This window comes from Dactylosporangium sp. NPDC050588, from assembly GCF_040654975.1.
Lineage (GTDB): Bacteria > Actinomycetota > Actinomycetes > Mycobacteriales > Micromonosporaceae > Dactylosporangium > Dactylosporangium maewongense.
The window spans coordinates 55,849-111,091 of the sequence record NZ_JBFAJA010000015.1 but is presented as its reverse complement, the minus strand read 5'-3'; the positions used below and the strand labels follow the sequence as shown (position 1 = coordinate 111,091).

Sequence of the window (55,243 nt, the reverse complement as noted above, 5' to 3'; positions counted from 1 at the left end):
CCTGCGGGTGAGCCTGACGTTCTCCAGCTGCGAGGCACTGGACCGCATCGACGTCGCCGAGGACTCCCGGCAGGTCCGGCTGACCGCGTACCTGCGCGGCCGGGGCAGCTGCGGGCAGGACCCGTTGACCACGCAGACGGTGCCGGTGCCGCTGAAGACGCCGCTGCGGGACCGCGAGGTCGTGGACGGCGCGACCGGCCGGCGCCTAACCCTGTAGCCGGGGATCGCCCCGCCGATGGGGATGTGAGGTCAGGCACAAAACTGGCCGATCGGTCAGGTTCTGACCGATCGGTCAGTCATGCTGACCGTCGGAGGTGACCCCATGGCCCGCAGCAAGACCCGCGACGAGATCCTGGCAGCTGCCACGCGCCAGTTCGCCGAGTCCGGCTACAAGGGCACGTCACTGCAGGACATCGCGGCCGAGGTCGGCTGCTCCAAGGCCACGCTGCTGTACCACTTCGACGGCAAGGACGCGATCCTCACCGAGCTGTGCGCGCCCGCCATCGCCGAGCTCGGCGACCTGGACGCTCGGGTCGCCGCCGCGACCACGCCCGCCCTGGCCCGCGAGATCGCGATCGAGGGCTTCGTCGACCTCGCGATGCGCTACCGCAAGGAGATCCAGGTCATCTACGGCGACCTGCCGGCCCTGCTGCAACAGCCCGCGCTGCGACCCGTACACGAGCTGACGGAACAGCTCGTCGCCACCCTCGCCGGCGGGTCCGCCGCGCCCACCGCCCTGCTCGCCGCGAAGTTCGTGCTCGCCGGGCTGCCGGCGGTGGTCTTCGCGTGCACCGAGTACGACGACGCGACCCTGCGGGCGGCGCTCATCGCCACCGCCGCGCGGGTGCTGGAACCCCTCACCTAACCGACAGGAAGACGACCGACATGGCAACCGTGCTCTACCGGCTGGGGCGGGCATCGTTCCGGCACCGCTGGCTCGTGCTGATCATCTGGGTGGTGATCCTCGGCGGGCTCGGTGGTGCGGCGGCCGCGTTCCGCGGCGCCACCTCGAGCGACTTCACCATGCCGGGCACCGAGTCGCAGCGGGCGATCGACGCGCTGAAGTCGCAGTTCCCGGAGGCCAGCGGCGCGACCGGCACGATCGTGATCGCCGCGCCGAAGGGGCAGAACCTGCAGGCGTCCAAGGACGCGGTGCAGGGGCTCGTCGCCGAGGCGTCGAAGCTGCCCGGCGTCATCGGCGCGCTCGACCCGTTCCAGACCGGCGCCGTGTCGCCGCAGGGCGACTACGCGCTCGTCACCGTCCAGTTCGCCGAGCGGGCCGACAAGGTCACCGACGAGCAGCGCACCGCGTACGAGGCGAGCGGCGCCGCGGCGCAGCAGGCCGGGCTGCGGGTCGAGCACGGCGGCGAGGTCATGAACAGCGAGCCGGAGGTCGGCGGCACCGAGGGCATCGGCGTCGTCATCGCCCTCGTCGTGCTCGTCGTGACGTTCGGCGCGCTGGTCGCCGCCGGCATGACGATGCTCAACGCGCTCATCGGCGTCGGCGCCGGCATGGCCGGACTGTACGCGCTCAGCGGCGCCATCCAGCTCACCAGCACCGCGCCGGTCCTCGCCCTGATGCTGGGCCTGGCGGTCGGCATCGACTACTCACTGTTCATCACCTCCCGGCACCGGCAGCACCTCGTCGAGGGCATCGCGCCCGAGGAGGCAGCCGGGCGCGCCGTCGGCACCGCCGGCTCCGCGGTCGTGTTCGCCGGCGCCACCGTCGTCATCGCCCTCGCGGGCCTCGCCGTGGTCAACATCCCGTTCCTGACCGTCATGGGCCTGGCCGCGGCCGGTACCGTCGCCGTCGCGGTGCTCGTCGCCATCACCCTGCAGCCGGCGCTGCTCGGCTTCGCCGGCAACCGCATCCTGCCGCGGCGGCTGCGCAAGGCCGGACCGGACCTCGCCGACCACACCGACGCCCTCGGGTTCCGGTGGGCGCGGACGATCACCCGCTTCCGCATCCCCGTGCTCATCATCGGCGTCCTCGGGCTCGGCGCCCTGGCGATCCCGTCGGCGGACATGCGCATCGCGCTGCCCGGCGCCAGCGCCGGCCCCACCGACTCCCCCGCCCGCAAGGCCGCCGACCTCATCGAGGAGGGCTTCGGCCCCGGGTTCAACGGCCGCCTCGCGCTGGTCGTGTCGACCGGCTCCGCCGACACCACGAAGGCGAAGGCGCAGGAGGCGCTCGGCGTCCTGCAGGGCACCCCGAACCTCCTCGCCGCGACCCCGCCCAACTTCAGCCGCGACGGCAAGACCGCGCTCCTCGCCGTCATCCCGAAGACCGGCCCCACCGACGAGGCGACCGAGACCCTCGTCCACGACGTCCGGGCCCGCGTCAAGCAGGTCCAGGGCGCCGACATCGCCCTGACCGGCCAGACCGCCGTCGGCATCGACGTGTCGGAGAAGCTGTCCGACGCGATGCCGCGCTACCTGTCGCTGGTCGTCGGTCTGTCCGTGCTGCTGCTGATGCTCGTGTTCCGGTCGATCCTCGTGCCGCTGAAGGCCGCCGCCGGGTTCCTGCTCACCGTCGGCGCCACGTTCGGCGTCACCGTCCTGGTCTTCCAGAAGGGGCACCTGGCCTCGCTCGTCGGCCTCGACACGCCCGGCCCGCTGGTCAGCTTCCTGCCGATCCTGCTCATCGGCATCCTGTTCGGCCTCGCCATGGACTACGAGGTGTTCCTCGTGTCCCGGATGCGGGAGGACTACGTGCACGGCGCCGGCCCGCAGGAGGCGACGATCAGCGGCATGGGCCACGGCGCCCGGGTCGTCACCGCGGCGGCGCTCATCATGACGTCGGTCTTCGCCGGCTTCATCCTGCTCGACGACCCCGTCATCAAGTCGATGGGCTTCGCCCTCGCGATCGGCGTCGCCATCGACGCGTTCGTGGTGCGCATGACCATCGTCCCGGCGGTCGTGTCGCTGCTCGGCCGGGCCGCGTGGTGGCTGCCGGGCTGGCTGTCGAAGATCCTGCCGAACGTCGACATCGAGGGCGAGAAGCTCCGCGAGCACCTCGCCGCCACCCCGGACCCGGAGCCCGTCCGCGTCTGAACCCTTAACCGGTCGCGGTGGCACGGCGGCCTCGGCAGACTGGCCCGATGCGCGTAAGCATCGAGCTCGACGACCGGGGCCGCTACCTCGACGACGCGGCGCGGGTGTGGGCCGAAGGCACCGCCGCCCGCGACGGCACCGAGGTCGCGCCGCTGGAGGTGGCCAGGGTGCCGTTGCGGACGGTGCTGTCGAGCTCGCCCAGGACGATGCTGGTCGTCGCCCTGGGCGAGCGCGTCGTCGGCTTCTCCCTCATCGCGCCGCACACCGAGCGAACCGCCGCCGTCCGCTACCTCGGCGTGCGCCCCGACGGCTGGGGCGCGGGCGTCGGCCGGCAGCTCATGACGGCGCTGCCACCCCTGCTCGCCGCAGCCGGGTTCGCCGATGCCGAGCTTGACGTCTACGTCGACAACCCGCGGGCGGTCCGGCTGTACGAGAACCTCGGCTGGCAACCCCTCGGCGACCCCGCCCCGCATCCGCGCAACGGGCGCGTCGAGCAGCGGTACCGCCTCGACCTGCCCTCGTGACCCACGGCCCCGCACGGCTGCGCGCCGTCGTCCACCACGCTCCTTCCTGCCGGGTGCTGCGGCCCCGCCCGCCCGTGCCGCTCACGGTCCGCTCCCCGCTCGCCCGGCACGGCGAAGGGCTGCTCGCCGGGTCGCGGGCCGCGCTCGTCCTGTTCGGCGCGTGGTGCCGGGTCGCCGCGGTCAGCCCGCACAGCGTCGTGCACCTGCCGCTTGAAGGGCTCGACCTGGTCCTCGCCCGCGCGGACACCGGCCTGCGCCCGTCAGCGTGGAAGGGGATGCGGATGGCGCTCTCCCCCGGCCGGCCCGCAACCCTCCGCTCCCCGGCGCCGCGCCCCTCGCCCGGCGACGACGCCGCCCTCTCTGTGACCGAGAGCGCGGCGACGCTGTTCCTGCTCAGCCCGCCGCGCGCCCTGTTCCAGCTCGGCGACGCCATCACCGACGCCACCGCCGAGGTGCCCCTCCTCCGCGACGTCCGGCGGCACGGCGAGGCCCTCCTGCTCGGCCTCGCCGACCTCGACATGGACGTGCTGGTCAGGGACGAGCGGTACCGCCGCCGCCTCCGCTGAACGCCTCGGTGTGCTCCTCCAGCCAGTCCCGCAGGGTCAACGCCGGCCGCCCGACCACCCGCGGCACCGTGTCGGTCACCGTGTGGTCCCACGCCCCCGACTGCCGTTTGAGCTCCAGCAGCGCCTCCAGCCGGGGCCCACCCCAGCCGCGGCGCTCGAACATGTTCCGGGTCTCCGCCACGGTACGCACGGCGAGCCGCACCGGTTCGCCGATCACCTCGCCGACGATCGCCGCCTGCGTTTCGGGTGACAGCGCCTCGGGTCCGGTGATCGTGTACTCCCGCCCGGCGTGCCCGGGCCGGGTCAGGACGGTCGCGGCGACGGCGGCCACGTCGAGCGGGTGCACCATCGCCGACACCGGGTCGGTCTCGGTCACCGTCATGGTGCGCTCACGGGCGATCCCGTCCGCGTACTGCTCCAGGTACGTCATGAACGTCCCCGGCCGCAGCACCGTCCACGGGATGCCCGACCCGCGGATGACGTCCTCCCCGGCGCGGTGCCCCGCTGAGATCGCGTCGGTGGCCCCGAACACGACGGCGCTGGTGGACAGCTTGACGAGGTGCCGCACCCCGGCGTCCCGCGCGGCGGCCACGAGCGCCAGCTCCTGCGCGGGCCCCCGATCGTCGTAGCCGGGGACGAGCACGAACACCGCGCCCACCCCGTCGAGCACCGCGGGCAGCGTCTCGGGCCGGTCGAGGTCGCCGTAGACCTCCCCGGGCCGCGCCGGCCGCCGGGTCATGGCCCGCACGGCATGCCGCCGCCCGAGCAGGGGAACAAGCTCAGAACCGATGGTGCCCGTGGCACCGGTGACGAGAATCATGATTGTTTCCAAGGGTGATCGCGGCGCACTCCGGCGCCGGGCACGAACGAACAAGGGAGCGGCCGCCGCCACCCGCGCAGGGTGCGGCGAGGTACAGACCCCGACCCTCGGTCAGCTCCCCGACCAGGGCCCCGTCTCCGTCGTGTCGTGCTCCCGCGACCACGTCCTCTCCGATCAGCGCCCCACCGTACCGGCGCCCCACCCTTCACTCGAACCGAATTTCCGGCCCGCCCTGCTCGGCAGCGCGTTCATGCCTCCGGCTGTGCCTGCGGCGTCGGGACCGGCTCCGCTCGCGGTGCGCGGGGACGTGGGACGAACCTCCCGGTCATCGAGGTCCCCGCCAGGTAGGTGCTGTAGCACGCGAGCAGCACCCCGACGACCCACGCCACGACGTAACCGGGTGCCGCCCCCGGGCCCTCGTCGATAAGCGACTTCAGGCCCAGGACCAACGCCAGGATGGGCACCCCGCCGAACAGCAGCAGGTTGGGGTGCAGCGCCCGGGGAAACGGGAACGGGTACGGAACCTGCTGCCGGTGCCTCTCCCAACCGAGCCCCTCGATCGCGGGCTCCAGCGCGTCACGGACGTACTCGACGATCGTGGCGATCGCCGTGGCCTGCGCGACGGACGCGATGCACAGCAAGCAACTGCTGAACGGAACGATCAGCAGCCACGGCGCCCACGACACGTGCCAGAACGCGATGGCGAACAAGGCGCCGGCGGTCAGCACCTGCACGACGAAGATCTGCTGCTGAGCGACCGCTCGACGGTCGATCTCCCGTCGCAGCGCAGCGAACTCGGCCAATGGGCCGTCAATGCGGTCCGGCATGGCCAAAGAGTAGGTCAGCTGTCAATGTTCCGCGGCCCTCGGCCGGCTCCCACGCGGACCCTGTCGATCATCAACCGCCCGGACCGGTACGGTGCACCGGTGGGAAGCTGCGTCAACTACGTCCTGGTCCGCGACGGTGAGTACACCGTGTATTCGCAGGGCGGCGGTGCGGGCCATGGGATCGACTACATCTTCGCGGCCGGTCCGGACGTGGTCCTGCGCTTCCTGGACAACCTGGGTGACTCCGCGGGCCGGAAATGGTTCGACGACCTCTTTTGCGAGGGCGGTGTTCTGGTCGATGTCGACCGCCGGGTCCTGCTGCTGTTCAACACCGTGTACAACCCGGTGGTGTACCGGGCGGCGATGCTGGAGGCGTACGCGGCGACGTGGCCGGGCTGGGAGATCCGGTGGGCCTACGACGGCATCGCGGACCTGATGGTCTACGTCGGGGCCGACCCGGCGAGCGCGCGCTACGACCGACAGCCGAAGCGGACCGAGCGCAACGAGTTCGGACCGGATGACCGGGTGGCGGCCGTCGTCACCGTCCGGGGCGCCGACGGCCGGGTGCGCCTGTACGGACTGAACCCTGACATGGCGTGGCGGCGTTGGTTCATGGGGCCTGACCTGGTCGAGTGGGTCTGCGCCGGGCCGGAGCTGCCCGAGTCCGCCGAGGACATGCCGACCGCCGGCCTCGATCTCGATCCGGCCGCGCGGTGGGCCGGGCTGTGGACCGTGGAGCCGCTGCATGGGTTGCGCCAGCGGTGGGCGGAGCTGTGGCCGGGGTGGACGCTCGAGTTCTGGGGCGATGACATGGCCCGTCAGGCGGTCCATGACCCGGACCGGCTCTACGACTCGATCAGGCCGAGCTCCATTGTCCGGCACCGCGCAGAGCTCGCCAAACGGCTGCGGACCCACTGGTCCGTCCGCTCGACGATCCTGGCGAGGGGGACGAGCGAGGAGGAGCTGCAGAGCTGGTACGACTCGAACTTCGGATTGATCCGCAACTACCTGGACGCCGACGTCAGCGCGCAGGAGCTCGAGGATCTCGCGGCGCTGCTGCGGGGCACGTGAAACTGAGCCGCACGGACGGGGTCGCCTCCGCGAGGCGGCCCCGTCCGGGTGCGCGGCGGGACTACGGGGCCAGGGTCCGCCAGAGGAACTCGAAGGCGAGGGCCCACTTGAAGGCCATCTGCGCGTTGTCGGCGGCGCCGCCGTGGCCGCCCTCGATGTTCTCGTAGTAGTGGACGTCGTGGGCGTGGTCGGTGAGGCGGGCGACCATCTTCCGGGCGTGGCCGGGGTGGACGCGGTCGTCGCGGGTGGAGGTGGTGATCAGGGTCGGCGGATAGGGGACGCCCTGGCGGACGTTCTGGTAGGGCGAGAACAGCCGCAGGTACTCCCAGTCCGACGCGTCGTCGGGGTCGCCGTACTCGGCCATCCATGAGGCGCCCGCCAGCAGCAGATGGTAGCGGCGCATGTCCAGCAGCGGGACCGCGCACACGATCGCGCCGAACAGGTCGGGGTAGCGGGTCAGCATGACGCCCATGAGGAGGCCGCCGTTGGAGCCACCCTCGATGCCGAGCTGGGCGCGGGTCGTGATGCCGCGCTCGACGAGGTCGGCGGCGACGGCGGAGAAGTCCTCGTAGGCGCGCGGGCGCTTCTCGCGCAGGGCGGAGCGGTGCCACTGGGGGCCGTACTCGCCGCCGCCGCGGATGTTGGCCACCACGTACGTGCCACCGCGGGCGAGCCAGCCGCGGCCGATGATCGCGCTGTACGAGGGGACCCGGGACACCTCGAAGCCGCCGTAGCCGCTCATCAGCGTCGGGCCGGGGCCGCCTGTGCCGCCGCGAGCCGGGTCGCCGACGACGAAGTACGGGATCTGGGTGCCGTCGGCGGACGTGGCGAAGAACTGCCGCGTGGTGATCCGGTCGGCGGGGAAGTACGACGGGCCCTGCTTGAGGACGGTCGGCGGGTCGCCGCCGAGGACGCCGTGGCGCAGGGTCGGCGGCAGCGCGAAGCCGCTGGACAGCAGCAGGTACTGCTCGTCGGCGTCGGCGTTGGTGTCCCACACGTCGGTCTGGCCGAGCTCGGCGCCGCCGAGGACGGTGCGCTGCCACGCGCCGTCGACATACCGGACGGCCTCGAGGCGGCTCTGCACGTCGGAGAGCAGCACCAGGATGAGCCCGTCGCGGGTCCAGTCGCTGTACGACAGCGAGGTGTGCGGGTCGGGCGTGAAGAGGGTCGTGAGGTCCCGGTCGCCGGCGAGGAACGCGGCGAGGTCGACGATGAGCAGCGACCCGGCCGGGTGGGTGACGCCGCCGACCTCCCAGTCGGTGCGGACCCGGATGAGCAGCCAGTCGCGGTGCAGGTCGACGCCCGCGTCGTCGGGCACGTCGAGCTTGGTGAGGGTGCCGTCGACGAGCAGGTGCCGCTCGGCGTGGAAGAAGTCCAGGGAGCGGCGGATCACGGCGCGTTCGGTGGCGGCGGTCGGGTCGCTGGACGCGCGGACCGACACGTCCTCGGCGGCGCCCTCGAACACGATGGGCGCCTCCGCGACGGGCGTGCCGCGGCGCCACCGCCGCACCTGCCGCGGGTAGCCGGAGGCCGTCATCGAGTCCGGGCCGGTGTCGGTGCCGACGAAGATCTCGTCGATCGTGATCCAGCTGACGTCGCTCTTCGCCTCCGGAAGGAAGTAGCCGTCGGGCACGAACCGCAGCTGGTCCAGGTCGAACTCGCGCACGACCGCCGCGTCGGCGCCGCCGCGGGACAGGGACACCAGCGCGCGGTGGTCACCGGCGAGGGGGCCGCGGCGCAGGTACGTGACGCCCTGCCACACCCAGTTCTCGTCCTCGGCGGTGGCGAGGGCGTCGAGGTCCAGGACGGTCTCCCAGGCGGGTTCGCCGGCCCGGTAGTCCTCGAGGGTGGTGCGCCGCCACAGGCCGCGCGGGTGGTCGGCGTCCTTCCAGAGGTTGTAGACCCGTTCGCCGTGCCAGGCGATCATCGGGATCCGGTCGTCGGCGTCCAGGACGGTGCGGATCTCGTCGCGCAGCTCCGCGAAGCGCGCCCCGCCGGTCAGGGCGGCGACGGTCTCGGCGTTGCGGTCCCGGACCCAGGCCATCGCCTCGGCCCCGTCGACCTCCTCCAGCCAGAGGTGGGCGTCCTCAGCGGTGATCGTCTCGGTCATCGGTTCAGTTTGAACGAACCGCACCGGTCGTCGCCACGCGGACCGCCCACGTGGCGGCGAACGTGGCGGGGTCGACCGCCTTGCCCCACAGCCAGCCCTGCGCCAGCCGCACCCCCAGCGCGACGAGGACCTCACGCTGGGCCCGGGTCTCGACGCCCTCGGCGACGACGGCGAGGTGCAGGGCGCTGCTCATCGCCACGACCGCCCGCACGATCTCCTCGTCCTCGGCGCTGGTGCCGAGCCCGTTGACGAACGACCGGTCGATCTTCACCCCGGTGACGGGGTGGCGGCGCAGGTAGCCGAGCGCGGAGAACCCGGTGCCGAAGTCGTCGACGGAGATCCGTACACCCAGGGCCCGCAGCTCGACGAGGACCCGTTCGGTGAGGTCGCTGCCCTCGACCATCACCGACTCGGTGATCTCCAGGACCAGGTTGGCGGCGGGCACCCTCGCCTGGCGCAGGGTGGCGCCGAGCCGCTCCGCGAACGCCGGGTCGCCGAGCTGCCGCGGCGACACGTTCACCGACATCCAGAAGTCGTCGTCGACGACGCCGTCGGCGCGCCAGGCGGCGAGCTGCCGGACGGACTCGCGCAGCACCCACGCGCCGAGCGCGGAGATCAGGTTGGAGTCCTCGGCGACGGCGATGAACATGTTCGGCCCGATCCAGCCGCGGACGGGGTGCTGCCAGCGGCACAGCGCCTCGGCGCCGGCGGGCCGGTCGGTGTCCATCGCGATGATCGGCTGGTAGGCGATGCTGAGCTGCTCCTGGGCGACGGCGGCGCGCAGCGCGACCTCGATCTCGACCCGCTCGCGGACCGCGTCGCGCATCGAGGCGTCGAACACGGTCCACCGGTTTCGGCCGGCCGCCTTCGCCCGGTACATGGCGGTGTCGGCGTCCCGCATGAGCGTGTCGGCCTGGTCCGAGCCCCTGGTGGACTGCACGATCCCCATCGACGCGCCGATGACGACGTCCGCGGTGCCGCCGTCGGCGGTCACCACGACGAGCGGCCGCTCCACGCACTCCATGATCCGCCGGGCGTTGGCCATCGCCTCCGGCTCGCTGCAGCGCTGCACGACGACGAACTCGTCGCCGCCGACCCGCGCGACCGTCGCGGCCGCCGGCAGCGCCAGCCGCAGCCGGGTGCCGACGTCGACGATGAGCTGGTCCCCGGCCGGGTGCCCCCACGAGTCGTTGACCAGCTTGAACCCGTCGAGGTCGAGGTAGAACATCCACACGCCGGCGCCGCGCTCCGGCCGCTCCTCGCTCAGCAGCCGCTCGACCATGAGGGTGAGCATCCGCCGGTTGGGCAGGCCGGTGAGCGGGTCGTGGGTCGCCTGGTGCTCGAAGCTGCGCTGCGCGGCGGCGTGGCTGTGCACCGCGTCGGCCGCCCGCACCAGCAGCAGCGCGACGATCGCGGCGCCGCCGAGGCCGAGCGCCCAGCGCAGCGCCGTGGTGTCGGCGCCGAGGGTGACGGTGAGGATGAACGGCGACGCCACCGCCGGCCCGATGACCAGCATCCTCGGCAGCGACCACGCCTGGATCGGCAGCGGCGTCGCCCGGGCGAGGGCCCGCGCGGTCGGATGCAGCGCGGCGGCGCCACCGATCGTGAACGCGAGCAGGAACGGCAGATCCATCAGCGGCGGCCCGGTGACCTCGCCGTGCCGGCCGATGATCGCGAAGCCGAGGTCGCCGCAGAACATCAGCACCATCATGCCGCCGAGCAGGACGAACGCCGGCTGGCGCACGGCCGTGGTGAACGCCAGGTTGGTGACGAGCAGCACCGTGACGGTGTCCAGCAGCGGGTACAGCCCGGCGATCAGGGACACGACGAGCGGCCGGCCCGGGATCGTCGCGGCCGGCACGACGAACAGCAGCGTCGAGGTGAGCGCCGCGCCGATGCACACGATGAGCCCGTCGAGCAGCGCCCGCCGGTCCATGCCCCACCGGTTGAGGAACGTGACGAGGGCCGCGATGAAGAACCCGAACCCGCAGACGGTGAACGCGTCGCCGATCTGCGCGACCGGCGGCGGCTGCTCGACCAGCATCGACCGCAGGAGGATCCCGCTGATGAAGAACACCGCGGCGGCCGTCATCATCCGCCACGGCCGCCGGGGGCGCACGTCGTGCAGCCGGGGCCCGAGCCCCCACGCCAGGACGCACGCCACGCCGATGACCGCGGAGGCGAGGTCGGGCGCGACCCCGGCGGCGAACAGGGTGGTGCACAGCAGGCCGAGGCCGAGGAACACCAGCCAGAGCCGGTCGCGGCGAAGGCTCACCCTTGCCCCCTCCAGCCAGGTCGTGGTGCGCGTCCTATCGGCCGCCGCGACTGCCGGTTGAGGAGATCCGCGCAGGCCGCGCGGGCAGGGCTGCCGGTCGAGGAGGTCAGCGCAGGTCGCGCAGGGCGTCCTCGATGCCGCGGTGGAAGGTCGGGTAGGCGTAGATCATGTGGCGGAGGGTGTCGACCGGGACCTGGGCATGGACGGCGACCGCGAGGGCGGACAGGACCTCGCCGCCGACCGGGCCGGCGGAGGTGGCACCGACGAGGACCCCGCGGTCGGCGTCCTCGACGAGCTTGATGAAGCCCTCGTTGCCGAGCTTGTGGATCCAGCCGCGCGACGACGACGGGACCTGGCCGGTGCCGACCCTGACGCGCAGCCCGGACTCGCGGGCCTGGGCCGCGGTGAGGCCGACGGCGCCGATCTCCGGGTCGGTGAACGTGACCCGCGGCGTCGCGCGGTAGTCGGCGGGCGGGCCGTCCTGGCCGAGGATGTCGCGCACGGCGATGCCCGCCTGGTACATCGCCATGTGGGTGAACGCGCCGTGGCCGGTCACGTCGCCGACGGCCCAGACCCGGTCGGCGGCGCGCATCCGGTCGTCGACGGTGACGGCGCGGGCGGTCGGGTCGAGGCCGAGCTTGTCGACGCCCAGCCTGGACAGGTCGACCTTCCGGCCGGTCGCGACGAGGAGCTTCGCCGCGGTGACCGCGGAGCCGTCGCCGAGGGTCACCGTGAATCCGGTGTCGTCGTGGCGTACCGACGACGCCTTCGCGCCGACGTGGACGGTGACGCCGTCGCGGGTGAGCGCATCGCGGGCGAGGTCGGAGGACTCCGGCTCCTCGAGGGCGAGGAGGCGGTCGGCGGCCTCGACGACGGTGACCGTCACGCCGAAGCGCGCGAAGACCTGGGCGAGCTCGACGCCGATCGCGCCGCCGCCCAGCACGATCAGCGACTCGGGCAGCGTGGCGGCCTCGATCGCCTCGCGGTTGGTCCACAGCGGGGTGCCGGCGAGGCCGTCGATCGGCGGGATCGCCGGCTCGGTCCCGGTGCCGATCACGATGCCGCGGGTCGCGCGGAACACCCGGTCGCCGACCGTGACCTCGTCCGGACCCGTCACGGACGCCCAGCCGCGGACGAAGGTGACGCCCTTGCCGACCAGACGGTCGACGGCGACCTTGTCGTCCCACGAGTCGGTGGCCTCCTCGCGGATCCGGCGGGCGACCGGCGCCCAGTCCGCACGCACCTCTGCCGTGCCGGCGAGGCCCGGCACGCGGCGGGCCTCGGCGAGCGCGTTGCCGGCCCGGATCATCATCTTGCTCGGCACGCAGCCCCAGTACGGGCACTCGCCGCCGACGAGCCGCCCCTCGATCCCCACCACGGTCAGTCCCGCCTCGGCGAGCCGGCCGGCGACCTCCTCGCCGCCGACTCCGAGCCCGACCACGATCACGTCCACGGTTTCCGCCATGGTCCTCACCCTAGGGCGCATCACCCGCCGGAACCCTTACAAAGCCGTGTCGGGTGACCGGAGCGTGCCGTGCCGAGAGGTATGACAGCAGGTCAGAAACCCTGTCGGGCGATCGGGGCATTCTGGTGATGGGCCAGTGACTTTCGGTGTATGGCACCTCATCGTGGTGACTCGAACGCATGGAGTGAGTGCGTTCGTGCTCCATGGATGGGGAGATGCAGATGAGGAAGCCGATGACGGGCCGCCGTCGACTGCGCGCTGGCGCGTCGGGGCTGGTGGCCGTCGCGACGTCGTTGGGGCTGCTCGGGGTCGGCGGTCCCGCCGCCGCCGTGACCAGCCCGGAGCCGACCGGCGGGAGCCGGTTGGGCGGTGGCTGGTCGGCCGACGAGTGGCCGGCCGGCGCGGGCACCACGGTCAAGAGCGTGCGGTCGATCATCAAGGCCGACAGCGGCGCCGCGGCGTCGCTGACCGGTCAGGGGGTCGGCATCGCGCTGATCGACACGGGGGTCGCCCCGGTCGCCGGGCTGCCGGCGGCGCAGGTCGTCAACGGCCCGGACCTGTCGTTCGAGTCGCAGTCGGGCCAGCTGCGCTACCTGGACACGTTCGGCCACGGCACGCACATGGCCGGCATCATGGTCGGCAACGACGCGGCGTCCGGCACGATCGGCCTGGCCCCGAAGGCGAAGGTGACCTCCGTCAAGGTCGGCACCGCGACCGGCGCCAACGACGTGTCGCAGATGATCGCCGCGATCGACTGGGTCGTGCAGAACCGCAACCACGACCCGGCGAGCCCGATCCGGGTGCTCAACCTCAGCTACGGCACCAGCGGCATGTCGGCCTCGACCGTGGACCCGCTGATGTACGCCGTCGAGCAGGCCTGGCAGGCCGGCATCGTGGTCGTCGTCGCCGCCGGCAACGACGGCAACACCACCACCGCGCTCACGAACCCGGCGATGGACCCGTTCGTGCTCGCCGTCGGCGCGTCGACCACCAACAACACCATCGCGACGACCGACGACGACCTCGCCACGTACACCAACAACTCCAATGCGGCCCGCAAGCTCGACATCCTGGCGCCGGGCACGTCGATCGTCTCCCTGCGCGACCCGGGCTCCAACATCGACCAGCAGTACACGTCGGCGCGGGTCGGCGACACGGGCTTCAAGGGCAGCGGCACGTCGCAGGCCGCGGCCGTCACCGCCTCCGCCGTGGCGCTGCTGCTGCAGCAGCGGCCGTCGCTGACCCCCGACCAGGTGAAGAAGCTGCTGACGTCCACCGCGACGACGCTGACGACCGGCACCGCCGGGGCCAAGGGCCTGAAGGAGCTCAACGTCTCCGCCGCCGTCGCCGCGGCCACCCCGTCGGCCACGCAGAGCCTCGCCAAGGGCACCGGCACCGGTTCGCTGGAGACCACCCGGGGCGGCAACCACCTGTCGTTCAACAACATCGAGCTCAAGGGCGAGCAGTCGATCTTCGGCCCGTTCAACGGCACCGCGTGGGCGAACCTCTCCGCACAGAAGACGTCCTGGAACGGCGGCATGTGGATGGGGTACCGCATGGCCGGCGACACCTGGACGGGTGCGGGCGGCACGGGCGGCACCGGCCAGGTCACCGGCTACGCGGGCAAGTGCATCGACGTGCAGAACCGGCAGAGCATCAACGGCACGCCGGTCCAGCTGTACGACTGCAACAACACGCCGGCGCAGTACTGGGTCCTGGCCGCGGACGGCAGCGCGCAGGCGCTCGGCAAGTGCCTGGACGTCACGGGCGCCGGCACCGCCAACGGCACGAAGGTCCAGCTCTACGACTGCAACGGCACCCCGGCCCAGCAGTGGCGGGTCAACACCGCCCGCCAGCTGGTCAACGTCAACGCGAGCAAGTGCCTCGACGTGACCGAGTGGAACTCCGCCAACGGCACCCAGCTGCAGATCTGGGACTGCGGTGACAAGGACAACCAGCGCTGGGTCCCGCCGTCGACGTCGCGCACCTGGGCCGCGGCCTCGTGGCAGGGCTCGCCGTGGACCGGCACCGGCTCCTGGAGCGACCCGGAGTGGTCCGAGCAGTACTGGACCGGTCACTACTGGTCCGGGCACTACTGGAGCGGCCACTACTGGTCCGCCGACGACTGGGCGACGTCCAGCTGGTCGTAGCCTCCCGAAACACGAAGGGCGCCCTCACCCACGGGGGCGCCCTTCGTGCTGTCTATCCAAGTGCCACTACCCGAGTGCCACTACCCGAGTGCCACTACCCGAGGACGGCGTCCGACAGCACGGGCCACACCTCGGCGGACCACTCGCCGAAGTCGCGGTCGGTCAGGCAGGCGCAGGCGAGGCCGGCGACCGGGTCGACCCACAGGAACGTGCCGGAGCGGCCGAAGTGACCGTATGTGGCGGGCGAGTTGCGCGACCCCGTCCAGTGCGGCGACTTGCCGTCGCGGATCTCGAAGCCCAGCCCCCAGTCGTTCGGGTCCTGACGGCCGAAGCCAGGCAGTACACCGGAGACTCCCGGGAACTGGACGGTGACGGCCTCCGGCATCAGGTCCGGGACCAGCGACGGGTCCAGGAGCTCCTGGCCGAGCAGGGCCAGGTCGGACAGCGGCCCCCGCGCCCCGGCGGCGGGCGAGCCTTCGAGGGTGGTGCCGCCCATGCCGAGCGGCCGCAGCACGGACTCGGTGAGCAGTTCCGCGAACGTGCCGCCGGTGCGGGTCAGCACGAAGTCGGCGAGCCGCTCGAACCCGCGGTTGGAGTAGATACGCTTCCGGCCGGGCGCGGCGACCTGCGTGTCGTCGTCGAACGCGACCCCGGAGGTGTGGGCCAGCAGGTGCCGGACCGTGACACCCTCCGGGCCGGCGGGCTCGTCGAGCAGGACGTCGCCCTTGTCGACCGCGACGAGCACCGTGAGCGCCGTCAGCAGTTTCGTGACGGACGCCCACGGCAGGGGGTCGTCCGGACCGGTGCGGTCGCGGATCCCTTCGGGACCCACGACCGCGACCGATGCGGTGGTGACTGGCCAGGTGCTGACGAGATCAAGTGCGCTCACGCTCTCGAACCTACGGCAGCGCGGCCGGGTCGTTACGGCAGGGCGTTCAGGAACGGTTCCTGGGTGTTCATGAACTCCCAGGAGTAGTACCGGTCCCAGTTGATCGACCAGGTCATCAGGCCGCGGAAGTTGGGCGAGGTGCCGCCGCGCAGGGTGTACCCGCCGCAGCCGGTGCCCTTGACGAGGCAGTTCACGGCGGCCTGGACGACCGCGGGGGCGACGTAGCCGTTGCCCGCGCTGACCGCCGCCGGCACGCCGAACGCGATCTGGTCCTCGCGCAGCCCCGGGAACGTCTGGCCGGTGTTCGCGACCGGGAAGCCGGCCTTCATCATGTCGGTCATCGCGATGTGGAAGTCGGCGCCGCCCATCTGGTGGTACTGGTTGTCCAGGCCGGTGATCGGGCCGGAGTTGTAGTCCTGGACGTGCAGCACGGTGAGGAAGTCCCGCACCGCGTGGATGACCGGCAGGTAGGACCCGGCCCGGTTGTCGCCCTGGGTCGTGCCGCCGTAGAACTGGTAGCCGAGCTGCACGAAGAACGTCTCCGGCGCCATCGTCAGCACGAACTTCGTGCCGTACTTCGCCTTCAGCGACTTGAGCGCGGAGATCAGGTTCACCACGACCGGGGTCGTCGGGTTGCGGAAGTCGGCGTCACCGGCGTTCAGGTAGAGCGAGTGGCCCTCGAAGTCGATGTCGAGGCCGTCCAGGCCCCACCGGTCGATGATCGCGCTGACCGAGTTGACGAACGCGTCGCGGGCGGCGGTCGAGGTGAGCTGCACCTGGCCGTTCTGGCCGCCGATGGAGATCAGGACCTTCTTGCCCTGGGCCTGCTTCGCCTTGATCGCGGCGAGGAACTCGGCGTCGGACTCGACGTTCGGGCACTCGGCGACCGGGCAGCGGTTGAACCGGATGTCGCCGGACGTCACCGAGGTCGGCTCGCCGAACGACAGATTGATGATGTCCCAGGCGGCCGGGATGTCGGCCATCCGCACGTAGCCGGAGCCGTTGGCGAAGCTGGCGTGCAGGTAGCCGATGAGCGCGTGCTTCGGCAGCCCGGTGACCGGCGGCTGGGACGTGGACGGCGACGGCGACGTGGACGGCGACTTCGACGGCGACGGGCTGGCGCTCGGGCTCTTGCTCGCCGTGGGCGACGCGGTCGTCGGGCTCGGCTGCCCGCCGGGGCCGTCGAGGGAGATGTCGTCGGCCTGGTACGCGCCGGTGCCGTACCAGCCGTGCAGGAACACCTGCACCGACGTCTGACCGGCGGCGGTGGTGAACGGCACGGTGAGCTTGCTGTAGGCGGTGCCGCTGGTCCAGGTGGACGCGCCGCCGGTGATGCCGAGGTACACGTAGGAGCCGCGGACCCAGCCGGTGAGTGTGTAGGCGGTGCTCGGCTGGACGGCGACGGTCTGCGTGCACTGGGCGGTGTCGGACGCGGTGGCGTTGCCGTTGAGCGCGTAGGACCCGGAGTGGACCGGGCTGGTCACGGCCCCGGACCCGGTGCCGGTGCAGGACCACCCGGACAGGTTTCCGCTCTCGAACCCGGGGTTGGTCAGCAGATTGGCGGCGTAGGCGTTGGTCGTGACGAGCAAACCGGTCACCAGCAGGGTCGCGGCGCCGAGGATGAGCGCTATGCGCTTGCGCTTCATGGGGGTGTCCTCCATCGACGGTGCTCGCCATTATTAGGTTTCTTTACTGTTCCTGTCCAGTGGTGAGATGACCGGCATGGACAACGTGTTCCACGACAACATGCTCTGGCCGACGGTCGTGGTGCTGCCGAAACGCACCGGATGGTCGCTGTGGAGCGGCAACGGCGCACTACGCCAGCTCTACGACAACCTGTGGGGCGCGTTGTGGGGCGACGCACCGAAGCTGCACCCCGAGCGGGCCGCGAAGCAGGCGGTCGCCCGGGTCGCCACCCTCGCCACCTGGAACCCGGCCGCCTGACCACCGAGTCCCGCTCGGTCAAGCGCAGTTCATCCGCCGTTTACCTCCAACCCGCGCGGGTAGCTGCCTGCTCAGAACCTCGGCCTAAGGAGGTCGCCATGACCACGCAGACCAAGGCCGCTCCCCGCACCCGGCGGACCCGCAAGGACGACGCGACGGCCCGGCCGAAGGGCGCTGAAGCCGCCACGGCGGAGCCCACGCAGACCAAGGCCGCTCCCCGCGCCCGGCGGACGCGTCACACCGAAGTGACGGAACGGCCGCACGGCACCGACGGCGCGGCCGCCCACCCCATGCGGACGGCCGCACATCAGGTCACCGACCACAACAGCACCCACCTGAGCGTGCCGAAACTGGGCACCGTCCAGCTGCCCCCGGCCGACGAGCTCGCCTTCCTGGGCGGCATCGGCGTCCTGGCCGTGCTGGGCGCCATCGAATGGCCGGTGGCCGTCGTCGTAGCGGCCGGCCACACGCTGGCGACGAACCGGCGCAACAAGGTCGTGCACGAATTCGGCGAGGCGCTGGAAAAGGTCTAGCCAGGTGGCGCTGCTCGACCTGGTGCGGACCCCGTCCCGGCTGGTGGCCGGGGCGGCCCGTGCCGTCGCCGGCCGGCCCCCGGACGAGCCGGTGACCACCGACCGCGTCGCCGTCGACGCCCCGGGCGTCGCCCGCCCGGAGGCGGCCGAATACCGGACGGCACTGGGCACCGCGCTGGGGCAGGTGCCCGGCGTCTCGTGGGCGGTGGTCAACGCCCCGCTGCAGCGGGTCGTGCTGGGCGTCACCCGGCCCGCGCCCACCCGCGCGCAGCTCACCGCGGCGGTGCGGGAGGTGCGGGAGCGGTACCCCGGCATCCACGACGGGCAGGCCGACCGCGCGCCGGCACCCGATCACCCCGCGGCCCTGGACCGGGCCGCCACGGCCCTGGTCGCCGACGCCGCCGGCCTGGTGGTCGCCACCTTCGGCCGCATCGCCCGGCACGTGCCCGGCGCCGTCGAGGCCGCCTCCCTCGTCCCCTTCGTCGACACCCAGCCGAAGCTGCGGGCCCTCCTCGAACGGGCGCTCGGCCGCGACCGGGCCGACTCCGTGCTCGCGCTCAGCAACGCCGCGGCGCAGGGCCTGGTCGGCGGCGTCTCCGGGCTGGGCGTGGACGCGGCCGTGCGCGTCGGCCAGCTGGCCGAGGCCCGGGCCCGGCGCGACGCCTGGCGCGCCGAGCCGGCGCTGCTGCGCACGCCCCAGCGGGCCGCCGCCGACCCGGTCGTCACCGAACGGCCCAGCCCCCTACCCGACGGGATCGTCGAGCACTACGCCCCGCGCAGCGTCGCCGTCGGCGCCGGCGCGGCCGGCGTCGCGCTGGCCGCGGGCGGCGCCAGGCGGGCGGCCGCGATCGCGGTGGCCGGCCTGCCCAAGGCCCCCGGGGCCGGGCGGGAGTCCTTCGCCGCGCAGCTGGGCCGCACGCTCGCCGGCCGCCGCGCGCAGGTGATGGACCCGCGCGTCCTGCGCCTGCTCGACCGCGTCGACACGGTGATCCTCGACCCGGCCGTCCTGACCACCGGCCGGCTCATGGTCCAGGAGGTACATCCGCTGCCCGGCGCCGACCCGGAGGAGGTCCGCCTCCAGGCCCAACGGCTGTTCAGCGCCGAGGCGGCCGACCAGCCGGTGGAGCAGGACGGCTGGCTGCTCGGACCGGTCGACCAGTTGCGGCTGCGCGGCCGGACCGGCGTCCGGACGCGGCAGCGCCTGCACCGTGACGGCGCTGTGCACGTGCTCGGGCTCGCGCACGGCACCCGGCTCGAGGCGCTGGTGAGCCTCGTGCCCCAACCGGCCGCCAGCGCCGACGCGCTCATCGCGGCGGCCCGGCGCAGCGGCACCAGGCTGATCTTCGCCGGCGGCCGCCCCCGCGGGGCCGAGCGGATCGACGCCGGCGACATTCCCGGCCGCGGGCACCTGCTCGGCAACGTCCGCGAGCTTCAGGCCGACGGTCACGTGGTGCTGCTGGTCTCCGATCAGGCCGCCGCGCTGGCCGGCGCCGACGTCGGCATCGGGGTGCACGGGCCGGACGCCCGGCCACCCTGGGGCGCGCACGTGCTGGCCGGCGATGTCCTGGAGACCGCCGCCCTGCTCATCGACGCGATCGACGTCGCCCGGCGGGTCGGCCGGCACGGCGTCCGCCTGGCCGAGTCCGGCTCCGCGATCGGCGCGATCACCACGATCACCGGCGCGCCCCGGGGCGCGGCCCGCCGGGCCCTGCTCGCCGTCAACGGCGCCGCCGCCCTGTCCGTGGTGCAGGGCGTGTGGGCCGCCACCGAGCTCGCCCGCCGGCCCATCTCGCCGCCCGTGTCCAGCACCGCGTGGCATGCGCTGCCCGCCGGCAAGGTCCTGCACCTGCTCGAATCCACCGGCGGCGGGCTGGCCACCCGGACGGCGCTGCGCCGGCACCGTCCCGACGCGCAGATCAGCCAGCCCAGGCCCAGCCTCATGCGCTCCTTCGCCGAGGAGCTGGCCAACCCGCTGACCCCGATCCTCGCCGGCGGCGCGGCCCTGTCGGCCGCGATCGGCTCCCTGGTCGACGCCGGCATCGTGCTGGGCGCCAGCGCCGTAGGCGCGGTGGTCGGCGCGGTCCAGAAGACGGTGACCGACCGTGCCGTCGCGGAGCTGCTGGCCCGCTCGGCGGTGATGGCCACGGTCCGCCGCGACGGCCGGCCGGTGCGCCTGCCCGCCGACCAGCTGGTGCCCGGCGACATCGTCCAGCTGGCACCCGGCGACGTCATGCCCGCCGACTGCCGGCTCATCGAGGCGCAGGCCCTGGAGATGGACGAGTCCTCGCTGACGGGCGAGTCGATGCCGGTGGCCAAGCGCACCGAACCGGTCCTCGCCGCCGACGTCGCCGACCGGATCTGCATGGTGTACGAGGGCTCGACAGTGACGGCCGGCCGGGCGGTCGGCGTCGTGGTCGCCACCGGGGCGGCGACCGAGGCGGGTCGCAGCATGGCCACCGCCGCCCAGGCGGCACCGGCCACCGGGGTGGAGGCGCGGCTCGGGCAGATCACCCACACCACGCTGCCGATCGCGCTGGGCTCGGGCGCCGCCGTCATGGCCGCCGGGCTGCTGCGCGGCCGTCCGGTGCGCGACACCATCGGCGCCGGTGTGGGACTGGCCGTGGCCAGCGTCCCGGAGGGGCTGCCGTTCCTGGTCAGCGCCGCGCAGCTGGCCGCGGCCCGCCGGCTGTCCCGCCAGGGCGCGCTGGTCCGCAACGCCCGGACGATCGAGGCGCTGGGCCGGGTGGACGTGCTGTGCTTCGACAAGACCGGCACCCTGACCCAGGGCCACATCCGGCTGGCGGCCGTCGCCGACGCCGCCACCATCCGGCCGGTGGACGGCCTGGACCCGGCGCACCGGGCGGTGCTCGCCGCCGGCCTGCGCGCCACCCCCGCCCCCACCGGCGGCCAGCCGCTGCCCCACATCACCGACCGCGCCGTGCGCGGCGGCGCGGAGGACGCGGCCGTCGACGAGTCCGCCGGCGCGCCGGGCTGGCAGGCGCACACGACGCTGCCGTTCGAGCCCAGCCGCGCGTACCACGCCACGGCCGCGACGACGACCGCCGGCCGCCTGCTGTCCGTCAAGGGCGCGCCCGAGCTCGTGCTGGCCCGCTGCACCACCTGGCGCGCCGCCCCCGGCGACGAGCGGCCGCTCACCGGCGCCGGCCGCCGCCGCGTCCGTCAGCAGCTCGAACGGCTCACCCGGCAGGGCTTCCGCGTCCTCGCCGTGGCCGAGACCCACAGCCCTGCGGAGGGTGACCTGACCGACGACACCGTGGCCCGTCTGTGCTTCCTCGGCTTCCTCGCACTCGCCGACCCGGTGCGCTCGACCGCCGGCGCCTCGCTGGACGAGCTGCGCACGGCCGGCGCGCAGATCGTCATGATCACCGGGGACCACCCCGCCACCGCCGAGACCATCGCCGGCGAGCTCGGCCTGCTCAACGGGCACCGGGTCGTCACCGGCGCCGACATCGACGCCCTGGACGACCGCGCGCTGCGCGACCTCGTGCCCAAGATCGCGGTGGTCGCCCGCGGCACGCCGGCCCACAAGGTCCGTGTGGTGCAGGCCTTCCAGGCCAACCAGCGGGTCGTGGCGATGACGGGCGACGGCGCCAACGACGCCCCCGCCATCCGCCTCGCCGACGTCGGCATCGCGCTCGGCCAGCGCGGCACCCCCGCCGCCCGGGCCGCCGCCGACCTCGTCGTCACCGACGACCGCCTGGAGACCATCATCGCCGCGCTGGTCGAGGGCCGCGCCATGTGGCGGGCCGTGCGGGAGGCGCTCGGCATCCTCGTCGGCGGCAACCTCGGGGAGATCGGCTTCACCGTCCTCGGCGCCGCCCTCACCGGCGCCTCGCCGCTCAACGCCCGGCAGCTGCTGCTGGTCAACCTCCTCACCGACCTCGCGCCGGCCCTGGCGGTCGCGCTGCGCCGGCCGGACTCCGGCGCCAACGGCGTGCTGCTGCGCGAGGGCCCGGAGGCCTCGCTCGGCGCCGCGCTGACCCACGACATCGCGCTGCGCGCGGCGGCCACCGTCACCGGCGCGACCGGCGCATGGGTCGCCGCCGCCACCCTCAGCGGCCGCGGCGTGCGGGCCCGCACCGTCGCGCTGGCCGCGCTGGTCGGCACGCAGCTCGGCCAGACCCTGCTCGTCGGGTACAACAGCCCCGGTGTCCTCGTCGCGAGCCTGGGCTCCGCCGCCGTGCTGGCCGGCGTCGTCCAGACCCCCGGCCTGAGCCAGTTCTTCGGCTGCACCCCGCTGGGCCCGGTCGGCTGGGGCATCGCCACCACCTCCGCGACCACCACCATGCTCGCCTCCGCGGCGGCCCCAGCGCTGGCGCGCCGGCTGCCACCGGAGCTGACGGCGCGGCTCACCGAGGCGCTGCACCCGGAGCGCCTGGCCGAACTCGCCGGGCGCGTGCTGCCCGCCCACGTGCTGGCCCCGCACCCGCGCTGAGGCGCGCGACAAAGTCGGGTGCCGGCCGTCCGGTCCGTCAGTACGCTCGCCGGCGTGAGCAGGAGGGTCAAGGCGCCGAGCACGGCACGGCTGCGGGGGATCCTGGCCAACGCCGCGCGGGTGCGCATCGTCGACGCCCGGCCCGACGAGGTCGACCACGCCGACGCCGCCAGGATCGTGGTCACCGGCGGCGACATCGCGGGGCTGGCGCGGGTGCTGAGCGTCGTGGACGGCGGCGTCAGGGACAGCGAGCACTGCTGGTGCGGTGACCGGCCCACGATGGTCGTGACCGGCGCCGACGGTCGCGACCTCGCCCGGTGGACCGTGCACGGTCAGACGCAGCTCAGCGGCCTCGGTGACCGCGCCGCCGAGCTGCGCGACGCCCCCGCGCTCATCGCATGGCTGGCGGAGCACGGCCTGACCGGTCCACGGGACGCTCAGCTCAGGGCCGCCCGTGAGGCGGCGGACGCGGAGGCGCGGCGGGTTCGCTGGGTGGCGGCCGCGCCGCTCGGCCTGCAGTACTTCGCCGAGGCCGTGACCCTGCGGGAGCACCACGCCGAGGAGCGGCTGGCCGGCATGCTGGCGCGCCGGATCCCGGACCTGACGGACCGGATCCGGGCGCTGGTCACCTGGGCCGGCGTGCCGGCACGCGAGGACTTCGGCACCTTCTGGCACGAGCTCGTGCCCCAGCGGTTCCTGCTCGCCGAGCCCACCGGGGCGATCTTCGACGCGTTGGCGGCGGCTCCGCTATCGGCGGGCCAGCTCGACGGCGCGGCGGAGCTGTTCACGTGCCTCGAGTGGACCCGGCCGTTGCGGGCCGGGATCCCGGCGCCGCTGCGGGCCCAGCTGATCGCCCACGTGACCGCGACCGGGACGGAGCCGATGCTGTTCCGGATGCGGCACGGCTACGGCGCCGCCCCTGAGGAACCGGCGACGTCAGCCGACGGCCGGGAGGGGGTCGCCGCGGCGCATGGCGGCGAGGTGCTCCGGCGGGATGGCGCGGCGGGTCGTGCGCCGGTAGCGCCAGACCTGGGCGGCGCCGAGGGCCCATAACACGTACTGGACGGCGAACGCCCACTTGAACGCCGGCAGCGACGGGTGGGCGGTGCCGGCCCGGGTCTGCACGTCCAGCAGCACGCCGATGGCGATGATGACCAGGATCGAGGCGACGAACCCGCCCACGTTGACGATGCCGGTCGCGCCGCCGATGCGGGCCGCCGGGTTGAACGAGCGGGCGTAGTCGAAGCCGATCATGGAGCCGGGGCCGTTCACCGCGAGCACCAGGACCAGGACGGTGAGCACGGCGACGGGGGCGCGGCCCGGCCACAGCAGCACGACCGTCCAGGCGAGCGCCGAGCTCCCGACGATCGCCAGGACCAGGGTCGAGCGGTGGTAGGGCAGCCGGCCGCAGAAGTGCCCGACGACGGGGCCGAGCACGATGCCGCCGACGGTCAGCAGCGACAGCAGCAGGGCGGCGGTCGCCGGGGCGAGGCCCTCCCCCTGCGTCAGGAACGGATAGCCCCACAGCAGCGCGAACACGCTGCCGGAGAACGACGACACGAAGTGCGTCCACAGCCCCAGCCGCGTGCCCGGATGCTCCCACGACGCCTTCAGGGCCCGGTCCGACGCCGCCGGCTTTTGCGGCTCCTGTACCGGTGAGTCCCGCAAGCTCACGGCCACGAGCGCGATCGCGGCGGCACCGAGCGCGGCCGCGCCGAGGAACGTGGCGGTCCAGCCCGCGTCGCGCAGCAGCACGACCAGCGGCACCGCCGACGACAGCGCACCGAGCTGCCCGACCATGCCGGTGAGCTGCACCATCAGCGGGTTGCGGCGCGGCGGATACCACAGCGCGACGATTCGCAGGACGCTGATGAACGTCATCGCGTCGCCGACGCCGATCAGCACGCGGGCCGCGACCGCCGGCCCGATGTCGTGCGCGTAGGCGAACAGCAGCTGCCCGGCGACCATGAGCAGCCCGCCGCCGACGAGCATGCGCCGCGACCCGAACCGGTCCAGCAGCACCCCGACCGGGATCTGCATGCCCGCGTACACGGCAAGCTGCGCCACGGACAGCAGCGCCAGCAGCGACGTGCCGACCCCGAACCGGTCCGCCGCGGCGACCCCGGCGACCCCCAGCGACGAGCGGTGGAAGACCGCGATGATGTACGCGGTGAGCCCGATGACCCACATCAGATGACGACGCATAGCGGGACTGACGTTAGCCCTGTCGCCGCCTGAACAGGGGGCAGGTGTGACGCCCCTCAAGTGTGGGCTTGCGGACACCCCATACGCTGTTCAGGTCCGCATTGCCCAGCTGCTTGAGGACCCGCGCGATGAGCGACCTGATCGCCACACCCATCCGGTGGGAGCACTCGGGTGACGGCGAGTTCCCCTACCACGCCGAGGTCGACGGGCGCAGCCTCACCGTGCGGGTCAACGACTTCCCGGCGGAGCCGCTGTACACCCTCATCGTCGACGGAACCGAGATGGTCGACCTCGACGACTGGCCCACCGTGTGGCGCCGGCCGCCGGCGCCGGCGCACCTGCTGGACCTGATCGCTCGGCCGATCACCACCGACCTGTTGTGGACGTGGGCGCGGCGGATCTGCGGCGTCACCACCGAGCACCCCGCCGAGGTCGCCGCGCTGCTGGGGCTGCCCGCGCCGACGCAGGACGACTTCGGCCGGCTGTTCGTGCAGCCGAGCCCGCCGGGCACCGCGCGCCTGGAGCTGTCCTTCGACCGGGCGGGGCTGTCCGCGGTCGTCATCCACTTCGTCGAGCCGACCCTGACCCGGGCGGAGCTCGACGCCTGCTTCGGCCCCAGCGGCGGCGTGCCCCGCGTCCACTGGGACTCCGCGCATGTGACCGCCCACCGGATCACCGCCCCGGACGCGCCGCTGTCGTGCACCGTGCTGGCGTCCTACGGCTCCGAGCCGGCGCCGCCGACCAGGGCGTTCCAGCTCACGCTGCGCCGCGACCACGGCTGAGCGTCAGGTTTCGCGCCACGGGTACACGGGCTCGCCGAACGGCTCCAGGGAGCAGTCCCAGGCGTTCCAGCCCTGCTGCGTGATCTTGCCGTCGGCGTACGCGTAGGCCCAGGTGGAGCCGTCCTCGCCGGTGCAGCTGACCGTGCCGGCGCGGACGAACGGCGCCAGCTCCACGTAGAACGCGGTCGCCTGCTCCGACCACTTCGCGTCGCCCTCCTCGTCCCGCGCGAACTCGATCCAGTCGCCGTCCCGCACGACCTGCGCCGCGCCCACCCAGGCGAGGTCGGCGACCGTGCCCGCGTCCGGACAGATCTCCTCGCTGAACCAGCCGTCCCGCGCGGCCAGCGCGGCCCTGATCGCGGTGGTGGCGGCGACGTCGTCCGCGGCCGGCAGGTGCAGCCTGCCCGTGGGCCGCACGGAGTACCCCATCCGCTGGTTCTACCACTCACGGCCGGGCGCTCGCGACATCGGCCTCGGCGACCGCCGCATCGATGCGGGCGTTGGTGAGAGCGGACGCGGCGTACCCGCCGCCGGCGAGGGTCAGCAGGGCCGCGACGAGGATCGGGGTCCGCAGGTCGCCGGCGTCCGCGAGCAGGCCACCGGCGATCGCGCCCAGCGGCATGACGCCCCAGGCGACGACCCGGTAGACGCCGATCGTGCGGCCGAGCAGCGCGTCCGGGGTCAGGCGCTGCCGCAGCGACCCGTAGACGACGTTCCACACCAGGATCGCCCACCCGGTCAGCGCCCACGCGAACGCCGCCACGTACATGTTCCGGGTCGCGGCCGCGAGGAGCATCCCGAGGCCGGTCACGGTCGCCGCGAGGACCATGGCGCGCCCGCGGCCGGTGCGTCCCGCGATCCGGGCGGCGGTCTGGCTGCCGACGAGCCCGCCGACGGAGGCGGTCAGCAGGAACGCGCCGAACGCGGCCTCGGGCACGTGGAGCGTCTCCCGGGTCCACAGCGCGACGAGGGCGGTGGCCATCGCGTTGGCGAACCCGAGCCCGATCACCACGGAGAGCATCGCGCGGTGGACGGGGTGGCCGCGCACGAACCGCAGCGCCTCGCCGATCGCCCGCCCCATCGGCACGGTCCCCTCGCCCTGGGCGGCGCGGTACGTGCCGGGCAGCGCGAGCATGAGCGCCGCGGCGATCGCGTAGCAGGCGACGTTGATGCCGAACGCTCCGCTCGCGGTGACCGCGAACACGGCGCTCGCGACGGGCGGGGCGACGAAGTTCTGGACGAGCATGTCCGCGCCCTGCAGCCGGCCGTTGGCGGCCTCGAGGCGGTCCCGCTCGACGACGGCCGGCACCATCGACAGGACCGACGTGTCGTACACCGTCTCGCCCGCGCCGAGGACGACGACCACGCCGTACAGCAGCCACAACGACATCGTGTCGGTGGCGACGGCCGCGAGCAGTGCCGCCAGGACCGCGGTGCGCACGATCCCGACGATCAGCGCCAGCCGCCGCCGGTCATACCGGTCGACGAGGACACCCGCGGGCAGCCCGAGCAGCAGCCACGGCACGAACCCGAGGGCCGTCAGCGCGGAGAACGCCACCGGGTCGCTGGTCAGCCGCGCGGCGAGCAGCAGGATCGCGACTCTGTAGACGCCGTCGCCGAGGTTGCCCGCGGCGGCGGCCGCCCACAGCCGATGGAACCTGCTCAGCTCTGCCACGCCGCCACCCTAGAGGCCCGCGACGTCCCGCGCCGCGTCGGCGACGGCCCGGAAGTCCTTCTTCAGGATGGCGCCGTGGTTGCTGGGGACCTTCGCGCTGATGCGGATGTTCGGGTTCCGCTCGGTCACCGCGCCGAGGCCGGCGCGGATGCGCTCCTGCTCGTCGCCGCGGCTGCCGAGCGACGTGCCCGAGGCGACCACGTAGCGGGTCGGGACCGTGATGCGGTCCAGCACCGGGCCGAGCTCGCTCACGCGCGAGATCCTGCCGATCTCGATGTTGCTGTCGGCCTGCTGGTCGGCGGTCATCCGCGGGGCGAGACCGGTCGGGCGCAGCAGCGGCAGGAACCAGCCCATCCGCCGGAACATCTTGCGGATCCGCACCTCCATGGCCTCGTCCAGCCAGTCGTACGGCTGCGCGCCGTCGACCAGCACCGCGCCGATCGTCCGCAACGGGTTGCGGCTGGCCCAGTGCGCCCCGACGAACGCGCCGTAGGACCAGCCGACCAGCAGCGCCCGGTCGACGCCCCTGGCCGCGAGGACGGCGTCGACGTCGCGGACGGCGGCCTCGAACGAGTAGTCCTGCGAGCGTCGCGACTTGCCGCGGGCCCGCTCGTCGTAGGTGATGTGCCGCCACTGCGGGCCGTCGCCGAGCTCGGCGATGACCCGGCGCCAGTAGCCCTGGGTGGCGAACTGGCCGTTGAGGTACACCACCGGGATCCCGGGGCCGCCGGTGTCGGTGGCGGCGAGGGCGGTGTCGTCGACCGGGATCATGCCGGTCCAGGTCGCGCTGTTCACGGTGCCGTTCATGGCGTCTCCCTCGGGTGTGTGCGGGGCGTCTTCAGAGGCCGCGGGGCGTCCGCAGGCTGTGGGACGTCTTCAGGCTGCGGGGCGTCTTCAGAGGCTGCGGGCGTCGATGTCGCCCTGGGCGGTGGTCGCGTGGATGGTCAGCTCGGGGGTGCCGGCGTTCTTGAGCGCGTTGTGCACCCGGCCGCGCCCGGTGCCGGCGTCCAGCGAGGCGTCGACACCGGCGGCGGCCCGGACGGTCACGTCGCCCATCTGCGTGCGCAGGACGACCGCGCCGCGCACGGCCTCGGCGACGTTGATGTCGCCCCGCATGGTGCTGATCTCGGCCGGCCCGGTGAGCCGCCCGACCGTGACGTCGCCGTCGTGGGCGGACAGGCGCGCGCTCGCCGCCTCGTCGAGCTTCACCGCGCGGTACAGGCCTTCGGCGGCGACGTCGCCGAGCCGGCCGACGCCCCGGAACTCCGTGGCGGCCGCCTTCACCTCGACCCGCGAGCCGGCGGGGACCCGCACCGTCACCTCGACCGACCCGGCCGAGCTGCCGGCGGGGGCCTTGACCCGCAGCACACCGTCGCCGAACTCCACCTGGGTCTGCTCGGCCGACTGCACGTCGCGCCGCTTGCCCGCGTCGGCGGGAAGCACCTCGACGGTGGTGTCGGCCCGGTCGGCCGCGATGACCTGGATCCGGCCGGCGGGGACCTCCAGGACGGCGGTGACGGCGGCGGGGCTGTCGAACTGCTGCATGGCGTTCTCCTCATGTCGTTGTTCTTTCCGACACCAGAAACGCTACTTTGCGTTCGCACTTCGGGCAATGTATGCGTTGCGTCTGATTCGTGTTTCCGCAGCTCATTGCGCTGAATTCGTTGCATTGGCTGTACGGCTAACGCAATGCGCTGGACTCGTTGCGTTGCATTGGACTGTCGGCGAACGCTACGCTGGAGGTACCGGACGAAGGGAGACGGCGGTGCCGGGAGGCAGGCTCACACAGCAGGAGCGGCAGCAGATCGCCGGCGGGCTCGCCGACAGCCTCGCCTACGCGGAGATCGCCCGGCGCCTCGACCGCCCCACGTCGACCATCACCCGTGAGGTGATGCGCAACGGCGGCCCCACCGCGTATCGCGCCGACCTCGCCCACCGCGCCACCGAACGCCGCGCCCACCGCCGCCGACAGGCACCATCCGCTGGACCGCGGGCCCTCGCCCAGGGCAACGGACGCGACGACGGCGCGGTCCGCGAATACGAGGAGACCTTCACCACCCTGCTGATGCAGCAGGGCCTGCCGAAGATGGTGGCCCGGGTGCTGACCTGCCTCTTCATCGCCGACGCCGGCAGCCTCACCGCCGCGCAACTCGTCCAGCACCTGCAGATCAGCCCGGCGTCGGTGTCCAAGGCCGTCGCGTTCCTCGAGCAGCAGGGCCTCATCCGCCGCGAACGCGACGACCGCCGCCGCGAGCGCTACTTCGTCGACGACGACGTCTGGTACCAGTCGACGATCGCCAGCGCCCGCGGCATCGGCCAGGTGGCCGCCACCGCCCGCCAGGGCGTCGTCGTCCTCGGCCAGGGCAGCCCCGCCGCCGTCCGCCTCGAAAACATCGCCCGCTTCAGCGACTTCATCAGCGAGAGCATCCTGCGCGCCGCCGAACAGGTCCGCGAGATCCTCCACACGAAGCCCGACACGCACTGACGCCGCGCCGTTCGGGCCGCGGCGGGCGCCCGGAGTAGGGTCTCGGAGTGAACGTCGTGCACGGGGTCATCACCGGCGGGGGCCGGCTCGCATACTGGGCCGAGACCACCCCAGGCCCGGCCTCAGGCCTGCGCCGCCGCCCCAGTCGGGCGGTCCCGCACCCGTTCGCGGTCCTCCCCCCGCTCCCCGGCGACGTCGCCACCGCCGACCTGGCCCTGCCGACCACCGGCGCCCGCCCGCTGCCCTCCCCCACCCTCACCCCACCGGCCGCCACCGACCGCGACCCGGACACCACCGGCACGATGCTGTGGACCGTCCCGATCGTGTACGCCCCACCCGGCACCGACCTCGAAGCCGCCCTCACCGCCGACGACGCCCCCGACTCCGCCATCGTGGCGGCCCCGTCGATCGGCGCGCTGACGGACCTGGTCACGTTCGCCGCCGACCTGGTGCACCGGGGCCGCGTCCTCCCCGACCTCCTCGACCACCCGATCGAGGCCCGCTGGCGCCCCGTCCTGTGGGCCGACGACGCCATCACGTTCGAGTCCCTGTGCCGCTCCCTGCCGGGCGCCGCCTTCGCCGCCGCCGACTGGACCCCCGACGAGGCCGCCCGCGCCGCGCTCAACCACCAGGTCGACGCCCTCGTCCGCGCCGCCCTCACCGACCGCCCCATCGTCACCGACGCCGCGGTCCGCCAGGACGGCACCGTCCGCGCCTGGCTGGCCGCCCTCACCTCCCCCGACCCCACCCTCCGCGAACGCCCAACCCCGCACAGCAGCCCCGCACCGACCGGCGCCGGCACCCCCACCGTCCGCGAACACCAAACCCCGAACAGCGGTCCCAGCCCGACCAGCGACGGCGCACCGAGTGTCAACAGCGCACCGAACAACAGTCGCGCACCGGACAGCAGCGACGCGCTGAATGCCGCCAGCGTGCTGAACACCAGCAGCGCGCTGGGCAGCGGCGGCGCACTGGACGCCGACCGCACGCCGAACGGCGGTGGGCTGAGCAACGGCAGCACCGCAAGCAGCGGCGGGCTGAGCGACAGCGGTGTGCCGAGCAGCAGCGGGCTGAGCGACAGCGGTGTGCCGAGCAGCAGCGGACCGAGCAGCAGCGGCGGGCTGAGCGACAGCGAGCCGAACAGCAGCGGCGGGCTGAGCGACAGCGGCATGCCGAGCAGCAGCGAACCGAGCAACGGCCGTGGGTTGAGCGGCGGCAGCGCGGCAAGCAGCGGCGAGCCGAACAGCAGCGGCGGGCTGAGCGGCGGCGGGGCGGGTGGCTTGGTGGGGCGGGCCGTGCGGGAGAGCACGGATGTGCGGCGGGTGCGGGACGAGATCCGGCGGTGGGCGGAGAGTGGGCGGCCGGCGGCGGTGCGGTTGTGCTTCAGGTTGACGTTTGTCGAGGAGTTCGACGAGGACGAGGAGGACGACGCCGTCGGGGCGGCGGCCGGTGAGGCGGGGGTGCGGGTCGACGGCGGGCGGGACGTGTCGGGGTGGCTGGTGGAGTTCATGTTGCAGCCGGTCGCGGAGCCCGGGCTGCTCGTGCCGGCCAAGGACGTCTGGCGCAGCGGGGCGTCGCCGCTCTTCCGGTGGGTCGACTATCCGCAGGACGTGCTGCTGGCGGACCTCGGCAGGGCGAGCCGGCTCTGGCCCGAGCTCGACGAGGCGCTGCACCAGGCGCGCCCCGAGCAGCTGCGGCTGGACACGATCGGCGCCTACGGCTTCCTGCGGCACGCGGGGATCCTGCACGACGCGGGATTCGGGGTGCTGCTGCCGGCGCAGTGGCAGCGGCGGCAGGACCTGGGGCTGACGCTGACGACGCACTCGGCGCAGCCCGCGGCCCCGGTGCTGCGTGACACGACGGCGAACCGGGCCGCGATCGTGCGCTACCGGTGGGGGCTCGCGATCGGTGACGAATTCCTCAGCGAGGCGGACCTGCGGGCGCTGGCGCGGGCGAAGGTGCCGCTGGTGCGGCTGCGGGGCCGCTGGGTGCACCTCGACCGGGAGAAGCTCCGCGCCGGCCTCGCCTTCCTCGCCCGGGGCGGGCAGGGGCACATGTCGGCCGGTGAGGCGATGCGGCTCGTCAGACTCATCCCCGAGGGCGACCTGCCCCTGCCGGTCACCGGCGTCGACGGCACGGGATGGCTCGCGGACCTGCTGACGGGCCGGGCCGTCGAGCGCCTGGAGCTGCTGGAGCCGCCCGCGTCCCTCGCCACGACGCTGCGTCCCTACCAGCGCAAGGGCCTGTCGTGGCTGGCATTCCTCGACGGGCTCGGCGTCGGGGCGCTGCTCGCCGACGACATGGGCCTCGGCAAGACCGTGCAGGTCCTGGCGCTGGAGGCGCTGCTGCGCGAGCGCGGCGCCCGGCCGCCGACGCTGATCGTGTGCCCGCTGTCGGTGCTCGGCAACTGGCGGCGCGAGATCGGGCGCTTCACGCCCGGCCTGCGGGTCGCCGTCCACCACGGCACGGAACGGGCGGCGGACGAGCTCGACGCCGACCTGGTCCTCACCACCTACCAGGTCGCGACCCGGGACGTGGACCGGCTGGCGGCGCGGGACTGGGACCGGATCGTGCTCGACGAGGCGCAGCACGTGAAGAACAGCACCAGCGCCGCGGCGCGGGCGGTGCGGCGGATCCCGGCGCGGCACCGGGTCGCGCTGACCGGCACCCCGGTGGAGAACCGGCTGACGGAGCTGTGGTCGATCGCGGACTTCCTGAACCCGGGCATCCTCGGGCCGGCGAGCATCTTCCGGGCCCGCTACTCGGTGCCGGTCGAGCGCTACGCCGACGCCGACGCGGCCGCCCGCCTGCGCCGGGTCACGCGCCCCTTCCTGCTGCGCCGGGTGAAGACCGACCGGGCGGTCATCGCGGACCTGCCGGACAAGCTCGAACGCCGCCAGTGGTGCAACCTGACCCTCGAACAGGCGACGCTCTACAAGGCGGTCGTCAACGAGCTCTTCGTGAAGCTGCGCGAGGGGCGGTCCGGTGAGCGGCGCAAGGGCCTGGTGCTGTCGGCGATGACGAAGCTCAAGCAGGTGTGCAACCATCCGGCGCACCTGATGGACGACGGCACGCCGCTGGCGGGACGGTCGGGGAAGCTGGCGCGCCTCGAGGAGATCCTCGCCACGGCCCTCGACGCCGGGGACCGGGCGCTGGTCTTCACACAGTTCGCCAAGTTCGGCCACCTGCTGGCGCCCTACCTGGCGGGGCGGCTCGGGACCGGTGTCGAGTTCCTGCACGGGGGCACCGCGAAGGGCGCCCGGGACGCGATGGTGGAGCGCTTCCAGACCGGGACGGGGCCGGGGGTGCTGCTGCTGTCGCTGAAGGCGGGCGGGACCGGGCTCAACCTCACCGCCGCCAACCATGTCGTGCACGTCGACAGGTGGTGGAACCCGGCGACCGAGCAGCAGGCCACGGACCGCGCCTTCCGCATCGGGCAGCGCCGCGACGTGCAGGTGCACACCTTCGTCTGCGTCGGCACCGTCGAGGAGCGGGTCGACACCATCATGGCGGAGAAGCGGACCCTCGCCGGGGTCGCCGTCGGCAGCGGCGAGGGCTGGCTCACGGGCCTGTCCACCGACGACCTCCTGGACCTGATGACCCTGCGCCCGGAGGCGACGGATGAGTGAGACGAGGTGGTCCCACCAGTTCATCGCCATGCTCGAATCCTTGCGCATGGGTACGACATTTTCCGTCGGCCGCCGCTATGCCCGCGCCGGCAACGTCCGGTCGCTCACCATCTCCAGCAGCATCGTGACGGCGCTGATCCTCGACGAGGACGGTGAGACGTACCGGTCGCGCATCGCCGCGAAGGCGTTCTCCGCCGCCGACTGGGCCCGCATCGAGCGGGCGCTGTCCAAGGAGGCGCGGTACGCGGCGAAACTGCTCGCCGGGCACCTGCCGGAGGACCTGGACCAGCTGCTGCAGAGCTATGGGCTGTCCCTGTTCCCGCAGAGCCTCGCCGAGCTGGTCATGGACTGCGACTGCCCCGGCTGGCAGAAGCCGTGCCGGCACCTGACGGCCGCCTGCTACGTGCTCGCGGAGGAGTTCGACAACGACCCGTTCACCATCCTGGCCTGGCGCGGCAAGGGCCGCGACGAGCTGCTCGAGGAGCTGCGCAGCCACCGCGTGTCCGACACCAGGCACGTGGCGCCCACAGACCCGGAGCCCCGGACGGCCAAGAGCTTCTGGACCGCCGGCCCCAGGGTCACCACAAGAAACGAACCCCTGCCCGGCGCGATTGCGCGACCCGACGCCCTCCTCGACCAGCTCGACCAGCTGAAACTCACCGTCGGCCGGTTCGAGGTGACCGACCTGCTCCGTGACGTCTACCGCACACTCGGTTGCGGGGAAAACGACGGAGGCGGTACCGTCGGAACCAATCGCGGCTGAGCACAAGGCGACGCCGCGGTCACGGCCGAGAGGCGCTGCGACGGACCCGCACGGGTTCGCCACGCTCGGCCGTTGACTACCCTTGACCCAAGGGCGCCTCCTGTCACCGGGAGGTGACCTTAGGCTATGCACAAGTATCTGCAGACGCGCAACGGGATCGAGTTCGCCGTTGCCGATCTCTCTCTCGCCGCCGCCGGCCGGACCCAGATCCGCCTCGCCGAGCACGAGATGCCGGGCCTGATGGCGACGCGCCGCGAGTTCGCCGACGCGCAGCCGTTGCGCGGCGCGCGGATCGCGGGCTCCCTGCACATGACCGTGCAGACGGCGGTGCTGATCGAGACCCTCGTCGCGCTCGGCGCCGAGGTCCGCTGGGTGTCCTGCAACATCTTCTCCACGCAGGACGAGGCGGCCGCCGCGGTCGTCGTCGGCCCGCACGGCACGCCGGAGGAGCCCAAGGGCACGCCGGTGTTCGCGTGGAAGGGCGAGACGCTCGCCGAGTACTGGTGGTGCACCGACCAGCTGTTCGACTTCGGCGACGGCCTCGGCCCGAACATGATCGTCGACGACGGCGGCGACGCCACGCTGCTGGTGCACAAGGGCGTCGAGTTCGAGGCCGCGGGCCGGGTGCCGCAGCCGACGTCCGCCGATTCGGAGGAGTTCGCGCTGGTACTCGGTACCCTCGCCGACAGCCTCGCGAAGGACAACCGGCGCTTCACGAAGCTGGCCGCCGGCATCCGCGGCGTCACCGAGGAGACCACCAACGGCGTCAAGCGGCTCTACAAGCTCGCCGAGAGCGGTGAGCTGCTGTTCCCCGCGATCAACGTCAACGACTCGGTCACCAAGTCGAAGTTCGACAACACGTACGGCATCCGCCACTCGCTGCTGGACGGCATCAACCGTGCCACGGACGTGATGCTGGCCGGCAAGCTCGCCGTCGTCTGCGGCTACGGCGACGTCGGCAAGGGCGCCGCCGAGGCGCTGCGCGGTATGGGGGCCCGGGTCGTCGTCACCGAGATCGACCCGATCTGCGCGCTGCAGGCCGCCATGCACGGGCTGCCCGTGGTCCGCCTCGAGGACGTCGTCGCGACCGCGGACCTGTTCATCACCACCACCGGCAACAAGGACATCATCATGGCCGCCGACCTGGCCGCCATGAAGCACAACGCGATCGTCGGCAACGTCGGGCACTTCGACAACGAGATCGACATGGCCGGGCTGGCGAAGGTCCCGGGCATCGTGAAGAACGAGATCAAGCCGCAGGTGCACGAGTGGACGTTCCCCGACGGGCACGCGATCATCGTGCTGTCCGAGGGCCGGCTGCTCAACCTGGGCAACGCCACCGGTCACCCGAGCTTCGTCATGTCCAACAGCTTCACCAACCAGACGATCGCGCAGATCGAGCTGTTCACGAAGCCGGACGCGTACGAGCGCCAGGTGTACCGCCTGCCGAAGCACCTCGACGAGAAGGTCGCCGCGCTGCACCTCGAGGCGCTCGGCGTCCGGCTGACCGAGCTGACCAAGGAGCAGGCCGAGTACATCGGCGTCGACGTGGCAGGCCCGTACAAGCCGGAGCACTACCGCTACTGAGGGGCTGACTCAGCTTCCTCAGCGGTTGCCTCGGCCTCCTCGCAGTACCGCTTGAAGCCCTTCAGATCCATGCGCAGCCGGGCGTGCAACTCCGCGTCCGGCTGCGCGCCGTGCGGGTGCACCAGTCGCTCGTCCAGCTGCGCGACCGCCACCACGTTGGTGGCGTCGTCGCCGAGCGGCTCCAGCCAGTACGCCTCGACGAGCTGCGCGCTGTCCCACCGCACGTACCGCCCCGGCTCGGTGTCGCCGAGCACCGCGTCGATCTCGACCCGCCGCCCGCCGATGTCGAGCGCCAGGTGCGCGGCCTCGTCGCCGGCCTGGCTCACGGCGAGGACCCCGGACATGAACCGCGGATGTTCGCTGAGATGCACCAGGTGCTCGTAGGCACGCATCGCCGGCACGCCGATCCGCATCTCTTCCTGGGTGACGATCACCTGTCTCACCCCCTCGAGTCAACGGTACGCCGCAACGGTGCAGCGCCCGGTTTCCCGCAGCACCTGAGCGGGTCGGCGGTTCGGGTCGGGTATGCGGACGATGTGACCGTTGTCAACGGTTGCGGCGCTTTCGTAGATTCAATGCCGACGATGTCGATATTGACGGAGGCGGCGTGCGCGACCTATTCCGGCGGTTTCCGCGACGCGGATCGCGGCTCGTGTCCGATCCGATCATGCCACCGGCGGCGAAGGCCGGTTACCCGGCGCTCGCCGAGGACTTCGAGGCGCTGCGCCCGGTCGAGGAGCGGTTCGAGCGCTACGACCTCGAGGCGCTGCGCGGCCAGCACAGCTACCGGCTGCAGGGCATCGTCGTGCTGCTCGGCTCCGCCCTGCTGACCGGGCTCGGCGGGCTGCAGGCGGTCCTGTCGGACCAGCGCTGGCCGTCGGCGGTGCTGGCGGTGCTGGCGGTCGCGCTGGCGGGGTTGTCGCAGTTCGTCGTGGACGACCACGCGCTCGCCGACTACCGGCTCGCGCGGGTCAAGGCGGAGCGCCTGCGGGCGCTGTACTTCATCTATCTCGCCCGCGTCGAGCCATACACGGGCGACAATCGGGCGCGCCTGCTGGTCCGCGCGGTCGACGCGATCGACGAGGGTGAGGAGCTGACGTGACCGACCGCGAGTCGCAGTTCCGCGACCTGTACGAGCAGCACCGCGTACAGCAGCAGCAACGGTTTCTGGAGCGGCGGCGCGACGAGTTCCGCAACGCCTACAAGCAGGGCGTCCGGCTCCGCAACGGGCTGCTGGTGCTGTCGGGTGTGGTCGGCGCGACCGCGCAGGTGTTCAGCGGGCCGGGCTCGGCGACGGCCCGCGGCGTGTGCGGCCTGGTCGCGGCGCTGATCGCGGCGCTCGCCGGTGCCGTCGCCGGGTACAGCTCGCTGATGGGGTTCTCCAGCCTGCGGCGATCCTATGACGACGCGTTGAAGGGGGTACGCTCGGCCGGTCATTCCTGGCGGGACGCGCCGGACGACCGCGCCGCGCTGCTGCGGGTCGAGGAGGTCCTGCGGACCGAGAACGGACACTGGGGGCAGCTGGTGGTCAGGCAGTCCGACGGCACGCCCAGCGTCGAGCGGTGATGCCCGTCGTGCTGGCCAGCGGCCATCTCGTCGACGCGCCCGGCCGGCCGGCACCACGGTTTCCGCAGCGGGTCGCCGGCGAGGTCGCGAGGCTGGTGGCGGAGACGTTCGACGAGTGGCGGGTCGGGCCCGGGTCGGTGCTCGTGTGCGGCGGTGCCCGCGGCGCCGACCTGATCGCCGCGGAGGCCGCGCTGTCCCGGGGCGCGGCCGTGACGCTCTGCCTGGCGATGCCGGTCGCGGAGTTCGAGCTGTCGTCGGTGGCGCTGCCGGGCACCGACTGGAGCGCCCGCTTCGAGCGCGTGCTGCGCGGCAGCGAGGTCCGGGTGCTGCACAGTACCGGCGACGCCGACGTCTTCAGTCAGACGAACCAGTGGATGGTCGAGCTGGTCAAGGGCCTCGACGACCGCCCGCGGGCGCTGCTGGTCTGGGACGGCCGCAACGGCGACGGGCCCGGCGGCACCGCCGACATGGTGGCCCGCCTCGGCTACGACGTGACCGACCCGCACGTCCGGGTCATCGACCCGACCGCCCTCTGACGGCCCCCGTCAGAGGGCGCGCAGCGGCGCGGTGGCGAAGTCGCGCAGGCCTTCGGTGAGGTCGACGGCGGCGGTGAAGCCCAGCTCGGCGTGGGCGCGGCCGGGGGCGGCGACCACGTGGCGGACGTCGCCGGCGCGGTGCTCGCCCGTGATCACCGGTGCCGGGCCGTCCATCGCGGCGGCGAGGGTCGCGGCCATCGCGCCGACGGTGGTCGGCCGGCCCGAGGCGATGTTGTACGCCCGGAACCCGTCGACCGCCGCGTCGAGCGCCAGCACGTTGGCGGCGGCGACGTCGGTGACGTGGACGAAGTCGCGGCGCTGCGCGCCGTCCTCGAAGACGCGCGGTGCCCGACCGGCGGCGAGCGCGGAGCGGAAGATGGCGGCGACGCCGCTGTAGGGCGTGTCGCGGGGCATGCCGGGCCCGTACACGTTGTGGTACCGCAACGCCACCACCGTCCCCGCGCCGGCGAGCGCCCACGCCTGCGCGAGGTGCTCCTGGGCGACCTTGGTCGCGGCGTACACGCTGCGCGGCCGCGGCGGCGCGTCCTCGCCGACGTCGCGGGGCTCCAGCGGCGTGCCGCAGGACGGGCAGCCCGGCTCGAACCGTCCGGCGTCGAGATCCGCGGCGGCGCGCGGCGCCGGCGACGTCGTGCCGTGGGACGGGCACGCGTAGCCGCCCTCGCCGTAGACGACCATCGAGCTGGCCAGGACGAGCCGCCGCACGCCGGCGCGGGCCATCTCCGCGAGCAGCACGGCGGTGCCGAGGTCGTTGCAGCCGACGTACTCCGGCAGGTCGGCCAGGTCGACACCCATGCCGACCATCGCCGCCTGGTGCACGACGGCGTCGACCCCGTCCAGCAGCGCCGCGACCGCGGCCCGGTCGCGCACGTCGACACGGTCGGCGTCCGGCGGGGGCGAGCGGTGCGCGGCCGGGTGGAGCAGGTCGAGCACGCCGACGTCGTGGCCCGCGGCGCGCAGCGCGGTGACGACGTGACCGCCGATGAACCCGGCGCCGCCGGTGACGAGGATCCGCATGCCGTCGACCGTAGGTGGCGGCGACGGCGGTCGACGGCCGCGTTCGCGGTTCGTAATGGTTGGTTCGTTCCTCGTAAGATCTTCGCCCCGGGTTCCTCGGTAGCGTCCGATCCGTGCCAGATGTCGTATTGCCTTGTCTGAATGAGGCCGCCGCGCTGCCGTGGGTGCTGTCCCGGCTGCCGGACGGCTACCGGGCGGTCGTCGCCGACAACGGGTCCACCGACGGGTCGGCGGCGATCGCCGAGGCGCACGGCGCGGTCGTCGTCCACGCCGCGCCGCGCGGGTTCGGCGCCGCCGCCCACGCGGGCCTCGAAGCGGCGACCGCCGACGTCGTGTGCTTCATGGACGCCGACGGCTCGTTCGACCCACGGCAGCTGCCCCGTGTCGCCGAACCGGTCCTGCGGGGGCGCCTCGACCTGTCGCTCGGCCGCCGCCGCCCGACCGCCGCCGGTGCCTGGCCGCTGCACGGCAGGGCCGGCAACGCCGTCGTGGCGTGGCGCCTGCGCCGCACCACCGGGATCCCCGTGCACGACCTCGGCCCCATGCGCGCCGCCCGCCGCGAGGCGCTGCTCGGGCTGGGGCTGCGCGACCGCAGGTTCGGCTATCCCCTGGAGATGATGGTCCGCGCCGCGGCGGCCGGGTGGCGCATCGCCGAGGTCGACGTCGACTACGCGCCCCGCATCGCCGGCGGCCGGTCGAAGGTCACCGGGTCGGTCCGCGGCACCGCCCGCGCCGTGCGCGACATGTCGAAGGTGCTGGCGCGATGAGGGTCCAGCTGCTGCTGCTGGCGAAGACGCCGGTGCCGGGACGGGTGAAGACCCGCCTCTGTCCCCCGTGCACGCCGGCGGAGGCCGCCGGGATCGCCGCGGCCATGCTCGCCGACACCGTCGACGTCCTCACCGCCGCGCCCGCCGCCCGCCGGACCCTGGTCGTCGACGGCGACCTGCCGGCCCCGCCCGGCTGGCACCGCCACCCGCAGCGCGGCGACGGCCTCGGCGAGCGGCTCGCCGCCGCGTACGCCGACACCGCGCTCCCCGGCGTCGCCACCCTCCTCGTCGGCATGGACACCCCGCAGCTGCGCGTCGGCCACGTCGTCGCGGCCTGCGCGGCGCTCGCCACCACCGCAGCGGTCCTCGGGCCGGCGGAGGACGGCGGCTGGTGGGCGCTCGGCCTGCGGGACCCGTCCACCGCCAGGGTGCTCGCGGGCGTCCCCATGTCCACATCGGACACCGGTGCCGCCACCCGCGCGGCGCTGCGCGGCCTGGGTGTCGGCGTGGCGACCCTGCCGACCCTGCGTGACGTCGACACCGCCGAGGACGCCCGGGCCGTCGCCGCCGGCTGCGAACCGGGCCGGTTCACGACGGCGGTCGCGGCGTCGGTGCCGGCGGGAGCCCCGGCATGAGCGCGCCGGTCGCCCTCTACGGTGCCGCGCTGCGCCGCGCCGCCCGCGGCGAGCCCGCCGCGATGGACCTGGTCGACGCCGACGGTGCCCTGGTCCGCCCGCTCGACGCCGGATCGTGGTCCGGCGCGCCGCGGGCCGGCGACGCGCAGCTCGTCGAGCGGTGCACGGACGGCACCCTCGACCTCGGCTGCGGCGCGGGCCGGCTCACGGAGGCCGTCGCCGCGGCCGGCCGCCGCGTCCTCGGCGTCGACGTCAGCCCGCAGGCCGTCCGGTACGCGCGCCGCCGCGGCGCGTCTGTCATCCGTGGCGACCTGTTCGCCCCGCTGCCCCGTGAGGGCGACTGGACCTGTGCGCTGCTCGCCGACGGCAACATCGGCATCGGCGGTGACCCGGCCCGGCTGCTGCGCCGCTGCCGGAGCCTCATCGGCGGTGACGGCAGCGTCCTCGTCGAGGTCGACCCGCCGGGCGGGCGGACCTGGAGCGGCCGGGTCGCGCTCACCGACGCGGACCGGACCAGCACCGCGTTCGCGTGGGCGTTCGTCAGCGTCGACGACATCGCCGCCGTCGCACGCGACGCCGCGCTCCGGCTCGCCGGGACCTGGACGGAGGCCGGCCGATGGTTCGCCCACCTGACGCCCTGACGCGCCTGGCGCGGCGGCCCACGGATCCGCGCCTGACCGCGCACCTGGGCCTGTGGCTCGCCGGGGCGTTCACCGTGTGCCTCGCGACCGGGCTGATCAGCCACGCGATCCAGCACCCGCCCGGGTGGTGGCGCTGGCCGTCGCGCCCGGTCAACCTGTACCGGCTGACCCAGGGGCTGCACGTCGCCACCGGCCTCGCGTGCTTCCCGCTGCTCACCGCGAAGGTCTGGTCCGTCTACCCGAAGCTGTTCACGTGGCCGCCGGTGCGCGGTGTGGCGCACGCCCTGGAGCGCGGCACCGTCGCGCTACTGTCCGCCGCCGCGCTGTTCGAGCTCGTCACCGGCCTGCTCAACATCGCCTACTGGTACTCGCTGATGCCGTTCGGGTTCGTCGGCGCGCACTACTGGACCGCGTGGCTGCTCGCCGGCGCGGTGCTGCTGCACGTCGCGGCGAAACTGCCGGTCCTCCGCACGCCGGCTCCGTCGCCGTCCGCCCGGCGGTCGCGCCGCGCGGTCCTCGGACTCGTCGGGGCGGCGGCGGGGGTCATCACCGTCGCCACCGCCGGGCAGACGGTCCGCCCGCTGCGGCGGCTGTCGCTGCTGGCGCCGCGGCTGCCCGGTGTCGGCCCGCAGGGTGTACCGGTGAACAAGACCGCGGCCGCCGCCGGCGTGACCGCGGTGGACGGTACCTACCGGCTCGTGGTGACCGGTCCCGGCGGCCGGCACGCGCTGAGCCTCGCCGACCTGGAGGCGATGCCGCAGCACACGGTGTCGCTGCCGATCGCCTGCGTCGAGGGCTGGAGCGCCGACGCCGAATGGACCGGCGTCCGGGTCGCCGACCTGCTCCGCCTCGTCGGCGCCGCGGGCCTCGCGGTGACCGTCGAGTCGCTGCAGCGCGACGGCGGCTACCGCACGTCCACAGTGGACGCCCGGTTGGCGCAGGACCCGTTGACGCTGCTGGCGTTGCGGCTGCACGGCGAGCCGCTGCACCCCGACCACGGCTACCCGTGCCGGCTCATCGCACCGGACCGGCCGGGCGTGCTGCAGACGAAGTGGGTCGGCGCGCTGACCGTGGTGTCGCCGTGAGGGCGCTGCTGGTGGTCCTCGGGCTCGCCGCCGCCGGCTACGGCGCCTACGGCCTGCTCACCGACGGCGGCGCGAACCCGCTCGGGCAGCTGGTGTTCGCCGCGGTGCTGCTCGCCGGCCACGACTTCCTCGTCGTCCCCGCCGTCGTCCTCGCCGGCGTCGCGCTCACCCGGTGGGTGCCGCGACCGGCCCGCGGCCCGGTGCGGGCGGCGCTCGTCGTCAGCGCCGCGGTGACCGTCGTCGCGCTGCCGTTCGTCATCGGCGCGGGCCGCGTCCCCGGCAACCCGTCCGCGTTCCCGCAGTCCTACGGCCGGGGGCTCGCGCTGGTCCTCGCCGTCGTGTGGGCGGTCGCGGGCGCGTGGACCGTCGCGAACCTGCGGAGGCGGCGATGACCGCGCGGCGGGTCGCGGCGGCCGCGTGCCTGGCCGCGATGCTGGCGGCGCTGCTGATGCTGCCGGGCCGCTGGTACCTGCTGATGTGGCTGCCGTTCGCCGTCGGCGCGTGGCTGGTGTGCCGCCTCGACCGCCGCACCGCCCTGGTCCTCGTGCTCGCCGGTGGCGCCGCGCTGCCGCTCGCCGCCGGGCTGGAGCCGCCGAACAGCAGCGACGACATGTACCGCTACGTGTGGGACGGCCGGGTCCAGCGCGCCGGGATCGACCCCTACCGGTTCCCGCCGTCCGCGCCGGAGCTCACTCGCCTTCGCGACGACTTCCTGTGGCCGGAGCACTCGAACTGGTGTGTGCCGAGCGGCTGCACGCTCATCAACCGGCCGGACGTACCGACGATCTATCCGCCGGTCGCGGAGGCGCTGTTCGCGGTGGTGCCCGACGGCGCGCGGACCCGCCCGATGCAGCTGACCATGTCGGCGTTCGCGCTCGGCACGGCGATGCTGCTCTGGTACGCCCTGCGCCGCCTCGGCCGCGACCCCCGGCGCGCGGTGCTGTGGGCGTGGTGCCCGCTCGTCGCGCTGGAGGCGGGCAACAACGCGCACGTCGACGTCGCCGCGGTCGCGCTCGCCGCCGCCGCCCTGTTCGTCCTGGCCCGGGCCGGCACCCGGCGGGCGGCGGCCCTCGGCGGGCTGCTGCTCGGGCTGGCGGTGGCCACGAAGCTCACCCCGGCGCTGCTCGGCCCCGCGGTCCTGCGGCGGCGGCCGGTCACCGTCGCGCTCGCCGCGGCCGGCGCGGTCGCCGCCGTGTACCTGCCGCACGTCGTCGCGGCCGGGCCCGCGGTCCTCGGCTACCTGCCCGGCTACCTGCACGAGGAGGGCTACGCGAGCGGCACCCGCTTCGCGCTGCTGGCCCTGCTGCTGCCCGGCCCCGCCGTCGCGCCCGCGGCCGTGCTGCTGCTCGCCGCGGCCGCCGTGCACGTGGCGCGGACCACCGACCCGGACCGGCCGTGGCGGGGCGCCGCCGTCATGGTCGCGGCGGCGCTGCTCGTGACCGCGCCGACCTACCCGTGGTACGCGATGCTGCTGGTCATGCTCGTCGCCTACGGCGCGCCCGCCGAATGGCTCACCCTCGCCGTCGCGGGCACCTTCGCGCAGCTCGCCACGGACCTGGGCCTGGTGCAGACGACGGTGCAGCGGGTCGCGTACGGCGCCGCGCTGGTCGTGGTCGTCGCCGGGGCCCGCATAAGATCGCGGCATGCGACTCGGCGTGCTGCTGCTCCCGACCGACCCGTGGCCGCGCTCGGTCGCCAGGGCCCGCCACCTTGAGGCGCTCGGCTACGCGCACCTGTGGACCTACGACCACCTGTCGTGGCGCCGGTACCGCGACGAGCCGTGGCACGCGGCGATCCCCTGGCTGACCGGGCTCGCCGGGGTGACGAGCCGGGTGCGGCTCGGCACGATGGTCACGTCGCCGACGTTCCGGCACCCGGTGCTGCTGGCGAAGGAAGCCCTGACGCTCGACCACGTCAGCGACGGCCGGCTCACCCTCGGCGTCGGCGCGGGCGGCACCGGCTTCGACGCCACCGTCCTCGGCGACCCGGTGCTCAGCCCCCGGCAGCGGGCGGACCGGCTCACCGAGTTCGTCGACGTGCTCGACGGGCTGTTGCGCTCGCAGGTGTACTCGCACCGGGGCGAGCACTACACCGTCGACGACGCCCGGATGGTCCCCGGCTGTGTCCAGCGGCCCCGGTTGCCCATCGCCCTCGCGGCGGCGGGCCCTCGCACGCTCTCGCTCACCGCCCGGCACGCCGACGCGTGGATCACCTTCGGCGAGCCCGACGCCGCCGACCAGTCCCCGGCCGCGATCGAGGCCGCGGTCCGCCGCCAGGCCGCGATCCTCGACGACCGCTGCGCCGCCCTCGGCCGCGACCCGGCGGCGCTGGACCGCATCTACCTCGTCGGCAACACCGCGGAGCGGCCCCTGGCGAGCGTCGCCGCGTTCGAGGACTTCGTCGGCCGGTACGAGGCGCTCGGCTTCACCGACGTGGTGTTCCACGACCCGCGCCCCGGCGACCCGGTGTGGACGGAGGACCCGGAGATCGCCGACGCGATCGCCGAGCGGCTCATCAAGCGGTGACGGCCGCGATGGCGGCGTGCGCGCGGTGGGTGCCGTCGGCGGGCCGCCGCCACCGTTCGACCTCGGCGAAGCCGGCCTGCGCCAGGAGGTCGGAGAACTCGTCGACGGGCCACCGGTAGGCCGTCACGACCTTGTGGTCGAACGCCTCGACCGCGTCGCCGTCGAAGAACCCGACGACCAGCGCCCCGCCCGGGGCCATGGCCCGCCGCAGCTCGGCGAGGACGCCGCCGACCTCCTGCGGTGTCCGGTGGATCAGCGAGTACCAGGACAGGATCCCGGCCACGGACCCGTCGGCGACGGGCAGGTGGTCCATCGACCCGAGGAGGTACCTGCCACCCGGGAACGCCGCCCCGGCGTGGGCGATGAACTCGGGCACCAGGTCGATCCCGGTCGCGTCGACGCCGAGCGAGCGCAGGTGGTCCGTCATGTGCCCCGGCCCGCAGCCCACGTCGAGCACCGTGCCGGCCCGCGTCAGGTGCCGCTCGATGAACGCGAGGTCGTCGGCGTGCGACTGCTCCCGCGTCCCGAACAGCTCGATGTAGAGGTCCGACACCGCCCCGTACGCCACCCGCACCCGTCCCAGATCCACCGCGTCACCCTAACGTCGAGAAATGCCCGGCCGGCGGTGGCCATATCGGGGGTCCCGGTGCGTTCTCCTACCGTCCGGAACGGGTCAGCGCGAGGAGAGGCGCTTCTGGTGACGTTTGAGGAGTTCGTCGCGTCGCGGCTGGCGGCGTTGCTGCGGTACGCGACGGTGGTGACCTGGAACCCGCACCTCGCTGAGGACGTGGTGCAGGAGGTCCTCGTCCGTGCGCAGCCGCGGTGGGGGCGGATCAGCCGGGTCGAGGCGCCCGAGCGGTACGTGCAGCGCATGGTCGTCAACGAGTTCCTGTCGTGGCGGCGCCGGGCGGCGGCCAGGTTGCTGCACCTCGGCGACGGGATCGACGTGCCGGAGCCGGACCACGCGGAGCAGCACGCGGACCGCGACGCCATGATGCGGCTCATCGGCGGCCTGCCGCCACGGCAGCGGGCCGTGATCGCGCTGCGGTTCTACGAGGACATGTCCGTCGAGGAGATCGCCGACGTCCTGAGCTGCCGGACGTCGACGGTCCGCACCCACCTGAGCCGGGCCATGGACACGCTGCGCGCGGCCCTGCCCGGCACGCTCATCACGACGAAGGAGGCACCGTGACCACGGAGCTCGAGACGCTCGTCCGCGAGCTGCAGGAGCAGCGGGCCGACGCCGCACCGGACCCCGACCGGCTCCGCGGCGCGCTGCCCGCGCTGATCGCCCGGCGGCGGACCACCCGGACGGTCGTCGCCACCGTTGCCGCCGTCCTGGTGCTCGCCCTCGCCGTGCCCGTCACGTTGTCCGCCACCGGCCGGCGCCAGGCCGGCCCGCCTGCGGCGAGCCCCGTCCCGGCCGCGACCCCGGGCATCCCGCTGCGGTACGGCCCGACCTGGGTCCCCGACGGCTACCGGGAACGGCGGCGGGGGCTCCTCGTCGTCGACCGGGAGACGGGGAGCGCCGTCTTCCGCAGGTGGACCGACGGCCCGATGCTCGGCCAGTTCCAGCCGTCGGTGCGGTACCTGGAACTCGAGATCGTCGAGATGCCCGCGCGGCCCGGGCCGACCCCGGACGGCGTGGTGGACATCAACGGTGTCGCCGGCACCGTGTTCATCGGCGCGGCGCCGAACAGCACGGTGGTGGTCACCTGGCAGATCGACGCCACACACACCGCCCGGGTGCAGGCCTCCCCGGCGATCTCACCGGACGACATCCTCCGCGTCGCGCGTTCCGTGCGCCCGGACCCGGCCGTGTTCAGCCCGCCGGTGCGGCAGGGACGGCCGGGGGCACTGCCAAGCGGCAAGTACGACATGACCGCCGACGATCCCGGGCACTGGAGCGCCACCTTGGTCGTGTCCGACGCGGCGCCGCTGCTGACGCTCAAGGCGACGGTCGGCCCGGCCTTCGACGTCCCGGAAGGTGGTGACCCGGTGCGGGTCCGTGGCGCGACCGGCCGGATCGTCGCCACCGCCCCACCGGCCAGCAACCTCAAGTGGACGCTGACCCTCGTGGTGACGCTGCCGGACGGCCGGCCGCTGACCGTGGAAAGCAGCGTCGGCGGTGACCCGTCCGCGGCCCGGGAGTCCCTCGTCCGGGCCGTCGACGCCCTCGTCATCGACCCCGCACCGGACGTGTCGTGGGCGAGGTGACCGCGTCAGCCGCTGGGCTCGTAGGAGGCGGTCACACCGAGAGCGAGCAGGAGCCGGCAGAGCACCGAGTAGCCGGAGCCGTCGCGATGGTCGGTGTACGTGCGGGCCTTGCCGGCGACCGGGCGCACCTTCACCCGGCCGGGCCATAGCTCGATCCGGTCGATCGCCGCCCAGGGCGTGACCGTCGCGTCCTTCGGGCCGGCGATCCCGTCGCGGGTCACCCGGACGCAGCCGCGGGTGAGGACGGCGCCGCCACGCACGGCGCCGGCCTGGCGGGTCACGACCGGGGTCACGGCCCGGTCGACGATCAGGGCGGCGATCGTGGGGAACCTGGGGATGGCGGCGCCGACCTCGGCCGGCATCAGCGCGGCGATCATGCCGCCGATCGGGGCGTACGGGTCGAGCGCGTTCTCGTACTTCGCGGTGACGGGCACGGTCCGGCCGCCGGCGGTGGTCAGCACGAAACCGTCGTAGGCCCAGCTGCTGACCGACTCCCCGCCGTCGTGGCGCCACGCGTCGACCGCGTCGGTGATCTCGTCCCAGCGGACCGGCCGCGGCGGCCCGTCGGGGTCGACCTCGGCGAAGCCGCCGCCGTAGGCGTACAGCCACCGGGTGAACCGGCGGCGGCGCGTGATCAGGACGCACACCACGACGTACGGGCTCACCAGGAACGGCAAGACGCCGATGAACGGCAGCGCCCGGTCCGGGTTCCACAGCACGAGCAGGACGACGCCGGCCACGTACGCGACGGCCGGTGCCACCAGCCACAGCACCCGTCGCGCGCCGAGCGGCGGGGTGACCTCGGTGTGGTAGATGCCCAGCGGGTCGCCGAGGCCGAGCCCCTGGCCGACCCGCACCGCGTGCTCCCAGTTGGCGGCGTGGTCCTGCCGCCGGCGCTCGACCCGCTGGCCGAACCGCTCGTCCAGCCGCCGCCGCGCCTCAGGGCTCATCCCCATGCACACCTGGATAGCACCGCCGGGCAATCCCGCCTCAGCGGCCGGCGAGCCAGCTCACCCACTCCGGGATGCGGCGGAGGCTCTTCGCGGTGCCGCGGAGCCGGGCGAGGCACTCTGTCGCGGACCGGTCCCGGTCGGCAGGACCGTCGCCGCGGTGGCCGAGGGCCCGCCACAGCAGCCACTCGGCGGTGCGCAGCTGCGCCTCCACGATGCCGTGGAAGAGCGCCGGGTCCGGCGGGATCGGGCGGCCGTCCGCGCGGTGGTAGGCGGCGACGGTACGGCTGAAGGGCCGCCGCTCCTCGAAGCCCATCGCGAGGGCCGAGCGCAGCAGCTCGTGCTCGGCGAGGTCGGGGCCGGCGCCGTCCCAGTCGAGCAGCACCGGTCCGGCCGCGGTGAGCAGGACGTTGTCGGGTTTGATGTCGCGGTGCGAGGCGACCGGTGTCAGCGCCGGGCCGGGCCGGGCGAGGTGCGCCAGGGCCGCCGCGACGGTCGGCAGGTGCTCGCGGACCTGCCGGGTGAAGTCTGCATCGTGCCCGGCGAGCCACTCGTGCCAGGCCTCCAGGGGGTACAGCGCCGGTTGCGGCTGCCCGTCGGTGGCGGGTTCGCGGTGCAGGACGGCGAGGGTCGCGCCGGTCCAGTCGGCGAGGTCGTCGCTGGGGTCCGCCGGGTTGTGCCCGTCGTACCACCGGTGCAGCTGCCAGTGCTGCGTGGTGCCTTCGGCCTCGATCGTCGCGACCAGGGGTGGCAGCCGTTCGGGCCGGCTCACGCGGGCCGCTTGCTCGATCCGGGCGGCGGCGTGGTACTCGTCCCACCACCACGGCTCGTCGACGACGTTGAGGCGTTTCGCGGCGTAGCTGCCGGTCGTGGTCCGCAGCCGGTACACCGCGTGGGAGACGCCCCCGTCGACGCGCACGAGCGGCGCGGCCGGGCGGCCGGCGTCGAACGCGGCCGCGACCAGCGCGGCGGTGTCTATGACGACCGCAGCCGCTCGGCGTGGGCGGCGTCGTCGGCGGCGATCCCGGCCGGGCCGCTGCGCAGCAGCCGCCAGTGGGTGACGACGCCGTCGGGTCCGGTCAGCTCGCCGGCGGCCAGCGCCCCGTCGATGCCGGCGCGGACGCGGGCCTCGTCGGCGGGCTCGGCGGCGAACAGCACCCGCAGCCGCAGCTCGTCGCCGTCGCGGACCGCCGCGGTCTGGTGCGCGGCGAGCGGGCACGGCGGCTCGTGGTCGTAGGCACCGCACAGCGCGACGGTGATCGCGCCGCCGGGGGCGCGCTCGTCGCCGGTCAGGTCGAGCACCGCGGTGTGGGCGTAGGTCTCACGCATCCCAGCAGTATGCCGGGTAGGGTCCCGGTGTGCTGATCGAGATCCATGACCATGACCCGGCGTGGGCGGACGCGGCCCGGCGGGCGGTCGAGGAGCTGACCGCGGCGCTGCCCGGGCTGTTCGGCGCCGTCGAGCACGTGGGCAGCACCGCCGTGCCGGGGCTGGCGGCGAAGCCGGTCATCGACCTGATGGCGGCCACCGTCACGCTCGACGCCGTGGTCGAGGCCGACGAGGTGCTCGGGTCGCTGGGGTACCGCCGGCTGGAGACCGGTATGCGGGACCGGCTGTTCTACCGGCGGGACGGTTCGCCGGTCGCCTACCACCTGCACGTGGTGACCGCGGACACGTGGGACACGCGCAACGAGCGGCTCCTGCGCGACCACCTGCTGCGCGATGCGGCGGACCGCGACGAGTACGGCGCGCTGAAGCGGCGGCTGGCCGGGGCCGGGCACGACGGCGACGCGTACACGCGGGCCAAGACCGCGCTCATCCAGCGGATGGTTGACGCGGCCCGCGACGCGCGGGGGCTGCCGCGCGTCGACGTCTGGGAGGACTGACCTCGGCACTCAGCGTGCCGACAGGTTCTTCTCCGCATGATGTCGCGCATGCGACACCGTCAGCCGCAGCTCGTTCGCCGCCTGCCGCCCGGTCCTCGCCCCGCGCGGCTGCTACCTGCCCACCACCGGCATGGTGAACAACGTCCACGCCCTGCGCACCGCGGTCACCGGCGGCCCCCGCGTCCGCACCGGCATGTCGGTCCGCAAGCACGCGGCGCTCGCCGAGCTCCGCGACCTCCTTGCCCGGCAACGCCTCCGCGTCGTCATCGACCGCACGTGCCCGATGACCGAGATCGTCGAGGCGCACCGGTGCGTCGACAGCGGCCACAAGGTCGGCAACGTCGTCGTGACCGTCTGAAATCCACTGTGGCCGGTGCGGGTCCCGCGGCAGAATCCCGGGCGTGACCGACTTCCTCGTGCTGCCGCCCCGCCTCGACGCGACCGCCCGGCTGCTGGCCGCCGCGGCCCGGCGGCGGGGGCTACCGGTGGCGCAGGGGCGGCACGAGCCGCACGGATCCGGGCACGTCTACGGCGGGCCGCTGTTCGCCGGTGAGGTGGCGGCGGCGCTGGATCTGGCGCTGCTCGAGCCGGCCGACGACTGGCTGGTGACCTTGCCCTACCGGTACACCTGCCGCGACATCGTCATGAGCACCGTCGGGGACGCGCGGTGGACGCGGACGCCGGTGTTCGTGAAGCAGCCCCGGGACAAGGACCTGTCGGCGACGGTCTACGCCGACGGGTCGCGGCTGCCGGCGCTGGCGGCGCACACGCCGGTGCTGGTGAGCGGGATCGTGTCGTTCCTGGTGGAGTACCGGCTGTTCGTGCTCGACGGGGTCGTGCACGCGGGCAGCCGGTACGCCACGCACGGGCGCCTCGACCCGGCGCCGCTGGGCGGGTGCCGGGACCGGGACGTGGTGCTCGAGTTCGCGGGCGAACTGCTCGGCGCGTGCGCGGGCGGGCTGCCGAGCGCGGTGGTCGTGGACGTCGGGCTGGCGAGCGACGCCGACCGGGGCGAGGAGCGGTGGGCGGTGGTGGAGGCGAACATGGGCTGGTTCAGCGCGTGCTACGCCGCCGATCCGGACCGGGTGCTCGACGTGGTGCTGCGCGCGGCTGGCCCGCGTGACCGCCTCCTCCCCCGCGACGCGCCCTTCGACCGGGCGGGCCGCTGACAGCTGCTCATCGCTGGGCGGCGCCCGCTCCGCTCATCGGCGGGCGCGGCCGATCCTGCTCATCGGCGGGCGAGGCCGTCGAAGACGATGGCGAGCATGCGGGCGCGGACGTCGTCGTCGAGGCCGGCCTGGGAGGCGGCGCGGGAGGCGGCGACCAGCAGCGCGTACACCTCGGGCAGCTCGGCGTCGTCGCGGACGGCGGCGGCCCGCTGGGCGCGCTCCAGCAGGGCGCCGAACGAGCGACGCAGGCCCAGGGACGCCTGCACCGCCTCGGTGTCGCCGCCGCCGGTCAGGTCGTGCAGCGCCTCGCCGATGGCGATCTTCGTGGCGGCGTCGGCGACGAGGTGGCCGAAGAAGCCGAAGAACGCCGCGCCGGGGTCCTCGGCGTCCAGCAGCGCGTCGGCGTGTGCGCGGAGCCGGTCGAAGCGGCGTACCAGGACCGACTCCACCAGCGCCGTCTTGGTCGGGAAGTGCCGGAAGACGGTGGCGATGCCGACGCCCGCGAGCCGCGCCACCTCCTCGGTCGAGGCCGCCTTGCCGCCGGTGCCGAAGACGTGCTCGGCGGCGTCGAGGATGCGCTGCCGGTTGGCCTGCGCGTCGGCGCGTGGTGGACGGCCGGGCATTCGCATCGCTCCCTTGTTCCGGAGTCGCGACTCCGTATAATCGGAGTCATGACTCCACATCGTAGTCCCCGCGAGGTGTTCCTGGCGCTCGTCACCGGCGTGGCCGAGGGGCGGTGGGAGGAGCTGCCCGACCTGTACGCCGAGCAGACCCACGTCGTGCACCCGTTCGACCCGCTGCGCGGGCCGGCGCTGCGCTCCCGGGACGAGCTGCGCGCGCACTTCACGCCCACCGGCACCGGACCGGCGCTCGACCGCCGGGCGACCAACATCACCATCCACGAGACCATCGATCCGGAGGTCGTGATCGCCGAGTTCGAGTACCAGGGCACCGCCGACGGCAAGCCGTTCACGCAGCCCGGCATCTTCGTGCTCCGGGTCCGCGACGGCGAGATCGTCAGCTCCCGCGACTACTTCGACCACGTCACCGGCGCCGCCGTCCGCGGCCGCCTCGACGACCTGGTCGCGGCCGTGAAGGCCCGCGGCTAGCGCCGCGGCCGTGCCGTTCAGCCCAGGCGGTCGAGGATGAGCTCGTGGATGGCCTCGAGGAGGTCGACCTCGCGCTCGGAGTGGGCGGTGACGGTGACGGCGGCGCGTCGGGCCGGGCAGATGACGGCGTACTGGCCGTAGCGGCCGTCCATCCGGTACATACCGTCCCGGTCGATCCAGACGCCGAGCCCGTAGCCGTGGTTGAACCGTTCGCTCTCGATGATGCTGCTCGTGTCCGCGAACTCCTGCGTCATCCGCCGCACGTAGTCCGCCGGGACGAGCTGCCGGCCGTTCCACTTGCCTTCCCGCAGCAGCAGCCGCGCGAAGCGGGCGAGCTCGCCGGTGCGCAGGAACAGGTCGCTCGCCGCGAACGGGAACCCCTGCGGGCACGTGTGCCAGGCCGGGTTGTGCAGGTCCAGCGGCGCGAACAGCCGCGGCATCAGGAAGTCCCGCACGTCGGCGCCGGTGGCCCGCGCGATGACCCGCCCGATCGCGTACGGCCCGGAGTCGGTGTACGCGAACCGGGTCCCCGGCACGGCGTCCAGCGGCGCGGCCACGATCTCGTGCAGCAGGTCGAGCGCGTCGACCCGCATGTCGGCGAACCATTCGTGGCTCGTGCCGCTCGCCATCGTGGCGAGGTGCCGCAGCGTGACGTCCTCGACCCCGTCGGCCGCGATGGGCCGCAGCTCCGGGAAGTGGTCGAGAAGCCGGTCGTCGAGGCTGAGCCGCCCTTCGGCCTCGGCGATGCCGAGCGCGACGGACGTGAACGTCTTCGACACCGAATACAGGTTGACCCGGTCGTCGGACCGCACCCGCCGCTCGACGTCCTCGTCGCCCTCCCGGTGCACGTGCACCCCGTACACGCCGAGGTCCCGCTCTCGGTTGGCTCTGATGAAGTCGTCCAGGAGCTCCTCACCCACAGCCGGATCGTACCGGCCCGACCGTTTCGACACCGCCGCCTCGCCGATCACGACCGGCGTCGAAAGGGTCGGCGTTCGATCGGGACGGTGCGGGTCAGGCGGCGGCGAGGACCAGCGCGATACCGCCCGCGACGTCGGTCTCGCCGAGCTCGGGACCGCCGCGCAACCACACCCGGAACACGCCGCCGGCGATCGCGGTGACGCACGGGTAGACGGTCGCCGGTGAGGACGGGTCGCGGAAGCTGAGCACCCGCATGTGGCTGACGAGGACGGGGGTCAGGGCGCGCAGGCGGGGCTCGTGGAAGGCGGCCACGATGAACGGGACGAGTGGCGCGTGGATCGAGCCGCGGTGGTTGGAGGCGTACTCGTGCCACATGTATTCGCGCTGGTCGCCGCGTTCCCGGGCGGCGAGCATCTCGACCGGGCCCAGCAGCGGGAACGCCTCGGCCAGGGCGGGGGCGGTGGAGCCGGACTGCCACCGTGCCGCGAGGGCGGCGACCGTGGACAGGTCGGGGACCCAGCCGTAGGCGATGCCGGCCGTGCCGTCGTAGCACCGGACGCTGTACGACCTGCCGACCGGCGGGGTGGTCCAGTGCGACCAGTCGTGGACCGACACGCGGGTGGTGCGCGGGCCGGCGCCGATCACCGCGTGCTCCGGCGGGCAGGCGACGTCGTGCCGTGGGGAGACCGGCAGGACCACGCCGGTCCGGTCGAACTCCGCCCGGATGGCTTGGGCGAGGTCACCCGCGGCGGGTTTCATGCCGCGCCGCCGACCAGCCGCAGGCCGGTGACGGTCAGGCCGGGCGGGACGCCGGTGAGTTCGATCGCGGCGTTGAGGCCGGCGGGGGCGACGTCTCGGGGGCGGCGGCCGCAGATGTGCAGGACGCGGGCGACCGTGACCGGGTGCCGGGTGGTGCCGCCGGTCAGCCAGAGCCGGTCGCCGCGGGTGAGGTCGCCGTCGTGGGGGCGGCCGGTGACGGCGACGCCGCCGGAAGGGGCGGGGAAGGAGTCCTCGATCAGCATCCAGGCCACGGCGCCAAGGTTAGCGAGCGGCGAGCCACGCGGCCGCCCGTCGGGCCGAGGCGCGGGACAGCCACGCGTCCTGGACGACCTCGGCGAGCTCGGCGTAGGTCAGTTCGCCGAGCCGGCTGGCCCGCAGCAGCACCGACGGGTGGCCGTTGAAGTGTGCGGTGGTGAAGAACGGCGTCGACGCGTCCTGGATCAAGGCCTGCTTGTCCGCGTCGGACTCGACCCAGAAGACGATCACGTCGGGGAACCGCTCGCCGGTGACGGGGTCGACCGCGTCGGGGCGCGGGTTGCGGAAGAAGACGAAGGACTTGCCGCCGACCTGGTAGACCGGGTTGTCGCCGGAGCCGTGGACGACGGTGACGTGCGGCATCCCGGCGGCCAGCGCATGCACGTCCTCGACCGTCGCGGGCCTTCCGTCAACCTGAGACACGCCCCAACGTACCAGCGGATCCGGGCCGTCCCGCGCCGAAGTCCCAGCCGGGGATGTCCCAGGCGGACACCCAGCGCCCGTCGGCGTCGACCTGGCCGAGCGCGTAGCCGTTGGCGGCCTCGACCTCCTCGGCGGCCCACCGCGGGACCGGCGCCGGCCACCCGTTGAACCAGGCGTGGGAGAGCAGGCCGGCGAAGGCGGTGCCGGTCATGGTGCTCAGGGCGTGCAGGCAGCGGCCGGGGGCCGGCCAGCTCGCACGGCGGCTCGCCCCAGTCCTCGGTGCGCCACGCGTGCGGCCACGGCGGCGGCATCCGGCCGGCGGCGATCAGGGACCGCGACTCGAGGTCGTTGCGGTACCGCAGCGGCACCACGGTCAGCGGCAGCTCGTCGCCGGTGCGCCGGTCGTACACGACACGCGGCCGAGTGCCGTGCCGGGGCCCCGGCCCGATGGTCGCCCACTCCTCCAGGGGCATCCGGAGCGCGTCGCCGGTGGTGGCACAGGCGATCAGGACGTGCTCCGGCACGCCCCACGCGGGGCCCAACCAGTGGTCCACGGTCACCGGAGCAGCCTGGCACGCGCACCTGGTGACCACCTGGCCGCGAGCTGGGACCTGCCCGCGAGAACCGCAGCGGGCACCGCGCGAACAGTCGCACGGTGGCCGTCGATGCACTGCGGTGAGGCGCCACCGCCTCAAGAGAGACGGTGGCGCCGGTACACAGATGGTGCGTCAGCCGCCGATCAGCAGGCCGTAGTCGGCCATCGCCATGGCGATGTCGGACTGGGCCCAGAAGCGGTGGAAGGTGAACGTCGGCGCGGGGCCGGTCCCGTTCAGGTAGGCCTGCACGGCCGGCCAGTTCGGGTCGTTCTTGTAGAAGGAGCGGGTGTCCAGGAAGGACTTCCCGGGGGCGATGACGTCACCGTTGGGCATGACG

Annotated in this window: 56 protein-coding genes and 1 pseudogene (2 of these 57 running past the window's edge); 32 read left to right on the top strand and 25 right to left on the bottom strand. The window is 73.8% G+C overall.

Annotation, left to right across the window (positions count from 1 at the left end; genetic code table 11):
• The 5 genes from AB0I21_RS12685 to AB0I21_RS12665 all read left to right on the top strand — a co-directional run.
• Window positions 1-217, top strand: partial view of a hypothetical protein gene (locus AB0I21_RS12685; RefSeq protein WP_360560676.1) — the 3' portion only. It extends 107 nt beyond the left edge of the window; only the last 217 of its 324 coding nucleotides appear in the window; its start codon lies off the left edge, out of view; the stop codon is at window positions 215-217.
• A 105-nt stretch (window positions 218-322) separates the two neighbouring features.
• The gene (locus AB0I21_RS12680) at window positions 323-865 is read left to right on the top strand and encodes a TetR/AcrR family transcriptional regulator (protein WP_360560675.1); all 543 of its coding nucleotides are present in this window, start codon (window positions 323-325) and stop codon (window positions 863-865) included.
• A gap of 20 nt (window positions 866-885) precedes the next feature.
• Entirely contained in the window at window positions 886-3,054 is a 2,169-nt protein-coding gene (locus tag AB0I21_RS12675) for an MMPL family transporter (protein WP_360560673.1), read from the top strand.
• Between the two features lie 47 nt (window positions 3,055-3,101).
• Window positions 3,102-3,578, top strand: a complete 477-nt coding sequence (locus AB0I21_RS12670; protein WP_360560671.1) for a GNAT family N-acetyltransferase — start codon at window positions 3,102-3,104, stop codon at window positions 3,576-3,578.
• Entirely contained in the window at window positions 3,575-4,144 is a 570-nt protein-coding gene (locus AB0I21_RS12665; RefSeq protein WP_360560670.1) for a hypothetical protein, read from the top strand. Before AB0I21_RS12670 ends, AB0I21_RS12665 begins: the two co-directional genes overlap by 4 nt.
• Here AB0I21_RS12665 and AB0I21_RS12660 read toward each other — a convergent pair.
• Entirely contained in the window at window positions 4,110-4,964 is an 855-nt protein-coding gene (locus AB0I21_RS12660) for an NAD(P)H-binding protein (protein ID WP_360560668.1), read from the bottom strand. The two genes, AB0I21_RS12665 and AB0I21_RS12660, sit on opposite strands and share 35 nt — an antisense overlap.
• Window positions 4,965-5,212: 248 nt before the next feature.
• The gene (locus AB0I21_RS12655) at window positions 5,213-5,791 is read right to left on the bottom strand and encodes a hypothetical protein (protein ID WP_360560666.1); all 579 of its coding nucleotides are present in this window, start codon (window positions 5,789-5,791) and stop codon (window positions 5,213-5,215) included.
• A gap of 99 nt (window positions 5,792-5,890) precedes the next feature.
• Here AB0I21_RS12655 and AB0I21_RS12650 point away from each other — a divergent pair, with 99 nt between their 5' ends.
• A complete protein-coding gene (locus AB0I21_RS12650) occupies window positions 5,891-6,862 on the top strand; it encodes a hypothetical protein (RefSeq protein WP_360560664.1) in 972 nt (323 codons plus the stop codon).
• Between the two features lie 61 nt (window positions 6,863-6,923).
• Here the strand turns inward: AB0I21_RS12650 and AB0I21_RS12645 are convergent, their stop codons facing one another.
• The 3 genes from AB0I21_RS12645 to AB0I21_RS12635 form a co-directional block, all read right to left on the bottom strand.
• The gene (locus AB0I21_RS12645; protein WP_360560662.1) at window positions 6,924-8,972 is read right to left on the bottom strand and encodes a prolyl oligopeptidase family serine peptidase; all 2,049 of its coding nucleotides are present in this window, start codon (window positions 8,970-8,972) and stop codon (window positions 6,924-6,926) included.
• A gap of 4 nt (window positions 8,973-8,976) precedes the next feature.
• Window positions 8,977-11,247 (bottom strand): EAL domain-containing protein, encoded by a 2,271-nt coding sequence (locus tag AB0I21_RS12640; protein WP_360560660.1) that lies wholly within the window; start codon window positions 11,245-11,247, stop codon window positions 8,977-8,979.
• A 106-nt stretch (window positions 11,248-11,353) separates the two neighbouring features.
• Complete coding sequence (locus AB0I21_RS12635; RefSeq protein WP_360560658.1) at window positions 11,354-12,712, bottom strand: NAD(P)/FAD-dependent oxidoreductase; 1,359 nt, start codon at window positions 12,710-12,712, stop codon at window positions 11,354-11,356.
• Between the two features lie 215 nt (window positions 12,713-12,927).
• On the opposite strand from AB0I21_RS12635, the gene AB0I21_RS12630 reads away from it, so the two are divergent.
• Entirely contained in the window at window positions 12,928-14,862 is a 1,935-nt protein-coding gene (locus tag AB0I21_RS12630; RefSeq protein ID WP_360560656.1) for a S8 family serine peptidase, read from the top strand.
• 94 nt (window positions 14,863-14,956) lie between these two features.
• Here the strand turns inward: AB0I21_RS12630 and AB0I21_RS12625 are convergent, their stop codons facing one another.
• Both AB0I21_RS12625 and AB0I21_RS12620 read right to left on the bottom strand, forming a co-directional pair.
• Entirely contained in the window at window positions 14,957-15,751 is a 795-nt protein-coding gene (locus tag AB0I21_RS12625; protein WP_360560654.1) for a serine hydrolase domain-containing protein, read from the bottom strand.
• Between the two features lie 32 nt (window positions 15,752-15,783).
• Complete coding sequence (locus AB0I21_RS12620; protein ID WP_360560653.1) at window positions 15,784-17,397, bottom strand: glycosyl hydrolase family 18 protein; 1,614 nt, start codon at window positions 17,395-17,397, stop codon at window positions 15,784-15,786.
• A gap of 67 nt (window positions 17,398-17,464) precedes the next feature.
• Between AB0I21_RS12620 and AB0I21_RS12615 the strand changes: the two genes are divergently transcribed.
• From AB0I21_RS12615 to AB0I21_RS12600, 4 genes are all read left to right on the top strand, one after another.
• Window positions 17,465-17,695, top strand: coding sequence for a hypothetical protein (locus tag AB0I21_RS12615; RefSeq protein ID WP_360560652.1), 231 nt, complete (start codon window positions 17,465-17,467; stop codon window positions 17,693-17,695).
• 98 nt (window positions 17,696-17,793) lie between these two features.
• The gene (locus AB0I21_RS12610) at window positions 17,794-18,228 is read left to right on the top strand and encodes a hypothetical protein (protein WP_360560650.1); all 435 of its coding nucleotides are present in this window, start codon (window positions 17,794-17,796) and stop codon (window positions 18,226-18,228) included.
• Between the two features lie 4 nt (window positions 18,229-18,232).
• Window positions 18,233-22,684 carry an HAD-IC family P-type ATPase gene (locus tag AB0I21_RS12605; RefSeq protein WP_360560649.1) on the top strand — a complete coding sequence of 1,484 codons (4,452 nt, stop codon included), beginning with the start codon at window positions 18,233-18,235 and terminating at the stop codon, window positions 22,682-22,684.
• Between the two features lie 54 nt (window positions 22,685-22,738).
• On the top strand, window positions 22,739-23,737 hold the full coding sequence (locus AB0I21_RS12600; RefSeq protein ID WP_360560647.1) for a hypothetical protein: 999 nt from the start codon (window positions 22,739-22,741) through the stop codon (window positions 23,735-23,737).
• Here AB0I21_RS12600 and AB0I21_RS12595 read toward each other — a convergent pair.
• Window positions 23,621-24,889, bottom strand: coding sequence for an MFS transporter (locus AB0I21_RS12595; protein ID WP_360560645.1), 1,269 nt, complete (start codon window positions 24,887-24,889; stop codon window positions 23,621-23,623). The genes AB0I21_RS12600 and AB0I21_RS12595 overlap by 117 nt on opposite strands.
• Before the next feature lie 128 nt (window positions 24,890-25,017).
• Between AB0I21_RS12595 and AB0I21_RS12590 the strand changes: the two genes are divergently transcribed.
• Window positions 25,018-25,671: a hypothetical protein gene (locus AB0I21_RS12590; RefSeq protein WP_360560643.1), complete on the top strand. Its 654-nt coding sequence runs from the start codon at window positions 25,018-25,020 to the stop codon at window positions 25,669-25,671.
• 3 nt (window positions 25,672-25,674) lie between these two features.
• Here AB0I21_RS12590 and AB0I21_RS12585 read toward each other — a convergent pair whose 3' ends face one another.
• The 4 genes from AB0I21_RS12585 to AB0I21_RS12570 form a co-directional block, all read right to left on the bottom strand.
• A complete protein-coding gene (locus AB0I21_RS12585) occupies window positions 25,675-26,100 on the bottom strand; it encodes a hypothetical protein (RefSeq protein ID WP_360560642.1) in 426 nt (141 codons plus the stop codon).
• A gap of 16 nt (window positions 26,101-26,116) precedes the next feature.
• Complete coding sequence (locus AB0I21_RS12580) at window positions 26,117-27,346, bottom strand: MFS transporter (RefSeq protein ID WP_360560640.1); 1,230 nt, start codon at window positions 27,344-27,346, stop codon at window positions 26,117-26,119.
• Window positions 27,347-27,355: 9 nt separating this feature from the next.
• Window positions 27,356-28,153, bottom strand: a complete 798-nt coding sequence (locus AB0I21_RS12575; protein WP_360560638.1) for an alpha/beta hydrolase — start codon at window positions 28,151-28,153, stop codon at window positions 27,356-27,358.
• An 87-nt stretch (window positions 28,154-28,240) separates the two neighbouring features.
• Complete coding sequence (locus AB0I21_RS12570; protein WP_360560636.1) at window positions 28,241-28,891, bottom strand: DUF4097 family beta strand repeat-containing protein; 651 nt, start codon at window positions 28,889-28,891, stop codon at window positions 28,241-28,243.
• Window positions 28,892-29,111: 220 nt separating this feature from the next.
• Between AB0I21_RS12570 and AB0I21_RS12565 the strand changes: the two genes are divergently transcribed.
• From AB0I21_RS12565 to ahcY, 4 genes are all read left to right on the top strand, one after another.
• A complete protein-coding gene (locus AB0I21_RS12565) occupies window positions 29,112-29,831 on the top strand; it encodes a helix-turn-helix domain-containing protein (protein WP_360560635.1) in 720 nt (239 codons plus the stop codon).
• A gap of 47 nt (window positions 29,832-29,878) precedes the next feature.
• Window positions 29,879-33,460, top strand: coding sequence for an SNF2-related protein (locus AB0I21_RS12560; RefSeq protein ID WP_360560633.1), 3,582 nt, complete (start codon window positions 29,879-29,881; stop codon window positions 33,458-33,460).
• A 46-nt stretch (window positions 33,461-33,506) separates the two neighbouring features.
• Window positions 33,507-34,223, top strand: a complete 717-nt coding sequence (locus tag AB0I21_RS12555) for a hypothetical protein (RefSeq protein WP_360560631.1) — start codon at window positions 33,507-33,509, stop codon at window positions 34,221-34,223.
• Window positions 34,224-34,349: 126 nt separating this feature from the next.
• On the top strand, window positions 34,350-35,810 hold the full coding sequence (gene ahcY / locus AB0I21_RS12550; RefSeq protein ID WP_360560629.1) for an adenosylhomocysteinase: 1,461 nt from the start codon (window positions 34,350-34,352) through the stop codon (window positions 35,808-35,810).
• Here the strand turns inward: ahcY and AB0I21_RS12545 are convergent.
• Entirely contained in the window at window positions 35,804-36,253 is a 450-nt protein-coding gene (locus AB0I21_RS12545; RefSeq protein ID WP_360560628.1) for a hypothetical protein, read from the bottom strand. The two genes, ahcY and AB0I21_RS12545, sit on opposite strands and share 7 nt — an antisense overlap.
• Before the next feature lie 209 nt (window positions 36,254-36,462).
• Between AB0I21_RS12545 and AB0I21_RS12540 the strand changes: the two genes are divergently transcribed.
• Genes AB0I21_RS12540 through AB0I21_RS12530 form a run of 3 tightly spaced genes read left to right on the top strand, consistent with a single transcriptional unit; the run spans window position 36,463 to window position 37,912 of the window.
• Window positions 36,463-36,912, top strand: coding sequence for a DUF4231 domain-containing protein (locus tag AB0I21_RS12540; protein ID WP_360560626.1), 450 nt, complete (start codon window positions 36,463-36,465; stop codon window positions 36,910-36,912).
• Complete coding sequence (locus tag AB0I21_RS12535; protein WP_360560624.1) at window positions 36,909-37,376, top strand: hypothetical protein; 468 nt, start codon at window positions 36,909-36,911, stop codon at window positions 37,374-37,376. Before AB0I21_RS12540 ends, AB0I21_RS12535 begins: the two co-directional genes overlap by 4 nt.
• The gene (locus AB0I21_RS12530; RefSeq protein ID WP_360560622.1) at window positions 37,373-37,912 is read left to right on the top strand and encodes a hypothetical protein; all 540 of its coding nucleotides are present in this window, start codon (window positions 37,373-37,375) and stop codon (window positions 37,910-37,912) included. Before AB0I21_RS12535 ends, AB0I21_RS12530 begins: the two co-directional genes overlap by 4 nt.
• A gap of 9 nt (window positions 37,913-37,921) precedes the next feature.
• Here the strand turns inward: AB0I21_RS12530 and AB0I21_RS12525 are convergent, their stop codons facing one another.
• Window positions 37,922-38,947 carry an NAD-dependent epimerase/dehydratase family protein gene (locus AB0I21_RS12525; protein ID WP_360560620.1) on the bottom strand — a complete coding sequence of 342 codons (1,026 nt, stop codon included), beginning with the start codon at window positions 38,945-38,947 and terminating at the stop codon, window positions 37,922-37,924.
• Between the two features lie 113 nt (window positions 38,948-39,060).
• On the opposite strand from AB0I21_RS12525, the gene AB0I21_RS12520 reads away from it, so the two are divergent.
• Genes AB0I21_RS12520 through AB0I21_RS12490 form a run of 7 tightly spaced genes read left to right on the top strand, consistent with a single transcriptional unit; the run spans window position 39,061 to window position 44,600 of the window.
• On the top strand, window positions 39,061-39,714 hold the full coding sequence (locus tag AB0I21_RS12520) for a glycosyltransferase family 2 protein (RefSeq protein WP_360560619.1): 654 nt from the start codon (window positions 39,061-39,063) through the stop codon (window positions 39,712-39,714).
• A complete protein-coding gene (locus tag AB0I21_RS12515) occupies window positions 39,711-40,349 on the top strand; it encodes a TIGR04282 family arsenosugar biosynthesis glycosyltransferase (RefSeq protein ID WP_360560617.1) in 639 nt (212 codons plus the stop codon). Before AB0I21_RS12520 ends, AB0I21_RS12515 begins: the two co-directional genes overlap by 4 nt.
• Window positions 40,346-40,990 carry a methyltransferase domain-containing protein gene (locus AB0I21_RS12510; protein WP_360560616.1) on the top strand — a complete coding sequence of 215 codons (645 nt, stop codon included), beginning with the start codon at window positions 40,346-40,348 and terminating at the stop codon, window positions 40,988-40,990. Before AB0I21_RS12515 ends, AB0I21_RS12510 begins: the two co-directional genes overlap by 4 nt.
• Window positions 40,966-42,075: a molybdopterin-dependent oxidoreductase gene (locus tag AB0I21_RS12505; protein ID WP_360560614.1), complete on the top strand. Its 1,110-nt coding sequence runs from the start codon at window positions 40,966-40,968 to the stop codon at window positions 42,073-42,075. Before AB0I21_RS12510 ends, AB0I21_RS12505 begins: the two co-directional genes overlap by 25 nt.
• Window positions 42,072-42,467 (top strand): hypothetical protein, encoded by a 396-nt coding sequence (locus AB0I21_RS12500; RefSeq protein ID WP_360560612.1) that lies wholly within the window; start codon window positions 42,072-42,074, stop codon window positions 42,465-42,467. The genes AB0I21_RS12505 and AB0I21_RS12500 overlap by 4 nt, the downstream gene beginning before the upstream one ends.
• Window positions 42,464-43,789 carry a glycosyltransferase 87 family protein gene (locus AB0I21_RS12495; protein WP_360560610.1) on the top strand — a complete coding sequence of 442 codons (1,326 nt, stop codon included), beginning with the start codon at window positions 42,464-42,466 and terminating at the stop codon, window positions 43,787-43,789. Before AB0I21_RS12500 ends, AB0I21_RS12495 begins: the two co-directional genes overlap by 4 nt.
• Entirely contained in the window at window positions 43,719-44,600 is an 882-nt protein-coding gene (locus AB0I21_RS12490) for an LLM class flavin-dependent oxidoreductase (RefSeq protein ID WP_360560608.1), read from the top strand. The genes AB0I21_RS12495 and AB0I21_RS12490 overlap by 71 nt, the downstream gene beginning before the upstream one ends.
• Here AB0I21_RS12490 and AB0I21_RS12485 read toward each other — a convergent pair.
• Window positions 44,590-45,189, bottom strand: coding sequence for a class I SAM-dependent methyltransferase (locus tag AB0I21_RS12485; protein ID WP_360560606.1), 600 nt, complete (start codon window positions 45,187-45,189; stop codon window positions 44,590-44,592). The genes AB0I21_RS12490 and AB0I21_RS12485 overlap by 11 nt on opposite strands.
• 108 nt (window positions 45,190-45,297) lie before the next feature.
• Between AB0I21_RS12485 and AB0I21_RS12480 the strand changes: the two genes are divergently transcribed.
• Window positions 45,298-45,792, top strand: coding sequence for a SigE family RNA polymerase sigma factor (locus tag AB0I21_RS12480; RefSeq protein WP_360560604.1), 495 nt, complete (start codon window positions 45,298-45,300; stop codon window positions 45,790-45,792).
• A complete protein-coding gene (locus AB0I21_RS12475) occupies window positions 45,789-46,817 on the top strand; it encodes a hypothetical protein (protein ID WP_360560602.1) in 1,029 nt (342 codons plus the stop codon). The genes AB0I21_RS12480 and AB0I21_RS12475 overlap by 4 nt, the downstream gene beginning before the upstream one ends.
• A gap of 5 nt (window positions 46,818-46,822) precedes the next feature.
• On the opposite strand, the gene AB0I21_RS12470 is transcribed toward AB0I21_RS12475, so the two are convergent.
• Genes AB0I21_RS12470 through AB0I21_RS12460 form a run of 3 tightly spaced genes read right to left on the bottom strand, consistent with a single transcriptional unit; the run spans window position 46,823 to window position 49,096 of the window.
• On the bottom strand, window positions 46,823-47,773 hold the full coding sequence (locus tag AB0I21_RS12470) for a hypothetical protein (protein ID WP_360560600.1): 951 nt from the start codon (window positions 47,771-47,773) through the stop codon (window positions 46,823-46,825).
• A 34-nt stretch (window positions 47,774-47,807) separates the two neighbouring features.
• Window positions 47,808-48,686, bottom strand: a complete 879-nt coding sequence (locus AB0I21_RS12465; protein WP_360560599.1) for an aminoglycoside phosphotransferase family protein — start codon at window positions 48,684-48,686, stop codon at window positions 47,808-47,810.
• Between the two features lie 56 nt (window positions 48,687-48,742).
• Window positions 48,743-49,096 carry a hypothetical protein gene (locus AB0I21_RS12460; RefSeq protein WP_360560598.1) on the bottom strand — a complete coding sequence of 118 codons (354 nt, stop codon included), beginning with the start codon at window positions 49,094-49,096 and terminating at the stop codon, window positions 48,743-48,745.
• 29 nt (window positions 49,097-49,125) lie between these two features.
• Between AB0I21_RS12460 and AB0I21_RS12455 the strand changes: the two genes are divergently transcribed.
• The 3 genes and pseudogenes from AB0I21_RS12455 (at window position 49,126) to AB0I21_RS12445 (ending at window position 50,822) form a co-directional block, all read left to right on the top strand.
• Window positions 49,126-49,653: a GrpB family protein gene (locus tag AB0I21_RS12455; RefSeq protein WP_360560597.1), complete on the top strand. Its 528-nt coding sequence runs from the start codon at window positions 49,126-49,128 to the stop codon at window positions 49,651-49,653.
• 52 nt (window positions 49,654-49,705) lie between these two features.
• Window positions 49,706-50,011, top strand: a pseudogene (locus tag AB0I21_RS12450) (zinc-binding dehydrogenase); the annotation flags it as partial.
• A gap of 43 nt (window positions 50,012-50,054) precedes the next feature.
• Window positions 50,055-50,822 carry an ATP-grasp domain-containing protein gene (locus tag AB0I21_RS12445; protein WP_360560596.1) on the top strand — a complete coding sequence of 256 codons (768 nt, stop codon included), beginning with the start codon at window positions 50,055-50,057 and terminating at the stop codon, window positions 50,820-50,822.
• A gap of 59 nt (window positions 50,823-50,881) precedes the next feature.
• On the opposite strand, the gene AB0I21_RS12440 is transcribed toward AB0I21_RS12445, so the two are convergent.
• Window positions 50,882-51,445: a TetR/AcrR family transcriptional regulator gene (locus AB0I21_RS12440; RefSeq protein WP_360560595.1), complete on the bottom strand. Its 564-nt coding sequence runs from the start codon at window positions 51,443-51,445 to the stop codon at window positions 50,882-50,884.
• A 48-nt stretch (window positions 51,446-51,493) separates the two neighbouring features.
• On the opposite strand from AB0I21_RS12440, the gene AB0I21_RS12435 reads away from it, so the two are divergent.
• Window positions 51,494-51,931: a nuclear transport factor 2 family protein gene (locus AB0I21_RS12435; protein ID WP_360560593.1), complete on the top strand. Its 438-nt coding sequence runs from the start codon at window positions 51,494-51,496 to the stop codon at window positions 51,929-51,931.
• A 17-nt stretch (window positions 51,932-51,948) separates the two neighbouring features.
• On the opposite strand, the gene AB0I21_RS12430 is transcribed toward AB0I21_RS12435, so the two are convergent.
• The 6 genes from AB0I21_RS12430 to AB0I21_RS12405 form a co-directional block, all read right to left on the bottom strand.
• Window positions 51,949-52,851 carry a serine hydrolase domain-containing protein gene (locus AB0I21_RS12430; protein WP_344514696.1) on the bottom strand — a complete coding sequence of 301 codons (903 nt, stop codon included), beginning with the start codon at window positions 52,849-52,851 and terminating at the stop codon, window positions 51,949-51,951.
• A gap of 94 nt (window positions 52,852-52,945) precedes the next feature.
• Window positions 52,946-53,611, bottom strand: coding sequence for a DUF6193 family natural product biosynthesis protein (locus tag AB0I21_RS12425; protein ID WP_360560591.1), 666 nt, complete (start codon window positions 53,609-53,611; stop codon window positions 52,946-52,948).
• A complete protein-coding gene (locus AB0I21_RS12420) occupies window positions 53,608-53,883 on the bottom strand; it encodes a hypothetical protein (RefSeq protein ID WP_360560589.1) in 276 nt (91 codons plus the stop codon). Before AB0I21_RS12420 ends, AB0I21_RS12425 begins: the two co-directional genes overlap by 4 nt.
• Before the next feature lie 10 nt (window positions 53,884-53,893).
• Complete coding sequence (locus AB0I21_RS12415; protein ID WP_360560587.1) at window positions 53,894-54,271, bottom strand: MmcQ/YjbR family DNA-binding protein; 378 nt, start codon at window positions 54,269-54,271, stop codon at window positions 53,894-53,896.
• Window positions 54,272-54,296: 25 nt separating this feature from the next.
• Window positions 54,297-54,521 carry a hypothetical protein gene (locus AB0I21_RS12410; protein ID WP_360560585.1) on the bottom strand — a complete coding sequence of 75 codons (225 nt, stop codon included), beginning with the start codon at window positions 54,519-54,521 and terminating at the stop codon, window positions 54,297-54,299.
• A 517-nt stretch (window positions 54,522-55,038) separates the two neighbouring features.
• On the bottom strand, window positions 55,039-55,243 hold the end of the coding sequence (locus tag AB0I21_RS12405; protein WP_360560757.1) for a glycoside hydrolase family 48 protein. Its footprint extends 2,699 nt past the window's final position; only the last 205 of its 2,904 coding nucleotides appear in the window; the start codon falls outside the window, past its right edge — the gene reads right to left on this strand; it ends in the stop codon at window positions 55,039-55,041.

Excerpts from the sequence above, each read along its gene's own strand:
- AB0I21_RS12680 (WP_360560675.1), top strand. The coding sequence starts at position 323 with ATGGCCCGCAGCAAGACCCGCGACGAGATCCTGGCAGCTGCCACGCGC.
- AB0I21_RS12675 (WP_360560673.1), top strand. The coding sequence starts at position 886 with ATGGCAACCGTGCTCTACCGGCTGGGGCGGGCATCGTTCCGGCACCGC.
- AB0I21_RS12670 (WP_360560671.1), top strand. The coding sequence starts at position 3,102 with ATGCGCGTAAGCATCGAGCTCGACGACCGGGGCCGCTACCTCGACGAC.
- AB0I21_RS12660 (WP_360560668.1), bottom strand. The coding sequence starts at position 4,964 with ATGATTCTCGTCACCGGTGCCACGGGCACCATCGGTTCTGAGCTTGTT.
- AB0I21_RS12655 (WP_360560666.1), bottom strand. The coding sequence starts at position 5,791 with ATGCCGGACCGCATTGACGGCCCATTGGCCGAGTTCGCTGCGCTGCGA.
- AB0I21_RS12645 (WP_360560662.1), bottom strand. The coding sequence starts at position 8,972 with ATGACCGAGACGATCACCGCTGAGGACGCCCACCTCTGGCTGGAGGAG.
- AB0I21_RS12635 (WP_360560658.1), bottom strand. The coding sequence starts at position 12,712 with ATGGCGGAAACCGTGGACGTGATCGTGGTCGGGCTCGGAGTCGGCGGC.
- AB0I21_RS12630 (WP_360560656.1), top strand. The coding sequence starts at position 12,928 with ATGCAGATGAGGAAGCCGATGACGGGCCGCCGTCGACTGCGCGCTGGC.
- AB0I21_RS12620 (WP_360560653.1), bottom strand. The coding sequence starts at position 17,397 with ATGAAGCGCAAGCGCATAGCGCTCATCCTCGGCGCCGCGACCCTGCTG.
- AB0I21_RS12615 (WP_360560652.1), top strand. The coding sequence starts at position 17,465 with ATGACCGGCATGGACAACGTGTTCCACGACAACATGCTCTGGCCGACG.
- AB0I21_RS12610 (WP_360560650.1), top strand. The coding sequence starts at position 17,794 with ATGACCACGCAGACCAAGGCCGCTCCCCGCACCCGGCGGACCCGCAAG.
- AB0I21_RS12595 (WP_360560645.1), bottom strand. The coding sequence starts at position 24,889 with ATGCGTCGTCATCTGATGTGGGTCATCGGGCTCACCGCGTACATCATC.
- AB0I21_RS12590 (WP_360560643.1), top strand. The coding sequence starts at position 25,018 with ATGAGCGACCTGATCGCCACACCCATCCGGTGGGAGCACTCGGGTGAC.
- AB0I21_RS12585 (WP_360560642.1), bottom strand. The coding sequence starts at position 26,100 with ATGGGGTACTCCGTGCGGCCCACGGGCAGGCTGCACCTGCCGGCCGCG.
- AB0I21_RS12575 (WP_360560638.1), bottom strand. The coding sequence starts at position 28,153 with ATGAACGGCACCGTGAACAGCGCGACCTGGACCGGCATGATCCCGGTC.
- AB0I21_RS12570 (WP_360560636.1), bottom strand. The coding sequence starts at position 28,891 with ATGCAGCAGTTCGACAGCCCCGCCGCCGTCACCGCCGTCCTGGAGGTC.
- AB0I21_RS12555 (WP_360560631.1), top strand. The coding sequence starts at position 33,507 with ATGGGTACGACATTTTCCGTCGGCCGCCGCTATGCCCGCGCCGGCAAC.
- ahcY (WP_360560629.1), top strand. The coding sequence starts at position 34,350 with ATGCACAAGTATCTGCAGACGCGCAACGGGATCGAGTTCGCCGTTGCC.
- AB0I21_RS12525 (WP_360560620.1), bottom strand. The coding sequence starts at position 38,947 with ATGCGGATCCTCGTCACCGGCGGCGCCGGGTTCATCGGCGGTCACGTC.
- AB0I21_RS12515 (WP_360560617.1), top strand. The coding sequence starts at position 39,711 with ATGAGGGTCCAGCTGCTGCTGCTGGCGAAGACGCCGGTGCCGGGACGG.
- AB0I21_RS12510 (WP_360560616.1), top strand. The coding sequence starts at position 40,346 with ATGAGCGCGCCGGTCGCCCTCTACGGTGCCGCGCTGCGCCGCGCCGCC.
- AB0I21_RS12505 (WP_360560614.1), top strand. The coding sequence starts at position 40,966 with ATGGTTCGCCCACCTGACGCCCTGACGCGCCTGGCGCGGCGGCCCACG.
- AB0I21_RS12495 (WP_360560610.1), top strand. The coding sequence starts at position 42,464 with ATGACCGCGCGGCGGGTCGCGGCGGCCGCGTGCCTGGCCGCGATGCTG.
- AB0I21_RS12490 (WP_360560608.1), top strand. The coding sequence starts at position 43,719 with ATGCGACTCGGCGTGCTGCTGCTCCCGACCGACCCGTGGCCGCGCTCG.
- AB0I21_RS12470 (WP_360560600.1), bottom strand. The coding sequence starts at position 47,773 with ATGGGGATGAGCCCTGAGGCGCGGCGGCGGCTGGACGAGCGGTTCGGC.
- AB0I21_RS12460 (WP_360560598.1), bottom strand. The coding sequence starts at position 49,096 with ATGCGTGAGACCTACGCCCACACCGCGGTGCTCGACCTGACCGGCGAC.
- AB0I21_RS12440 (WP_360560595.1), bottom strand. The coding sequence starts at position 51,445 with ATGCCCGGCCGTCCACCACGCGCCGACGCGCAGGCCAACCGGCAGCGC.
- AB0I21_RS12435 (WP_360560593.1), top strand. The coding sequence starts at position 51,494 with ATGACTCCACATCGTAGTCCCCGCGAGGTGTTCCTGGCGCTCGTCACC.
- AB0I21_RS12425 (WP_360560591.1), bottom strand. The coding sequence starts at position 53,611 with ATGAAACCCGCCGCGGGTGACCTCGCCCAAGCCATCCGGGCGGAGTTC.
- AB0I21_RS12410 (WP_360560585.1), bottom strand. The coding sequence starts at position 54,521 with ATGACCGGCACCGCCTTCGCCGGCCTGCTCTCCCACGCCTGGTTCAAC.